At 40.6% G+C, this 57333-nt stretch carries 65 protein-coding genes and 1 riboswitch (2 of these 66 running past the window's edge); of the genes, 62 read left to right on the top strand and 3 right to left on the bottom strand.

The window, feature by feature from the left end:
* The 3 genes from FQ085_RS00605 to FQ085_RS00595 form a co-directional block, all read left to right on the top strand.
* Positions 1-789 carry the 3' portion of a pyrimidine-nucleoside phosphorylase gene (locus tag FQ085_RS00605; RefSeq protein ID WP_149455705.1) on the top strand. Its footprint begins 516 nt before the window's first position, so only the last 789 of its 1305 coding nucleotides appear in the window; the start codon falls outside the window, past its left edge; its stop codon occupies positions 787-789.
* A gap of 146 nt (positions 790-935) precedes the next feature.
* The gene (lysA, locus tag FQ085_RS00600) at positions 936-2258 is read left to right on the top strand and encodes a diaminopimelate decarboxylase (RefSeq protein WP_058385008.1); all 1323 of its coding nucleotides are present in this window, start codon (positions 936-938) and stop codon (positions 2256-2258) included.
* 180 nt (positions 2259-2438) lie between these two features.
* On the top strand, positions 2439-2798 hold the full coding sequence (locus FQ085_RS00595) for a GNAT family N-acetyltransferase (RefSeq protein ID WP_058385009.1): 360 nt from the start codon (positions 2439-2441) through the stop codon (positions 2796-2798).
* A gap of 1 nt (position 2799) precedes the next feature.
* Here the strand turns inward: FQ085_RS00595 and FQ085_RS00590 are convergent, their stop codons facing one another.
* Positions 2800-3300, bottom strand: a complete 501-nt coding sequence (locus FQ085_RS00590; RefSeq protein WP_058385010.1) for a DUF309 domain-containing protein — start codon at positions 3298-3300, stop codon at positions 2800-2802.
* 83 nt (positions 3301-3383) lie between these two features.
* On the opposite strand from FQ085_RS00590, the gene FQ085_RS00585 reads away from it, so the two are divergent.
* From FQ085_RS00585 to FQ085_RS00535, 11 genes are all read left to right on the top strand, one after another.
* Complete coding sequence (locus FQ085_RS00585; RefSeq protein ID WP_149455704.1) at positions 3384-4157, top strand: segregation/condensation protein A; 774 nt, start codon at positions 3384-3386, stop codon at positions 4155-4157.
* A complete protein-coding gene (gene scpB, locus FQ085_RS00580; RefSeq protein ID WP_058385012.1) occupies positions 4135-4725 on the top strand; it encodes an SMC-Scp complex subunit ScpB in 591 nt (196 codons plus the stop codon). Before FQ085_RS00585 ends, scpB begins: the two co-directional genes overlap by 23 nt.
* Before the next feature lie 252 nt (positions 4726-4977).
* Positions 4978-5709, top strand: a complete 732-nt coding sequence (locus FQ085_RS00575) for a pseudouridine synthase (protein WP_058385013.1) — start codon at positions 4978-4980, stop codon at positions 5707-5709.
* A 91-nt stretch (positions 5710-5800) separates the two neighbouring features.
* Entirely contained in the window at positions 5801-6361 is a 561-nt protein-coding gene (gene resA / locus FQ085_RS00570) for a thiol-disulfide oxidoreductase ResA (protein ID WP_058385014.1), read from the top strand.
* A 13-nt stretch (positions 6362-6374) separates the two neighbouring features.
* Positions 6375-8033, top strand: a complete 1659-nt coding sequence (locus FQ085_RS00565) for a cytochrome c biogenesis ResB family protein (protein ID WP_058385015.1) — start codon at positions 6375-6377, stop codon at positions 8031-8033.
* Positions 8030-9214, top strand: a complete 1185-nt coding sequence (gene ccsB / locus FQ085_RS00560; RefSeq protein ID WP_058385016.1) for a c-type cytochrome biogenesis protein CcsB — start codon at positions 8030-8032, stop codon at positions 9212-9214. Before FQ085_RS00565 ends, ccsB begins: the two co-directional genes overlap by 4 nt.
* 151 nt (positions 9215-9365) lie before the next feature.
* Positions 9366-10082 carry a response regulator transcription factor gene (locus tag FQ085_RS00555; RefSeq protein ID WP_058385017.1) on the top strand — a complete coding sequence of 239 codons (717 nt, stop codon included), beginning with the start codon at positions 9366-9368 and terminating at the stop codon, positions 10080-10082.
* Complete coding sequence (locus tag FQ085_RS00550; RefSeq protein ID WP_149455703.1) at positions 10075-11856, top strand: ATP-binding protein; 1782 nt, start codon at positions 10075-10077, stop codon at positions 11854-11856. Before FQ085_RS00555 ends, FQ085_RS00550 begins: the two co-directional genes overlap by 8 nt.
* Positions 11849-12436, top strand: coding sequence for an RNA polymerase sigma factor SigX (locus FQ085_RS00545; protein WP_410477391.1), 588 nt, complete (start codon positions 11849-11851; stop codon positions 12434-12436). Before FQ085_RS00550 ends, FQ085_RS00545 begins: the two co-directional genes overlap by 8 nt.
* Entirely contained in the window at positions 12426-13616 is a 1191-nt protein-coding gene (locus tag FQ085_RS00540; RefSeq protein ID WP_149455702.1) for a hypothetical protein, read from the top strand. Before FQ085_RS00545 ends, FQ085_RS00540 begins: the two co-directional genes overlap by 11 nt.
* 76 nt (positions 13617-13692) lie before the next feature.
* Positions 13693-13825, top strand: a riboswitch (FMN riboswitch).
* A gap of 144 nt (positions 13826-13969) precedes the next feature.
* Complete coding sequence (locus FQ085_RS00535) at positions 13970-14551, top strand: ECF transporter S component (protein WP_058385021.1); 582 nt, start codon at positions 13970-13972, stop codon at positions 14549-14551.
* Positions 14552-14779: 228 nt separating this feature from the next.
* Here the strand turns inward: FQ085_RS00535 and FQ085_RS00530 are convergent, their stop codons facing one another.
* Positions 14780-15031 (bottom strand): ferredoxin, encoded by a 252-nt coding sequence (locus FQ085_RS00530; protein WP_149455701.1) that lies wholly within the window; start codon positions 15029-15031, stop codon positions 14780-14782.
* A 106-nt stretch (positions 15032-15137) separates the two neighbouring features.
* Between FQ085_RS00530 and FQ085_RS00525 the strand changes: the two genes are divergently transcribed.
* From FQ085_RS00525 to FQ085_RS00350, 36 genes are all read left to right on the top strand, one after another.
* Positions 15138-16163, top strand: coding sequence for a YpbB family protein (locus FQ085_RS00525; RefSeq protein WP_058385022.1), 1026 nt, complete (start codon positions 15138-15140; stop codon positions 16161-16163).
* Positions 16160-17587: a RecQ family ATP-dependent DNA helicase gene (locus tag FQ085_RS00520; RefSeq protein ID WP_058385023.1), complete on the top strand. Its 1428-nt coding sequence runs from the start codon at positions 16160-16162 to the stop codon at positions 17585-17587. Before FQ085_RS00525 ends, FQ085_RS00520 begins: the two co-directional genes overlap by 4 nt.
* 79 nt (positions 17588-17666) lie before the next feature.
* Positions 17667-18437 (top strand): LysM peptidoglycan-binding domain-containing protein, encoded by a 771-nt coding sequence (locus tag FQ085_RS00515; protein WP_058385024.1) that lies wholly within the window; start codon positions 17667-17669, stop codon positions 18435-18437.
* Between the two features lie 69 nt (positions 18438-18506).
* Positions 18507-19139 (top strand): CBS domain-containing protein, encoded by a 633-nt coding sequence (locus FQ085_RS00510; RefSeq protein WP_058385025.1) that lies wholly within the window; start codon positions 18507-18509, stop codon positions 19137-19139.
* 66 nt (positions 19140-19205) lie between these two features.
* The gene (locus FQ085_RS00505) at positions 19206-19976 is read left to right on the top strand and encodes a metallophosphoesterase (protein ID WP_058385026.1); all 771 of its coding nucleotides are present in this window, start codon (positions 19206-19208) and stop codon (positions 19974-19976) included.
* A gap of 54 nt (positions 19977-20030) precedes the next feature.
* Positions 20031-20999 carry a YpdA family putative bacillithiol disulfide reductase gene (locus FQ085_RS00500; RefSeq protein ID WP_058385027.1) on the top strand — a complete coding sequence of 323 codons (969 nt, stop codon included), beginning with the start codon at positions 20031-20033 and terminating at the stop codon, positions 20997-20999.
* Between the two features lie 67 nt (positions 21000-21066).
* A complete protein-coding gene (locus FQ085_RS00495; protein ID WP_058385028.1) occupies positions 21067-22035 on the top strand; it encodes an asparaginase in 969 nt (322 codons plus the stop codon).
* Positions 22036-22116: 81 nt separating this feature from the next.
* Complete coding sequence (gene prsW, locus FQ085_RS00490; protein ID WP_058385029.1) at positions 22117-22806, top strand: glutamic-type intramembrane protease PrsW; 690 nt, start codon at positions 22117-22119, stop codon at positions 22804-22806.
* 84 nt (positions 22807-22890) lie between these two features.
* Positions 22891-23565, top strand: a complete 675-nt coding sequence (cmk, locus tag FQ085_RS00485; RefSeq protein ID WP_177167604.1) for a (d)CMP kinase — start codon at positions 22891-22893, stop codon at positions 23563-23565.
* A 1-nt stretch (position 23566) separates the two neighbouring features.
* The gene (locus tag FQ085_RS00480; RefSeq protein WP_058385030.1) at positions 23567-24157 is read left to right on the top strand and encodes a lysophospholipid acyltransferase family protein; all 591 of its coding nucleotides are present in this window, start codon (positions 23567-23569) and stop codon (positions 24155-24157) included.
* A 68-nt stretch (positions 24158-24225) separates the two neighbouring features.
* A complete protein-coding gene (gene rpsA / locus FQ085_RS00475) occupies positions 24226-25371 on the top strand; it encodes a 30S ribosomal protein S1 (RefSeq protein WP_058385031.1) in 1146 nt (381 codons plus the stop codon).
* Positions 25372-25393: 22 nt separating this feature from the next.
* The gene (gene fni / locus FQ085_RS00470) at positions 25394-26428 is read left to right on the top strand and encodes a type 2 isopentenyl-diphosphate Delta-isomerase (RefSeq protein WP_269465412.1); all 1035 of its coding nucleotides are present in this window, start codon (positions 25394-25396) and stop codon (positions 26426-26428) included.
* A gap of 93 nt (positions 26429-26521) precedes the next feature.
* Positions 26522-27832, top strand: coding sequence for a ribosome biogenesis GTPase Der (gene der / locus FQ085_RS00465; protein WP_058385033.1), 1311 nt, complete (start codon positions 26522-26524; stop codon positions 27830-27832).
* 22 nt (positions 27833-27854) lie between these two features.
* The gene (locus tag FQ085_RS00460) at positions 27855-28874 is read left to right on the top strand and encodes an NAD(P)H-dependent glycerol-3-phosphate dehydrogenase (protein ID WP_058385034.1); all 1020 of its coding nucleotides are present in this window, start codon (positions 27855-27857) and stop codon (positions 28872-28874) included.
* A gap of 87 nt (positions 28875-28961) precedes the next feature.
* A complete protein-coding gene (locus FQ085_RS00455; protein WP_058385035.1) occupies positions 28962-29165 on the top strand; it encodes a DUF2768 domain-containing protein in 204 nt (67 codons plus the stop codon).
* A 10-nt stretch (positions 29166-29175) separates the two neighbouring features.
* The gene (locus FQ085_RS00450; protein WP_058386878.1) at positions 29176-29886 is read left to right on the top strand and encodes a hypothetical protein; all 711 of its coding nucleotides are present in this window, start codon (positions 29176-29178) and stop codon (positions 29884-29886) included.
* A gap of 170 nt (positions 29887-30056) precedes the next feature.
* Complete coding sequence (locus FQ085_RS00445) at positions 30057-30329, top strand: HU family DNA-binding protein (RefSeq protein ID WP_006829858.1); 273 nt, start codon at positions 30057-30059, stop codon at positions 30327-30329.
* Positions 30330-30674: 345 nt separating this feature from the next.
* A complete protein-coding gene (gene folE, locus FQ085_RS00440) occupies positions 30675-31259 on the top strand; it encodes a GTP cyclohydrolase I FolE (protein ID WP_058385036.1) in 585 nt (194 codons plus the stop codon).
* Between the two features lie 22 nt (positions 31260-31281).
* The gene (gene mtrB / locus FQ085_RS00435) at positions 31282-31503 is read left to right on the top strand and encodes a trp RNA-binding attenuation protein MtrB (RefSeq protein WP_058385037.1); all 222 of its coding nucleotides are present in this window, start codon (positions 31282-31284) and stop codon (positions 31501-31503) included.
* A 76-nt stretch (positions 31504-31579) separates the two neighbouring features.
* Positions 31580-32356 carry a heptaprenyl diphosphate synthase component 1 gene (locus FQ085_RS00430; RefSeq protein ID WP_058385038.1) on the top strand — a complete coding sequence of 259 codons (777 nt, stop codon included), beginning with the start codon at positions 31580-31582 and terminating at the stop codon, positions 32354-32356.
* A gap of 5 nt (positions 32357-32361) precedes the next feature.
* Positions 32362-33066, top strand: a complete 705-nt coding sequence (locus tag FQ085_RS00425) for a demethylmenaquinone methyltransferase (protein ID WP_058385039.1) — start codon at positions 32362-32364, stop codon at positions 33064-33066.
* Between the two features lie 17 nt (positions 33067-33083).
* Positions 33084-34058 carry a heptaprenyl diphosphate synthase component II gene (gene hepT, locus FQ085_RS00420; RefSeq protein ID WP_058385040.1) on the top strand — a complete coding sequence of 325 codons (975 nt, stop codon included), beginning with the start codon at positions 33084-33086 and terminating at the stop codon, positions 34056-34058.
* Between the two features lie 85 nt (positions 34059-34143).
* On the top strand, positions 34144-34590 hold the full coding sequence (ndk, locus tag FQ085_RS00415) for a nucleoside-diphosphate kinase (protein ID WP_058385041.1): 447 nt from the start codon (positions 34144-34146) through the stop codon (positions 34588-34590).
* Between the two features lie 225 nt (positions 34591-34815).
* The gene (gene aroC, locus FQ085_RS00410) at positions 34816-35988 is read left to right on the top strand and encodes a chorismate synthase (RefSeq protein ID WP_058385042.1); all 1173 of its coding nucleotides are present in this window, start codon (positions 34816-34818) and stop codon (positions 35986-35988) included.
* Between the two features lie 2 nt (positions 35989-35990).
* Entirely contained in the window at positions 35991-37067 is a 1077-nt protein-coding gene (aroB, locus tag FQ085_RS00405) for a 3-dehydroquinate synthase (protein ID WP_058385043.1), read from the top strand.
* Positions 37064-37447, top strand: coding sequence for a chorismate mutase (aroH, locus tag FQ085_RS00400; RefSeq protein WP_058385044.1), 384 nt, complete (start codon positions 37064-37066; stop codon positions 37445-37447). Before aroB ends, aroH begins: the two co-directional genes overlap by 4 nt.
* The gene (locus tag FQ085_RS00395) at positions 37444-38532 is read left to right on the top strand and encodes a prephenate dehydrogenase (protein ID WP_149455700.1); all 1089 of its coding nucleotides are present in this window, start codon (positions 37444-37446) and stop codon (positions 38530-38532) included. Before aroH ends, FQ085_RS00395 begins: the two co-directional genes overlap by 4 nt.
* A 16-nt stretch (positions 38533-38548) precedes the next feature.
* Complete coding sequence (gene aroA / locus FQ085_RS00390; RefSeq protein ID WP_149455699.1) at positions 38549-39841, top strand: 3-phosphoshikimate 1-carboxyvinyltransferase; 1293 nt, start codon at positions 38549-38551, stop codon at positions 39839-39841.
* A gap of 77 nt (positions 39842-39918) precedes the next feature.
* On the top strand, positions 39919-41172 hold the full coding sequence (locus FQ085_RS00385; protein WP_149455698.1) for a tetratricopeptide repeat protein: 1254 nt from the start codon (positions 39919-39921) through the stop codon (positions 41170-41172).
* 14 nt (positions 41173-41186) lie between these two features.
* Entirely contained in the window at positions 41187-41747 is a 561-nt protein-coding gene (locus FQ085_RS00380; RefSeq protein WP_149455697.1) for a ReoY family proteolytic degradation factor, read from the top strand.
* Between the two features lie 9 nt (positions 41748-41756).
* A complete protein-coding gene (locus FQ085_RS00375; RefSeq protein ID WP_058385049.1) occupies positions 41757-42209 on the top strand; it encodes a DUF2487 family protein in 453 nt (150 codons plus the stop codon).
* Positions 42210-42349: 140 nt separating this feature from the next.
* Complete coding sequence (locus tag FQ085_RS00370; RefSeq protein ID WP_058385050.1) at positions 42350-42853, top strand: Rieske (2Fe-2S) protein; 504 nt, start codon at positions 42350-42352, stop codon at positions 42851-42853.
* A gap of 21 nt (positions 42854-42874) precedes the next feature.
* Positions 42875-43549, top strand: coding sequence for a menaquinol-cytochrome c reductase cytochrome b subunit (qcrB, locus tag FQ085_RS00365; RefSeq protein ID WP_058385051.1), 675 nt, complete (start codon positions 42875-42877; stop codon positions 43547-43549).
* Positions 43550-43587: 38 nt separating this feature from the next.
* Positions 43588-44370 carry a menaquinol-cytochrome c reductase cytochrome b/c subunit gene (locus FQ085_RS00360; RefSeq protein ID WP_058385052.1) on the top strand — a complete coding sequence of 261 codons (783 nt, stop codon included), beginning with the start codon at positions 43588-43590 and terminating at the stop codon, positions 44368-44370.
* A 64-nt stretch (positions 44371-44434) separates the two neighbouring features.
* Positions 44435-45046 (top strand): lipoprotein heptaprenylglyceryl N-acetyltransferase LhaT, encoded by a 612-nt coding sequence (gene lhaT / locus FQ085_RS00355; protein ID WP_058385053.1) that lies wholly within the window; start codon positions 44435-44437, stop codon positions 45044-45046.
* Positions 45047-45101: 55 nt separating this feature from the next.
* The gene (locus FQ085_RS00350) at positions 45102-45785 is read left to right on the top strand and encodes a zinc metallopeptidase (protein WP_058385054.1); all 684 of its coding nucleotides are present in this window, start codon (positions 45102-45104) and stop codon (positions 45783-45785) included.
* A gap of 41 nt (positions 45786-45826) precedes the next feature.
* On the opposite strand, the gene FQ085_RS00345 is transcribed toward FQ085_RS00350, so the two are convergent.
* Positions 45827-46693: a YitT family protein gene (locus FQ085_RS00345; RefSeq protein ID WP_058385055.1), complete on the bottom strand. Its 867-nt coding sequence runs from the start codon at positions 46691-46693 to the stop codon at positions 45827-45829.
* Positions 46694-46800: 107 nt separating this feature from the next.
* Between FQ085_RS00345 and FQ085_RS00340 the strand changes: the two genes are divergently transcribed.
* The 12 genes from FQ085_RS00340 to FQ085_RS00285 all read left to right on the top strand — a co-directional run.
* A complete protein-coding gene (locus tag FQ085_RS00340) occupies positions 46801-47139 on the top strand; it encodes a nucleotide pyrophosphohydrolase (protein WP_058385056.1) in 339 nt (112 codons plus the stop codon).
* Positions 47136-47936, top strand: coding sequence for a 4-hydroxy-tetrahydrodipicolinate reductase (dapB, locus tag FQ085_RS00335; RefSeq protein WP_149455696.1), 801 nt, complete (start codon positions 47136-47138; stop codon positions 47934-47936). The genes FQ085_RS00340 and dapB overlap by 4 nt, the downstream gene beginning before the upstream one ends.
* A gap of 13 nt (positions 47937-47949) precedes the next feature.
* A complete protein-coding gene (mgsA, locus tag FQ085_RS00330; RefSeq protein ID WP_058385058.1) occupies positions 47950-48354 on the top strand; it encodes a methylglyoxal synthase in 405 nt (134 codons plus the stop codon).
* Positions 48355-48365: 11 nt separating this feature from the next.
* Positions 48366-49508, top strand: a complete 1143-nt coding sequence (bshA, locus tag FQ085_RS00325; RefSeq protein ID WP_149455695.1) for an N-acetyl-alpha-D-glucosaminyl L-malate synthase BshA — start codon at positions 48366-48368, stop codon at positions 49506-49508.
* Positions 49505-50638: a CCA tRNA nucleotidyltransferase gene (locus FQ085_RS00320; protein WP_149455694.1), complete on the top strand. Its 1134-nt coding sequence runs from the start codon at positions 49505-49507 to the stop codon at positions 50636-50638. The genes bshA and FQ085_RS00320 overlap by 4 nt, the downstream gene beginning before the upstream one ends.
* Positions 50616-51617, top strand: a complete 1002-nt coding sequence (locus tag FQ085_RS00315) for a biotin--[acetyl-CoA-carboxylase] ligase (protein WP_149455693.1) — start codon at positions 50616-50618, stop codon at positions 51615-51617. The genes FQ085_RS00320 and FQ085_RS00315 overlap by 23 nt, the downstream gene beginning before the upstream one ends.
* A gap of 280 nt (positions 51618-51897) precedes the next feature.
* On the top strand, positions 51898-52734 hold the full coding sequence (gene panC, locus FQ085_RS00310) for a pantoate--beta-alanine ligase (protein WP_149455692.1): 837 nt from the start codon (positions 51898-51900) through the stop codon (positions 52732-52734).
* 3 nt (positions 52735-52737) lie between these two features.
* Positions 52738-53121, top strand: coding sequence for an aspartate 1-decarboxylase (gene panD, locus FQ085_RS00305; protein WP_149455691.1), 384 nt, complete (start codon positions 52738-52740; stop codon positions 53119-53121).
* Between the two features lie 144 nt (positions 53122-53265).
* Complete coding sequence (gene dinG / locus FQ085_RS00300) at positions 53266-56025, top strand: ATP-dependent DNA helicase DinG (protein WP_149455690.1); 2760 nt, start codon at positions 53266-53268, stop codon at positions 56023-56025.
* 24 nt (positions 56026-56049) lie between these two features.
* On the top strand, positions 56050-56220 hold the full coding sequence (locus FQ085_RS00295) for a YpmA family protein (protein WP_071154477.1): 171 nt from the start codon (positions 56050-56052) through the stop codon (positions 56218-56220).
* An 8-nt stretch (positions 56221-56228) separates the two neighbouring features.
* Positions 56229-56705 (top strand): cell wall elongation regulator TseB-like domain-containing protein, encoded by a 477-nt coding sequence (locus tag FQ085_RS00290; protein WP_058385065.1) that lies wholly within the window; start codon positions 56229-56231, stop codon positions 56703-56705.
* A 5-nt stretch (positions 56706-56710) separates the two neighbouring features.
* Positions 56711-57333, top strand: the 5' portion of a protein-coding gene (locus FQ085_RS00285) for a pyridoxal phosphate-dependent aminotransferase (RefSeq protein ID WP_316833592.1). It continues 577 nt past the right edge of the window; 623 of the gene's 1200 nt are visible here — the first part of the coding sequence; its start codon is at positions 56711-56713; its stop codon lies beyond the right edge, outside the window.

The following is a 57333-nucleotide window of genomic DNA, read 5'->3' as shown; positions in this document are numbered from 1 at the left end:
ACCGTTAACAGCATACCGCTAATAGCAAGCTCGATTATGAGTAAGAAAATTGCAGCAGGAGCAGATGCGATCGTTTTAGACGTTAAAACGGGCGAAGGTGCGTTCATGAAAACGCCTGAAGACGCTAAAGAACTAGCGCATGCGATGGTTGGAATTGGCAATGCAACAGGCAGAAAAACAATGGCGATTATTTCTGATATGAGCCAACCTCTTGGATTTGCGATTGGTAATGCGTTAGAAGTTAAAGAAGCAATCGAAACATTACAAGGTAAAGGTCCGGAAGATTTAACCGAACTGTGTATGGTACTAGGCAGTCAAATGGTTGTCGTTGGTGGTAAAGCCGCAACCTTAGAAGAAGCACGTGCGATGCTGGAAAAAGTAATTGAGAACGGACAAGCTTTGGAAGTTCTCAAGCAATTTATTGAGGATCAAGGCGGAAATCCAGCGGTGGTGGATGATGTCACATTATTGCCACAAGCTAAATTTATAACAGAAGTTCCCTCTAAAGAAGAAGGTTATATTTCATTTATGGAAGCGGACGAAATCGGCACAGCGGCTATGGTGTTAGGTGCAGGCAGAGCAACAAAAGAATCGGTTATCGATTTAGCTGTTGGCATTGTTCTTCATAAGAAAGTTGGAGACTTTGTAAAAACTGGCGAGGCCATTGCTACAATTTATTCAAATACAGAAGAGCTCGCAGAATGTTCTAAAATGATATATAATAGTATCGAATATACAAGTAGACCGGTTGAAAAAATCAAACTGATTTCAGCTTTGATAACCGATTGACAAAATCTTGCTGGGTAATTGCTCAGCAAGATTTTTCATATACATAAGTGAAACTAGAAGAGAGGCTTTTTTAGTGAATAGTAGGGGATAATTCTGCTCTTTCTTCTTAAACTCTTTGAATAACACATCATAAGGAGGCGCTTTTTTTGCATTTATATGGCACACAAACAATTAATGAGCAAGGTCATTTGACGATCGGTGGGACCGATTCAGTGGCGTTAGCTGAGAATTACGGCACACCACTTTATGTTTACGACATTCAATTATTCCGTAAACGCGCTAGAGCGTTCCAACAAACCTTTATAGATGCCGGAATTGGCTATCAAGTCGCTTACGCCAGTAAAGCTTTTTCGACGGTTGCAATCTATCAAGTGGCAGCAGAAGAAAATCTGTCGCTAGACGTGGTTTCTGCTGGAGAATTATACACAGCGGTCAAGGCGGGATTTCCGGTTGAGAAAATTCATTTTCACGGCAACAACAAAAGCCTGGAAGAATTGCAGATGGCGTTTCAAGTAGGAATCGGTTGCATCGTAGTCGATAACTTTTACGAAATCGACTTACTAAAAAAACTTTCCGAGCAAACCAAGCAATCAATGAATATTTTGTTGCGTGTCACCCCGGGCATTGAAGCTCACACACATGACTACATCACGACCGGACAAGAAGACTCGAAATTCGGTTTTGATTTGAAAAATGGTCAGGCTGACGAGGCATTCGAGCAAACCTATAATCACCAATATTTGAATCTAATGGGTCTACATTGTCATATTGGTTCACAAATTTTTGATACGAGTGCATTTCAGTTAGCTTCTGAAAAATTACTGCGAAAAATGGCTGGATGGCAACAGCAATTCGGTTATACATGTGCCGTATTAAATTTAGGTGGCGGCTTTGGTATTCGCTATACTGCAGAAGATCAACCCCTTGAACCAGCTGTCTATGTCAGTAAAATGATTGAAACCGTGAAACAAACTTCTGAAGCATTGGGTTATCCGATTCCTGAAATTTGGATTGAACCAGGCCGTTCCTTGATTGGAGATGCCGGAACGACGCTTTATACGATTGGATCAACAAAAGAAGTTCCAGGAACGCGGAAGTATGCTGCGGTTGACGGAGGAATGTCCGATAATATTCGTCCTGCTTTGTACGGAGCGAAATACAGTTCGCTCCTTGCCAATAAAGCAAATGCAGCTATGACCGAGCAATACACAATTGCTGGAAAATGTTGTGAGTCAGGAGATAAACTTATCGAACAGGCTGAATTGCCACTAGTAGAAGCAGGAGATCTTTTAAGTGTTTTCTGCACAGGAGCTTATGGTTATTCAATGGCAAGCAATTACAATCGCATTGCACGACCAGCTGTTGTATTTGTTGAAAACGGCAATCATCAACTCGTTGTAAAACGTGAAACGAATGATGATTTGATCAAACAAGACTTACCTTATTCTCAAAAGGCTGTCCAAAGATGAAAAAAGGGAACCTGATCTTACTGCTTTTTATTCTAGCGATGGCGATGGCGTGGGGGATTATTTACTGGATCTTTTTTGCAGAAAATGTCATTAGCGGATAAAGAAGGCTCTCTTGAGTTATCAAGAGATCTATAGTAATATGGTAAAAGCCGCTTTTAGACGAAAATGAGGGATTTAATTATGTTATTCAGATATAAGAAATCATTCGAAAAAATTGCTATGGGGCTTATGTCGTTCATGCCGAAAGAACGAGAGTTAAAAAAGCTTCAACAAACGATGCATATTTACGAGGAAAACCCCGATTGGCAATTATTCCTTTGGAAAAAAGAGGATGATTTTGTCGGGCTATTAGGTGTGGAAGTTAGCGAAGAAACTTTCACCATCCATCACATATCTGTGAACCCTTCTCATCGCGGAGAAGGAATCGGTCGTGAAATGATAGGCAAAATTCAGCGTATAATGCAAGATCGAGAAATGCTTTCAACGGAAGAAACAGATGCGTTTCTCAAAAAATGTCCAGAAAAAAAAGGCGACCTTTAATTTAAAGGTTTCGCCTTTTTTTTTGTTCGCGTAAACTAATGATTGAAGATCGGTCACGAAGTCTATGCTTATGCATGAGGAAATAAGGATCTTGCAGCGTTAGCGGATTTTCTAAACGATAGGATTCTACTGCTTGTTTTAGATTTTCTGAAACAATAGGAATGTCTTGTGCGACAAAAGGCTTGCGTTCTGTGACAGCTTTAATCGAATCGGTTAAAATACCGATTAGCTTTTCATGATCAACTCCGTCAACCCAAACTCCTCCTGCTGAAAGCTTTACCTTGGCGCGGATAAACGACCGCAGTGCACCGGGATAATTGCTTCTTCGCCAATGGTACATGCCGACTGCTAATTGAATCCAGCCAGTCAAGGGATGTAATTTGTCTTTCGGGGCAACAGACTTCCAATAGTCTTCTCCGACTTCATGGCATTCGAAAAAATCTTTTTCTTGATTAAAATTAATAATGTACTGAATAAACAGCGGATGGTGAAGTGGATGCATTTTGATCCCCTTTCTACTATAATAAAGAATAATTGCCCATTAACTGGGATAGATGAGTATTTAAACAGTCAGGTGGTATAGTAATGTCTTACGAAGTGAAAGTGGAGGCCTTTGAAGGTCCTCTTGATTTATTATTGCATTTAATCCACCGTTTGGAAATTGATATTTACGATATTCCTGTTTCACAGATTACTTCACAGTATATGGAACACATACGTGCGATGCAAGTTCTAGAATTGAATGAAGCGAGTGAGTATCTTGTTATGGCGGCAACTTTGATTGCGATTAAGAGTAAAACCTTACTGCCAGTGCATGAAGGAGAGCTCGATGAAGTAGAGTATGACTTTGATGAGCAGGACCCACGAGAAGAATTGGTATCGCGACTTGTAGAATACCGTAAATTCAAAGATGCTTCCTCGAATTTAAGAGAGTTAGAAAGTAATCGTTCCGCCATCTATACGAAAGCCCCAATGGATTTATCGGAAATCCAAGCATCTATTCCCGGTGAGCAAGTTGATCTTGATGTGAATGCATATGATATGCTCGGGGCTTTTCAGAAGATGCTGCGTCGGAAACAGTTAAAATCGCCTTTGTCTGCGCGCATCACTCGTCAGGAAATTTCCATCAAACAACAAATGACAGCTATTGTCGACCAATTAAAATTGTCAAAAGGTCGTACGTCTTTTAGTGATTTATTTCCATCAAATGATAAGACTGTATTGGTGGTATCGTTCTTATCAATTTTAGAGTTGATGAAACGTCAAGTCATTGCAGTAGAGCAACAAATGAATTTCACGGATTTGATGGTGGAGCTCAGAAAGGACAAGTGGGAATATGAAGACGAATCTTTCGAGTAAAATAGAGGCGCTGCTTTTTGTGGCAGGAGATGATGGCCTAACATTAAAACAGCTTCAATTTTTAACAGAAGTGAGCAATGAAGAGTTGCAAGCGGGTATTAGTGAATTGCATTCACGCTATGACGCTTCTGTCAGTGGCATTGCCCTTAAGGAATTAGCAGGTGTCTTTCAACTTGTCACTAAACCAGAAGTAGCTGAGACAATTCAAAAGTTAGTGGAAAATCCGACCGTCCAAGCATTGTCTCAAGCTTCGTTAGAAGTATTAGCGATAATTGCTTATAAGCAACCCATTACGCGAGTTGAAGTAGAAGACTTACGCGGAGTGAAAAGCGAAAAAGCTCTTCAAACGTTAACCGCTAAAGGACTTGTTCAAGAAGCAGGACGTGTAGAAGGAACCGGTCGTGCCATTTTATACGGGACGACAAGCGAGTTTTTAAATTATTTTGGATTAAAAAGTTTAGACGAACTTCCACCATTACCTGAAGAAGCAGCAAATGATTTGGATGAAGATACGGATCTTTTTATGACGAATTTTCAAGAAGCCTTTAAAGAAGAAGTAAAAGTGTAAGGTTGTTCTAGAAGGCTGTGTTATTGACAGTCTTCTTTTCTTTTGAGCTTAGCGCTTCCGCTTTTACAGAAAATGTGACATAATTCCGAGAGGAACGAACGGCATATCGAGTTATTGTAATACATTTGCAGTGCTTGGCTCGGTTAAACAAGAAACGAGACACATTTCCGTTTTCGCTTGTTTGGCTGCAGCACCTGTGTTCATCAGGCGCGTACGCTTTTCGAAAAAAATACTAATGAGGTGAACTTATTTATGGAAAGATTACAGAAAGTACTTGCACACGCAGGTGTAGCATCAAGACGTAAATCAGAACAATTGATTTTGGACGGCAAAGTAAGAGTCAATGGAAAAACAATTAAAGAACTTGGCGTAAAAGTTTCAAGTTCAGATAAGATCGAAGTAGAAGGCGTTCAGCTTGAAAAAGAGCAGAAGGTCTATTATTTGCTGTATAAGCCACGTGGTGTCATTTCCGCTGTTTCTGATGATAAAAATCGGAAAGTTGTCACGGATTTTTTCACAGATATTGAAAAACGGATATACCCAGTCGGGCGTTTAGATTATGATACATCTGGTTTACTGATCATGACGAACGATGGCGAATTTGCCAACATGCTGACACATCCAAAGTTCGAAATTGATAAAACGTATGTAGCTCGCTTAAAAGGGATTCCAGAAAGAGACGATTTGAAAAAACTAGAACGTGGCATCAAACTAGAAGATGGCATGACAGCACCTGCTAGAGTAAAGCTACTGTCTGGTGATAAAAAGACAGGTAAGGCAATCGTGCAAATTACCATCCATGAAGGAAGAAACCGCCAAGTCCGTAGAATGTTTGAAGCAATTGGCTTCCCAGTTCAGAAATTGAGTCGTGAGCAGTTTGCTTTTCTAACTCTACACGGCTTGAATGCTGGTGAATCACGTGAACTTTCTTCGCATGAAGTCAAATTATTGCGTGTATTAGCGGATACAGGCAAACGCGTCTAACGTTCACAAACCCTTCAAAACTCCAGACTTGTGACTGTTTAAACTTTGTTATAATTAGGTTTGTCTAATATACCTCGAAGGAGGAACAAGCATGGATGAGCAAGGAAAGAAGAAAAACAACAACAAGAAGCAAAGACGAGCTGTGATGAGAACGGCAATTTTGGCGATTTTAATAGCTGCTATAGGTTATACCATCTACAACAGTGCAACAGCTGAAGATGTCAGTGTACTTAAAGTCGGTGATAAAGCTCCTGATTTTGCTTTAGTAGATCTTGAAGGCAATAATCACAAATTATCAGATTATGAAGGTCAAGGTGTCTTTTTGAATTTCTGGGGTACGTGGTGCAAACCGTGTGCGAAAGAAATGCCAGCTATGGATCGGCAATTTGATGTCTTTTCAGACCAAGGCGTTCAAGTGCTTGCAGTAAACATTGCTCAATCGGATTTTGAAGTCCAATCTTTTGCGGATCAATACGGCTTGTCTTTTCCAGTAGTGATTGATAAAACAAAAAGTGTGATGACGGCCTATAACATCAGGCCATTGCCAACTACAGTGCTTGTTAATCCGGAAGGAAATATTCAGCGCATCATTACAGGTGAAATGACCGAACAGGATATTGAAGGGTTTATGGAAGAAATTAAACCTGACTAAGGAGATTTTTGGGATGGAGAATTTGCAATGTCAATGCGGTCATGTAAATCCGCCGGGTACGAAACTTTGTGAATCGTGCGGGCGGTCTTTGACTGAAAAAGATCAAAAGAGCAAACTGGTGGACATGCGTTATGAAGGAACGGCAAGACGTTCACAAACGTATAACAAATCTATTATTGATAAAATTTGGAACTTCTTTTCAAGTGTTAAAGTGGGCGTCAGTATTATTGTTATCTTGCTGGTAGCAGCAGCAATTGGTACGATTCTTCCGCAGCAAGCGTTTGTTCCGGCAAATACGGAAGCAACAATAAAGGATTATTACGCAGATACTTATGGCAGTATAGGGCGGGTTTATCATGCTCTTGGATTTCATGACTTATACAGTTCTTATTGGTTTATCGCCTTAGTGGGCATGCTTGCTATTTCTTTAGTAATTGCTAGCTTAGATCGTTTTGTCCCGCTTTACAAATCACTAAAAAAACAGCGTGTTCTGCGTCATCCAAGTTTTATGGAAAAACAGCGTATTTACGCTGAGGGACCTGGTTCAGAAGACACGCTACAAAAAGCTGAAACAAAGTTAAAAGAGTTAAAGTACAATGTTCGTACGGATAAAAATGGATTGCTGGCTGAAAAAGGCCGTTATTCCAGATGGGGTCCGTACGTCAATCACATTGGACTAATTATCTTTTTGTTTGGTGTTATGTTGCGCATGATTCCTGGTTTTTATATCGATGAGAGTTTATGGCTGCGTGAAGGTGAAACTAGAGCCATTCCTGAAGTGCCAGGCTATTACCTAGAAAGCGAAAACTTCGAACTTGAAACTTATTCAGGTGAAGGCGAAGAAGAAATTTTCGGTGAAGCCTTAGATCGTGTAGGTACGGTAGCGAAAAACTATCAAACGGATGTTATTTTGTATCAGAAGAAAGAAGATGCATTGCCTGGAGCAGCTGATAGTCAGGAGGTTGTTAAAGAATTTCCGATTCGTGTCAACCAGCCTTTAAAATTCGATGGCTATGCGATTTACCAAATGGATTACCGTTTGGATGAATTGAAAACAATGACATTTGCTTTGACTAACAAAAAAACAGAAGAATCGCTTGGTGAACTGACCATTGATTTGATTGATCCGGAAAAAAATTACGAACTTGAAGGTGGTTCGACTGTTGAACTACTTGGTTACTACCCAGATTTTTCAGGCTTTGAAAACGGTGAACCACAAACGGCAACACCATTGCCGAACAATCCTGGCTTCTTGGTGAAATTGACTACTCCTGAAACACCAGAAGGAGAAACAAGTTTCATTACGATTCAAAATACAGTAGAACCATTAGGTGAAAATGACTTTAAACTGACTTTCCAAAGTGTTGAAACGCGTGATGTATCGGGTCTTACAGTTCGGAAAGATAGCACTTTGCCGATTCTTGGTCTTGGCGGTTTGATCTTCATGATTGGTGTGGCACAGGGGATGTACTTTAACCATCGACGTTTCTGGATTCAACAGAAAGCGGATGGCACGATCTTGCTTGCGGGTCATACCAATAAAAACTGGTTCGGCTTAAAGAAAGATCTTGATCAAGTTGCTGAGTATGCATCATTGCCTGCTTACACAGATCAGCAAGATGAAATCGACAAAACAGAGAAAGCAGAAAAGGAAGGTGAAATATTGTCATGACATTAGCTGATATAAGTTCAAACCTATTATATGTAGCATTTATTGCTTATCTAATTGCAACATTCGTTTTTGGTGGAGCAGTTAAAGGCAATAAAGAGGGAACATTTAAATCGGAAAAACGATGGGGCAATGTTGCAATTATTATTACCCTTATCGGTTTTGCTGCCAATCTAGGCTATTTCTTTACTAGATGGGGCGCAACTGGCCATGCACCGCTAAGCAATATGTTTGAATTTACAACAGCTTTCGGTATGACGTTAGTTGGTGGATTTGTCATTTTGTACTTCCTCTACAGAACGCCGGTTCTTGGTATGATCGTACTGCCTGTTGCTTTACTGATCATCGCATTTGCTAGTATGTTCCCGAGTGAAGTTAGTCCACTTATTCCAGCCCTGCAAACAAACTGGTTGGCAATTCATGTCAGCACGGTTGTTATTGCAGAAGGAATTTTAGCTATTAGTGCCGCGGCAGGTCTAATTTACCTATTAAAGGTAGTAGACCTTACGAAGAAATCTAAGCAACGCTTTTGGCTTGAAGCGATTATGTACTCACTAGTATTAGTACTTGGTTTTGTATTAGCTAGTTCGTTCTTTTCTGTTACAGGCTATGAAGCAGAATTTAATTATGTCGATAAAGAAGCTAAAGAAGCCGCGATCACATATACAATGCCACCCATTTTTGGTATGAATGAATACGAAGCGTTAACAGACGCTGCGATGACACCACTAGTCGAAACGCCCGCCATTGTTGATGCTGCAAAACTGACGACTGTTCTTTGGTCAGTGATGGTCGGGACAGTTCTTTATTGGTTGATTCGTCTGGTTTTCAGAAAGCGTATTGCTGCAATTCTGAAACCATTCGTTAAAAATGTTAATCTGCAGCTGATGGATGAAATTGGTTACCGCGCCGTAATTATCGGATTTCCAGTCTTCACCCTAGGTGCCTTAATATTCGCCATGATTTGGGCACAAATTGCTTGGTCGCGTTTCTGGGGCTGGGACCCGAAAGAAGTATGGGCATTGATCACCTGGTTATTCTATGCAGCATACTTGCACTTGCGTTTAGGTAAAGGATGGCAAGGTGAGAAGTCTGCATGGCTGGCTGTTATTGGCTTTGTGATCATCATGTTCAACTTGGTAGCAGTCAACTTAATAATTGCCGGGTTACATTCTTACGCATAAACAGATAAGCCTTTTCCGGAAACGGAAAAGGCTTTTTATTTATTAGGTAAATTAGAGCGTTCTGAGTTGATACATGCTGGTGCTTTTCTTTATTTTTTACAGAGTTATCGTTACAATGATACATATATAGAAGAAAGTTGGAGGGGTTAGCATGTCTGAAGAGATTACGATTTTAGTGGTAGATGATGAAGAGCGGATTCGACGATTGCTGAAAATGTATTTAGAACGTGAAGGGTACTTAGTAGAAGAAGCTGAAGATGGTGTTCAAGCATTAGAAATGGCTTTGGAAAAAGATTATCATTGCATCTTGCTCGATCTAATGATGCCTGAAAAAAACGGTGTAGAAGTTGCTACAGAATTGCGTGAAACAAAAATGACACCGATTATCATGCTTACCGCTAAAGGAGAAGAAGCTAACCGAGTAGAAGGCTTTGAAGCTGGAGCGGATGATTACATTGTTAAACCGTTTAGTCCTAGAGAAGTAGTATTGCGTGTTAAGGCAATTTTACGCCGTTCATCTGCCTATTCACCGATATCCAATTCAACTGCTTCAAAAGACTTGGTAGTTTTCCCTCATCTTACGATCGACCACGATGCGCATCGTGTCACGGCTGATGGTGTGGAAGTAAATTTAACGCCAAAGGAATATGAATTATTGTACTTTTTAGCAAAAGCACCAGACAAAGTTTTTGACCGTGAGCATTTGCTGAAAGAAGTTTGGCATTACGACTTTTTTGGTGATTTGAGAACAGTCGATACACACGTTAAACGGTTACGCGAAAAATTGAATCGCGTGTCTGAATCGGCTGCGAAGATGATTGTTACTGTGTGGGGCGTCGGCTATAAATTTGAGGTCGGCAATGAATAGAATATGGAATAGTGTTGTCGGGAAGCTGTGGATTACGATCCTGCTTCTCGTTTCCTTTGTCCTTTTTATTGTGACAGTTCTACTTTTAGAGTTTTTGGGAAACTATCACAGTGAAACAGTGGAAGAAGCGTTGAACAGTGAAGCCAATATGATTGCGAATATTTTTAATGATCATGAAGAAGTGACCAGTTCGTTAGAAATTATAGAGGATATTATTGGGCAAGAAACCAATGCTGTAATTGCTGAAGAGCCTTTCGATAGTAGCTATTACATTCATGACGGATTGAATGGCGCTGAAACCCGAGAAAAAATATTAAATGAACCCTCTTTTCAAAAAGTGTTTGAGACAAGTGAAACAGTGATGAAAGAAATGCTCCTGCCTTCACTAACAGAACAAAATCGTCTGGAATCGTATATTGTCATGGCTAGTCCGTTAAAGACTGGTGAAGACCGCCATGGTGTCGTATTTATCTATCAATCGTTGGAAGTGATGGACCGCACTGCAGAACGAACTACTAATATTGTATTTCTATCAGCGTTTATCGCACTTTTATTGACAACATTTTTTGCTTTCTTTTTATCCTCACGGATTACCTCTCCTCTCCGCAAAATGCGAGAAGGTGCTTTTGAGTTAGCGAAAGGAAATTTTGATACAAAAGTCAAGGCAACTTCTAGTGATGAAATTGGTCAATTGGCTACAGCGTTCAATCAAATGGGCCGTCAATTAAAGCATCATGTTGAAGTGATCAATCAGGAAAAAGAACAATTATCAAGTATTCTGACATCAATGGCCGATGCGGTCATTACTTTTAACCAAGATAAAACCATCTTGTTGAGCAATCCACCGGCTGAAAAATTACTGCAGCAATGGATTTTCAAAAATGGTTCGACTAAAGCGCAGCCATTGCCGCCTGAAATGCTTCATATGCTTGACCATGTACTAGGTCTAGAAGAAGAAATTGAAGAAGAACTCGAAATTGAAGGTGCTTATTACGCCATTAGTTTCAGTCCTTTATATAGTGGCGAATCGATACGGGGAGCTGTCGCTGTTTTGCACAATATGACAGAGCAGCATCGCCTAGAGAAGCTGAGAGAAGACTTTATTGCTAATGTATCACATGAGTTGCGAACACCGATTGCGATGCTTCAAGGCTATAGTGAAGCGATTTTAGATGATGTTGGGGCATCGGAAGAAGAACGACGTGAAATGACCAGAATTATTTACGAAGAATCGCAGCGGATGGGTCGATTGATTACTGACTTGCTGAATTTGGCGCGTTTGGAATCAGGCCACATGCGACTTTATAAAGAAATTGTTCAGTTGAACAGTGCAATCGAGCGGATGACATTGAAGTTTTCTCAAATTGCCAAAGAAAACGACGTTCAATTAAGGTTTGAAACGACAATCGATGATTGGGCAGCTAGTGAGATGGATCAAGACCGAATTGAACAAGTCATGACAAATTTGATAGATAACGCTATACGACATACACCTGCAAACGGACAAGTCGTAGTTCGTGTCGAACAACAGCAGGAGTACGCAAAAATTTCAATTAATGATAACGGGATAGGTATTTCAAAAAAAGATTTAGAATTTGTCTTTGAGCGTTTTTACAAAGCAGACAAAGCGAGAACACTTGGAAAAGGTGGCACAGGACTAGGTTTAGCCATCGCTAGTAACATTATCCAAGCCCATGAAGGTAAAATATACGCAGAAAGCTTAGAAGGGCATGGAACTTCTTTTGCCTTCCTACTGCCTTTGAAAAATATGTAACTTTCTAAAGACGAAGACGACTAATCTTAAGAACGGAGGGAGTATATTGAATGACTCCGTTTTCCATCGACTGTACGATGAATTTCATCAGGATGTCTTTCAGTTTTTGATTTATCTGGTGAAAAATAGGCATGTGTCAGAAGACTTGATGCAAGAAGTGTATATTCGTGCCTTTCGAGCATACGATCGCTTTGAAGGAAGAAGTTCAGAAAAGACATGGCTTTTTTCGATTGCAAAAAACGTGGCAATCGATCATTTTCGGAAAACAGCAGTACGCACAAAACATTCGATGGCGTATTTTGATTGGGAAACACAACAATTGGTGTCGTCTGAAAAACTCCCAGAAGAAGTTTCCTTATTGAATGAAGATAAAATATTTCTTTATAAAGCATTGGATACGTGTACAGGAGATCAGAAAATGGTCGTCATAATGCGGTTTTTTCAAGACTTGTCGATCGCAGAAACTGCAGAAGTTTTAGGCTGGACTGAAGGAAAAGTGAAGACAACACAACATCGTGCAATAAAAGCATTACGTGAAAAATTAATAGCTAGGGAAGGGGGAGACGACAATGTCAAATGACAAATGGACCGATAAATCCATCGAAGATTTGTTAAATGATTTCCCTTCAATAAAAGACAATCGATCAAAAGAAAAAATTTACAGTCAGTTGGTTGATCAAAAGAAAGGTCAAAAGCATCCGAAAAAATGGTTGCCCTTGCTTGTAGCGGCATTGGCATTTATTGCCTTTGGTATGCTGGTCTCCTCCATTATCGGTCAAAATGGCTTGGATGCTGCTCAAAATAAGGACAGTTCAAATGAAGAATCAGTAGCAACATCAACTGACAATTCAGAGCAAGCTGATAGTTCGTCTGAAGCTGAAAGATCCGGCACTGAAGAATCAAATCAATTTTCTGTAGCGCAAGCAGATGAAGTGTTGCGAACTTCAGTTTACGAAGAAACGATTGGAAACCAGACATTAATGACGATCGGCTTAACTGAGAATGCTAACGTGGTGCCCGTTTCTTTTCTTGTTCCAGAAAATCAGATAACAGCAGCATTTGGAGATTTAATACCATCATCGCTTGAATTGTATCAGCAATATGCAGACGATATTGACGAAACGCAATTAGGCTTTGATGAGTACCACCCCTATCTAGGTAATTTAGAAAAAACGGTGAAAGGAATACGCCACATCTTGCCGCAGGATCACCAATACGATTTGGCTTCTGCAAGTATAGGCGTGTATTTCAATACACTTTCGGCGACTTTTCCAGACGTCGCTGAAATTACAGTAGTCAACGAAGATGGTTCTGCAGCAGAATTTTCCCAGGTAGGATCTGTAGAAGCAATCAGTCCAAAACAGAGAGAAGTCGCTTATTATTCATTTACAACGACAAATGGCGAAATTTATCTCGCTCCAGGGTACGATAGACTTTTCGCTTCAGCGACTGAAGCAATCGAAGCGCTTGCGCAAAGCCCAAACGACTTTTATCGTGCTACAATTCCACGGAATGTGGATTTCCAACTATCAGAAACTGGAGATTTGGTGCAAATTGATTTTGAGGGCTCAGTCGATTTAGAAACAATGGATCGTTTAGAAGCAGTTCGAATGATTGAAAGTTTGGCGTTGACTGCAGCTTCTTTTGATAAAAAAATAGCAGTAAAAGGGTTGCAGTCTGATAGTTGGAACGGGTTTGATTTTACTCAGCCATTACCCGTTCCACTAGCGCCTAATTTATTAGAATGGCCAATACAATAAGGAAAAGAAGCGTTGTAAACAAATTTGTTTACAACGCTTCTTTTTTATACTACGATTAGGCTATAACAAAATATCGATTCATCTTCGGGGCAGGGTGAAAGTCCCTACCGGCGGTAATTGAACTCTGTTCATAAGCCCGCGAGCCGTAAAACGCAGGATTTGGTGAAATTCCAAAGCCGACAGTATAGTCTGGATGGGAGAAGGTGAAGGTGCGGACGTTTGTCGTTTACATGTAGACGGAACGCTTATTAAGTGTGCCTTTTCTCCCTTAAGTACTAGTGCTTAAGGGATTTTATATGTAAATGTTGGGTCCAAGCTTTTCTTCTGGTGAATCACGACAAGGAGAGAGGAATATGAAGAACAAAAAGTTACAAACGATGATTGTGATTGGGATGTTAAGCAGTATTTCATTTATATTGATGCTTTTTAACTTTCCGTTACCTGCATTACCGGCTTTTTTGAAAGTGGATTTTAGTGACGTACCGGCATTAATTGCAGCCATCACGATGGGGCCAGTTGCAGGGATTTTAGTAGCATTCTTCAAAAACGTGTTGGATTGGCTTTTTGCAGGAAGTCCGACAGGTGTACCTGTTGGTCATATGGCTAACTTTATAACAAGTTTGCTGTTTATCCTTCCGGTTTATGCTATCTACCACAAAGTAGCGAATAAAAAAGGCATGATTTTTGGCTTAGCTGTGGGAACATTAACTATGGCGATTGGTATGAGTGTTTTAAACTATTTTGTGTTTTTGCCAATGTATACGTACTTTTTAAATGTGCCTGCTGAAACGGGCAATGCGTTATTTGGCACAATTGTCTTAGGGATATTACCATTTAACTTAATCAAAGGTCTATTGTTAACTTCGGTCGTCCTGCTAGTATTCAGCAGCATGCACACATGGATCGAAAAGCAAAGATCCTATTATTTATCATAGATATAGAAAAGCGAAAACAGCCGTGTAGATTTGACGGGCACAAGATGCACTGGCGAAGCGGCATTTTTTCAGCCGCATAGCCAGTGTGGCTTGTGACCCTAAAATCTGGCTGGTTGAGTCTGGATAAAGAAAAGCGAAAACAGCCGTGTAGATTTGACGGAATTCGAATTAGCACAAATTAAAAGAAGGCGTACTGGAGGGATTCTCCAGTACGCCTTCTTTTTTGATTCAGTCTTCGTATTTTAACGGATCGCCTTCGAAAGATGTATTTGCAACTTTGATCGAATCTGTTGGACAGCCTTCAAATGCATCTTCCATGTCTTCTTCGAGTTCATCTGGAACTTGTTCTGTTCCCATGTTATTATCTAAAATAACAAAAGCGATTCCTTCGTCATCATAATCATAAATGTCAGGTGCAGCAGCACCACAAGCACCACAAGCGATGCAAGTATCCTTGTCGACAATGGTATACTTAGCCATATTGTTTTCCACTCCTTTATCTCCGAACAAGTTCAGTTATACTATCGTATTTATTCTAAAGGTGTTTGAACAGTTTTTCAACCTAAAACCGTTAGGGGGAGCAAGCTTGTTAGTTACTGAACTCATTTTAGCCATTATGAAGACTGTCGATCGGCAGCGAACCGTCTCTTCTCCCTATCATTTGATAAAAGGAAAGAAGTCTGGGCAGACGATACAGGATATTGGTTATTTCGGCCTTTATCCTTATTTTGGCGTGTTGCCAAAACTGGATAAGAAAGCTTACGATCAAGTAGTTCAAGGCTTGTTTTCGCAAGGTTATTTACTAGCAAATGAACAAGTTATTGAACTATCCGAAAAAGCGTTAAAGTTAAGTGTTGCCCCGTCGTCGTTGAATGGTTGGAAATACCGAGGGAACGAAAATTTGTTTTTTAGTCGCTTGTCACTAATTGTTCAAACTTTGTCCCACGTCAGTCAACGCGTAAAAAGCTTTGACCCCGTTGTCAGTAATGAAGAAGTGCAAAATTGGGTGAAAAGATACCTGCAACGGATTCAGTTTCGTGATTTAGCTGTAGTTCAAGCGTTTAAAAAAGAACTCTTTACTACATTAGCCGAAACGGACATTTCTGAAACACATAAAATGATTTTGATCGAGCGTTTAACGGGTTTTGCGATAAGTGGCTTAACGTGGCAGCAAATTGCCGATTCTAAAAAACTATCCTTACTGGATGTTCAATTGATGACTGTAGAAGCTTTGCATGGTTGGATGGCAGTGATCGAACAGTCCAAGCCTCAATTGATAGTAGGTCTCATGGAAGGCATTATTCAGCAGTCTTCCTTGACCGAAACAGCGCAGCGCACAGAAAAGTTGTTCGAAAGAGGATTTAGCTTGGAACAAATTGCGTCACTACGCCAATTAAAAACCAGTACGATCGAAGATCATGTGGTCGAATTGGCAATGAACGATCCTTATTTTAACTATATCCCATTTGTGGGTCATGAACAGTACGAGGCAATTATTGCCGAAAGCCGACGTCAAAAAACGAAAAGATTACGTGAAATCAAAGAATTTTTACCTGAAGTCAGTTATTTTCAAATACGTCTTGCGCTAGCGATTAGGAGGGAACGAAGATGAATCTCGACGAATTATTGTATTCAAGCTATGGTTTTTCTTCATTTCGTCCTGGTCAGCGCGAAATTATCGAGCGAGTAGTCGCAGGTGAGGATGTTATTGCGCTACTGCCAACTGGAATGGGCAAATCTATTTGTTATCAATTGCCTGCTAAAGTTTTACCAGGAAGTATCTTAATCGTTTCACCTTTATTGTCTCTCATGCAAGATCAAGTGGTTCAATTAAAAAAAATGGGAGAGAAATCCGTAGTAGCCATCAACTCATTTTTAAAGCCAGAAGACAAAGAAAAAATTATGTCTAAGCTCGGCTCTTATAAATTCATTTTTATATCCCCAGAAATGCTTGTACAACCGTTTATTAAACAAAAATTAAAGCAGATACAAATTTCGCTGCTAGTTGCTGATGAAGCACATTGTATTTCGCAGTGGGGGTTTGATTTTAGACCAGATTACTTGCGGATTTCAGAAATTTTGCCTTTTTTGAATTCCCCTCAAGTATTGGCACTGACGGCAACTGCTACGGACAAAGTCACCAAAGAAATAAAAGAGTATTTAGCTTTGAAAAAGCCGTTTGTGTATTGTCATCCGATGGATCGAAAAAACATTGTGTATGATTTGAAAAAATTTGATGACAGTCGTGAAAAAGTAGATTTTTTGAAAAAATTTGTTCAGAAGTTTAATGGTCCCGGTATTATCTATGCAGGAACTAGAAAAAAGTCCCAGCAACTGTCTATGCTTTTAACAGAGCAAGGAATTTCTTCAGCTTTTTACCATGGGGGTATGGAGCACCAAGATCGCATTTTTGTCCAGCAACAATTTCAAAACGGAGAAGTGCAATGGATTTGCTCCACAAATGCATTTGGCATGGGTGTTCATATTCCGAACATTCGTCACGTCATCCACTTTCAACTGCCGACTTCTATCGAAGGATATGTGCAAGAGGTTGGAAGAGCTGGTAGAGATGATAAACCGGCTTTAGCTACTTTACTGTATGCACAAGGGGACGAGGTATTGCTCGAAAGTTTAGTGATGGATGATTTGCCAACACAGCACGAGATAGAAGCAGTTTATAGCAAAGGAGCTACTGCGACTTATTTAATCGATCAAGGAATCGTTCGGGAGACAGCTTTTCGAGTAATCGCTTATTGGATAACAAAGTTGCCTTTAGATGGTGTTATCAAGCAAATGGAATTGCTGAGAAAAGGAAAAAGGCAACAAGCGGTAAAAATTCGTGAATTGATTTCGCGCGAAACTTGTCTGCGGAGTTATATCATCGAATGCTTTGATCAACAGCTAATAGATAAACCGACCAACTGCTGCGTTAACGACGGAATTGATTATCAGATTTTTGAAGCCTTTTCTTCACCGAAAGAAAAGCGATTGCCACTTGAATGGCAAGACCGTTTAAGTGTAATATTACCTATGTAAGAATCTTATTAACTGTCATTTACAAATGAGCCTTTTTTCGTCATAATAGATATATTAGTACAGATAGGGGTAGTCATGTATGGGGAATCAAAGTTATCATGAGTCGATTGAAAAGAATCGACAGGAAATATCGGTGGACAAAAATTCGGCATTGTCGAGAGCGGGTCAGAGACAGGCACAAAAACCCAAAACTAAAAAAACTAAAAATCTTTTGATGCCTGCATTATTTTTTATATTTATCTTAATTCCGGTTTCTTTGCTGATTTATGTAGCTTTCGTATTTGAACCCGACGATTCATTGACAGCCAAACCTGCAGAAAATGAAGTGAGTTTTGAGATGAATGCCCAACCATCCCAATCTTCTGTTGCTGCAGCTGATGAAGAAAAAGAAAAAGCTGAGAAAGCCAAAGTAGAAGAAGCCAAAGCTGAGAAAGCCAAGGCGGAAAAAGCACAGGCCGACGCTGAAAAAGAAAAAGTAGAAAAAGCGGAAGCGGAAGCTAAAGCACAAGCTGAAGTAAAGGCTAAAGCTGCTGCAGAAGTAGCCGCCAAAGAAAAAGCTGATGTAGAAGCCAAAGCTGTAGCTGAAGCACAGGCGAAAAAAGAAGCGGAAGCTAATGCACAAGCTGAAGCACAGGCGAAAAAAGAAACACAAGCTGAAGCAGATAAAAAAGAGGAAATACCAAGTGCTAATGGTAAGACTTACGTAGTACAATCTAGCGAAACGCTTTACCGTATTGCAGTAAATAATTACGGAGCGGCAGGAGCAGCAGCAGCGGTAGAAAAAATCAAACAAGCTAATGGCTTGAGTTCGAATAGCATTAGTCCGGGTCAAACTTTGGTTTTACCTTAAGCCATTCGACGGATTAACAAGTAGGTAATTAGGGAATAACAGTAACATCATAGAAAGTGGGGCGAGCAAATGTTTGTTAAAAGTGTAATGGTTGAAAGAGAAAAATGTTATGCAGTTAAAATGGACGATTCGGTACAAGTAGGCTTTGATTTACTAGAAAAACACACAATTGATGCTTTGCCTGTAGTTGAAGGCACTGAGTACAAAGGAATCTTCACTTGGTATCATGCTTATCGTGCGTTTTTCTATTCAGGAAAAACAAAAGAAGATTTTATTAGCTCAACTAAGGTCAGCGATGTAATCGTGAATGAAGACACTTATTTGAGCATCAATGATGTCTATGAAAAAGCATTAATGGAATTAAATGACTTTCCAATTATTGCAGTAGTTGAAAAACATCAATTTTTAGGAATTGTTACTCGCTTTGATATTGTCAATCAATTACAAAGTGCCTTTGGGATGAACCAGTCAGGCTATCGTATTACGTTCACTTCAGTAGAATCAGAAGGGCGTATTGGACGATTGGGAGAGATTATCGAGAAATACAAAGAGTCGGTTATTTCACTTGTTACTTTTGATGAAACCAATAAAATGGTTCGTCGCATCGTTCTAAAGATTAAAAAGAAAGACAATATCGATCGTTTTGTCAAAGAGCTTGAGAAATCTGGTTTCCGAGTATTGGACATCGCAGAAGACAAATAGCAAAATAAGATAAAAAAACATAAGCCTTGCTTATGTTTTTTTGTTCTTTGTGAAAGGAATCATTACATGAAATATTTAATGAAAATCGCTTTGGCAGCGCTCGCTTTTCTGCTAGTGATGGTGCGCAATGCCTTTGCAGAAAAGCTCATCCAGCAAACGGTTAAATTACCCACAGACAAAGCATTCGAACCGTTCAAGCTTCTTTTTATTGCTGATATCCATAGGAGAGTCATTAAAGCAGACTTGATCAAGTTTCCTGTCGATGTGATTGTAATCGGCGGCGATTTAGTAGAAAAAGGCGTACCGCTTGAACGGGTTCAAGAAAACATAAAAAACTTACGTGCTTGTGCACCTGTGTATTTTGTGTGGGGCAATAACGACCGGGAAGTAGATGAAAATAAACTCAGAGAAATTTTCAATCAATTTGATGTAATTGTGCTAGAGGATGAGTCGGTAGCTTTGTTTGGCAATGAACAGTTGAGGTTGGTCGGACTTGATCATTTTGCCTATAAACCGAACGGATTCAAAAATGCTTTCGAAAATGTTAAAGAAAACGATACTGTGTTGTTTGTCTCACATACACCTTTTGACTTTTGGAAAGTAAAAGGACCATATTCAGCCAATTTGTTGCTGGCTGGTCATACGCACGGCGGTCAAATTCGGATTGGTCCATTCGGTTTATTCGATAAGGGCTCAATGAAAATAAAGAAGGACCGAATTGAATTAATCAGTAATGGTTTTGGTACGACGACTCTGCATTTGAGACTGGGTGCACAGGCAGAATATCATGTGCTAACAATCACGCCTGCAGTTAGAAAAGATAAAAAATTGTCATAAAGTAGCAGAGTCCTTTATTCTTAATTAAGAATAAAGTACAGGAGATGGTTTGAAATGGAATATGTAGATGCGCTTATTATTGGCGGTGGACCTTGTGGGTTATCGACCGCAATCGAATTGAAGAAACGTGGATTGGAAACAGTAGTTATTGAAAAAGGCAATATCGTCAACGCGATTTTCAATTACCCAACACACCAAACTTTTTTCAGTACGAGTGAAAAACTAGCGATTGGCGATGTGCCCTTTATTATAGAAGGACGGAAACCAAAACGAAATCAAGCTTTGGTTTATTACCGGGAAGTGGTTAAAAGAAGTGGTATTAAAGTGCGGCCGTTCGAAATCGTGGAACGTGTTGAAAAAGATGAACTATTTACTGTGGTCACTTCAAAAGCTCAATACGAGGCGAAATATGTAATAGCAGCAACAGGCTATTACGATCAGCCAAATAAGCTTGAAGTTGAAGGGGCAGAACTGCCAAAAGTGATGCATTATTTCAAAGAGGGGCATCCCTATTTTGATCAAGATGTGTTAGTAATCGGCGGTAAAAATTCGGCTGTAGACGCGGCTCTAGCTTTACATAAAGCTGGTAGTAGAGTGACAGTATCTTATCACGGCACGAGTTACTCCAAAAGTATCAAGCCGTGGATTTTGCCGGAATTTGATGGTTTAGTGAGAAAAGGTGAAATTACGATGCTGTTCGATTCAATGGTGGATCGCATTACAAACAGCACGGTAGAACTGACAGTCAATGACCAAAAAGAAACACTTTCTAACCAATTTGTTTTTGCTATGATTGGCTATCATCCAGATCATCAGTTTTTAAAATCAATGGGCATTTCCATCGATTCGATTTCAGGTCGACCGACTTTTGATGAACAAACAATGGAAACAGATATAGACAATCTATATATTGCCGGTGTAATAGCTGCAGGCAACAATGCCAACGAAATTTTTATAGAAAATGGACGTTTTCATGGGCAACAAATTGCAGAAGCGATTGCTGAAAAAGAACATAGACCTTAAATAGACCTTTTTTAAAAATAGATTTTAAAGAACAGTAAACACTGCAAACGTGAAAGGGAGTTTCAAGATGAAGAAAAAAGTATCATTAATTACAACGGGTGGTACCATTGCAAGTCGGGAAATTTCTGATGGGCTTTTGGAGTCTGGTGCAATTTCAGGGAAAGAATTGGCGGAACTTTGCCAACTCCCAGAAGAAATTGAAGTAAAAGTAGTCGATGTATTCCAATTGCCAAGCATGCATATTGGTTTTGAACAGATGTTGACAGTTAGAGAAGCGATTCTACAAGAATTTCAAGATCCTGAAGTTGAAGGAATCGTTGTCACACACGGAACAGATACTTTGGAAGAGACTTCTTACTTTCTGGATCTGACAATCGATGATGATCGGACTGTGGTCATTACAGGGTCACAGAGATCTCCTGAAGAAGTTGGCACCGATGTCTATTCAAACTTACGCAATTCAATTTATGTAGCAGTAAATCCTAATCTGAGAGGAATTGGAGCTGTTGTGGTCTTTAACGAACGAATTTACAGTGCGAAATATGTGAAGAAAGTGCACTCCAGTAATTTACAAGGCTTTGATTCGTTTGGGCATGGCTATCTCGGCATTATTGATAACGATATGGTACGTGTTTACCAAAAACCAATTATCCATGAGGTGCATGCTGTAACAAAGTCGTTGCCTCGGGTCGATATTATTAAATGTTATTCAGGTCAAGATGGTTTTGTTATTGATCAGCTAGTGGCAGGGCCGTCAAAAGGGATTGTTTTGGAAGCAGCAGGTAGAGGGCAGGTATCTCCGCACATGGTAGATGCAATTGATCGAGCTGTAAGACAAGGAATACCGGTCGTTTTGACAACGAGTGCTGAAGAAGGCAATACTTATCCGGTTTATAGTTATCCAGGTAGTGCTCATGATTTGTTAAATCGTGGCGTTATTTTAGGGAGTGATTACGATAGTAAAAAAGCGCGCATCAAGCTCGCTGTTTTATTGTCAGTCGAAGAACATGTGAAAGCAGATGCTTTTAATCGGTAGCGGTAATTCGTTAAAAGAGAGCTGAAAATGATGTAGGTAAACATGTTACAATGAGGGGAATCTGAATAAAGGGGTACGCGTATGATCATTTTATTAACTGTAGCAATAGCCCCGGGTCTGGCGCTTTTCAGTTATTTGTATTTGCGCGATCAATTTGCGGGTGAACCGTCAAAACTGATATTTCAAAGTTTTGTGTACGGAGCCGTATTGACGTTCCCGATTCTTTTTGTTCAATATGTATTCAATGCTGAAGGTGTCTTTACGAATAGCTTTATGCAAAATGTTTTGTTTTCGAGTGTAATTGAAGAGTTTTTTAAATGGTTGGTCCTGTTAATTGCAGTCTATCGTCACGTCGATTTCGAGGATCCTTACGATGGAATTTTGTATGGGGCGAGTGTTTCTCTTGGATTCGCTACAATTGAGAATATTTTGTACTTACTTGAGTTCGGATTAGAGACTGCTTTTATACGAGCATTCTTGCCGGTATCGAGCCACGCGTTATTTGGTGTTGTCATGGGCTATTATTTTGGGAAAGCCAAATTTAGTAAAAGCCATAAGCGCAGACGGTGGATTGGTTGGGCACTTGTCAGTTCGGTAATTCTTCACTTGGCATATAATAGTAGCCTGTATGTTTATGATAATATTATATACGGAGCTATTCCATTTATGTTGTTCTTATGGTGGTTTGGTCTTCGGAAAGTTAAACAAGCTCACCAACTGTCCATGTCGCATTATGGTGAAGATCCTTCTTCTATACCGTCAGAAGAGTAAAGTAAATACCGAGGAAAAGTCTTATACATAAAGACTTTTTTTTTATGTTAAAATATGATGAATACATAGGATGAGGTGACTATTTTGGTGAAACCGATACAAATAGCAATCGATGGACCAGCAGCTGCGGGAAAAAGCACAATTGCAAAAATCGTAGCAGAAAAACTGGGCTATGTTTACATCGATACCGGTGCCATGTACCGAGCTATTACATTAAAAGCATTAACAGAGAAGATTAATTTGGCTAGTAATGAAGAAGCCGGTAAATTACTACAGAAAACTGAAATTGATTTGCAACCGTCAGAAGACGGACAGCTCGTATTTCTTGATAAAAAAGATGTGACTGAGGCAATTCGTTCTCAACATGTCACAAAAGCTGTGTCTCAAATGGCCGCTCATGAACTGGTTCGTCTTCGGATGGTTGAATTGCAGCAGCAATTAGCAGAAGGGCGCGGAGTCGTCATGGATGGTCGAGATATCGGCACGCATGTCCTTCCAAGTGCTGCTTTAAAAGTATTTATGTCGGCATCGGTTGAAGAACGTGCAAGAAGAAGATTCGAAGAAAACAAAAATAGAGATATTTTGACTCCGCTTGAGGAGCTTCAGGCGGAAATAGCTATGCGGGATAAAATGGACAGTGAACGCAAAGTAGCGCCTTTGCGAAAAGCGGAAGATGCTATTTTTCTTGATACAACTAACCTGACAATTGATCAGGCAGCCGGAGAAATATTGAAATTGGCTGAAGAAAGGTTGATGTAAAGTGAACTTATATGCAGTTGGAAAAGGACTTGTAAAAACAGTATTAAGCCCATTGTATCGTTTCGAAGTAATCGGAATTGAGAATTTCCCGAAAGAAGGCGGCATTCTTCTTTGTTCGAATCATATCAATGCACTCGATCCGCCTGTTGTTGGAATGACCGCTCCTAGAACGGTTCATTTCATGGCAAAAGAAGAATTATTCAATGCGCCGATACTCAAATCAATTTTGCCGAAAGTAAATGCTTTTCCCGTAAAACGTGGAATGAGCGACCGAGAAGCTCTTCGGACGGCATTAAAAATATTGAAAAGTGGAGAAGTTGTCGGTTTGTTTCCAGAAGGAACACGCTCGACAGATGGAGTATTACAAAAAGGCCTTAGCGGAGCAGGTTTTTTTGCACTTCGTGGCAATGCAGACGTTATGCCTTGTGCAATTATCGGACCGTATAAAGCGTTTCGAAAAGTGCGCGTAGTTTATGGCGAGCCAATCCGCATGGCACCTTTTCGTGAACGAAAAGCTTCAGTCGACGAGGTAACTGAAGCCATTATGTCGAGTATCCAGAATATTCTTAATGACTATGCGAGTAATAAGTGATAATTTTTGTTTTTATTAGAGAATTCGCATAAAATAGAAGGTGGATAGTTTGTGAAGGAGGGCTACTTATGTCAGAGGAAACGAATATGATGGAAAACCGTGACTTCCAAACAGGAGATCGCGTCAAAGGGGTAGTAGCAAAAATAGAAGAAAAAGCAGTCACGGTAACAATTGAAGGTGCACCATTTGATGGTATTATTCCAATCAGTGAGTTATCAAGTCTGCATATTGAAAAAGCATCAGATTCGGTAGAAGTTGGAGATGAACTGGATTTGATCATTACAAAAATTGAAGATGAGAATTTCGTTTTATCCAAGCGTAAAGTGGATGCCGAACTGGCATGGGGCGAATTGGAGAAGAAATTTGAGTCTGGTGAAATTATTGAAGCTGAAGTTAAAGACGTTGTAAAAGGCGGTTTAGTGGTCGACTTAGGTGTCCGTGGATTTGTCCCGGCTTCTTTAGTGGAAGATTACTTTGTTGAGTCTTTTGAAGACTATAAAGGAAAAGAATTGACGTTTAAAATTGTAGAAATGGAAAAAGAAAATAATCGGTTGATTCTTTCGCATCGTGCCGTTATCGAAAAAGAAAAAGAGTCGCAAAAAGAAAAAGTGATGGAAAAAATCCATGCTGGAGATGAGCTGAAAGGCAAAGTGCAACGTATTGCTTCTTTCGGTGCTTTTGTTGACATCGGTGGTGTAGATGGTTTGGTCCATATTTCACAGTTGTCTCATGAACATGTGGAAAAAGTTTCTGATGTCGTAACCGAAGGTCAAGAAGTTACGGTCAAAGTACTATCTGTCGATCGGGATTCAGAACGTATTTCGTTGTCTATTAAAGACACGCTTCCTGGACCATGGGACACGATTGATGAAAAAGCACCAAAAGGTTCTGTTCATACTGGAACGGTTAAGCGTCTTGTTAGTTATGGGGCGTTTGTAGAAGTTCTACCGGGTGTAGAAGGTCTTGTTCATATTTCACAAATTGCACACAAACACATCGCAACGCCGAATGAAGAATTGTCAGAAGGTCAAGAAGTGCAAGTTAAAGTACTTGAAGTCAATAAAGCGGACAAGCGGTTGTCTCTTAGTATTAAAGAATTACAAGAAAAACAGGGTGACCAAGATTTCTCGAATTACGAAATGCCTGAAGAGTCCTCTGGTTTTTCAATTAGTGATGTGATCGGCGATAAACTAAAAGGTTTTAAACCTGAATAATATGTCAAGAGCTGAGCGTAAAATGGATCATATACAATTTGCTTTATCGACAGGGCAAAGTAAAAAAAATATGTTTAACGATATTCGATTTGTTCACCAAGCTTTACCGAACTCAGCGGTTTCTAATAGGTGCATAAAGCCAAAAACAGGTGATTTGAATTTAGAATCACCTGTTTTTATTAATGCGATGACAGGCGGTGGCGGACGGGCTACTCAACAATTGAATAGTCTGTTGGCAAGAGTTGCTCGGGAAACCGGGATGGCTATGGCTGTGGGATCTCAAATGGCTGCGCTTAAAGATTCGAATGAGCGGCAGTCTTATACGGTTGTTAGAAGAGAAAATCCGAATGGTATCTTATTTGGTAACCTTGGTAGCGAAGCGACCGTGCAACAAGCGCAAGATGCAGTCGAGATGATAGAAGCGAATGCACTACAGATTCATTTAAATGTTGTGCAAGAGCTGACGATGCCAGAAGGAGATCGTGACTTCCGCGGAGCTCTTGAACGCATACAAGCGATTGCTGAGAAGCTTGATGTTCCGGTAATTGTTAAAGAAACAGGATTTGGTATATCTCGTGAAACTGCGGAGAAACTGAAGGGAAGTGCAGTTTCAGTAATTGATGTCAGTGGCTTTGGCGGCACAAACTTTTCATTGATCGAAAATGAACGTCGCAGGATAAAAATGGCTTATTTTGACGACTGGGGTATTCCGACAGCAGCAGCAATTGTAGAAGTAAAGAGTGTTTTTGATAAAACAGTTTTTGCTTCAGGCGGCATTCAAAATGCACAGGATATGATTAAAGCATTTATGCTGGGAGCTGATGCGGTAGGTCTTGCAGGTGCTTTTTTAAAAACGGCGATGCAAGAAGGCGAAAAACAGCTAATCGATGATATACATGCGCTCTATGAAGACTTGGCAATGATGATGACAGCTCTTGGAGCAAATAACTTGGTAGATTTGCAAAAATGTCCAGCAGTTATCACGGGAGAATTAGCGCAATATCTCATCGCTAGAGGCTTTAATCCGGCATCCTATGCAAATGTGAAGAAAAACTGAATATTGCACATATAAGGGGGATGGACATTTAACAGATGCCATCGCCTTTTTCGTGTATAATAGGCATATCAGAAGTGGAAGGATGAAGTGATTATGTCAAAACCGGTAGTAGCAATAGTTGGCCGGCCGAACGTTGGTAAGTCCACGATATTCAATCGCGTGGTAGGAGAACGGGTTTCAATTGTGGAAGATATTCCAGGAGTAACGCGTGACCGTATTTACAGCTCGGCAGATTGGTTAACACATGAATTCAATATTATAGACACAGGCGGTATCGATCTTCGAGACGAGCCGTTTCTTGAACAAATCCGTCAGCAGGCAGAAATTGCTATGGATGAAGCAGACGTTATTATTTTTCTTGTAAATGGACGCGATGGCGTGACTAATCAAGACGAACAAGTAGCAAAAATTTTATATAAGACGAAAAAACCAGTTATTTTAGCAGTTAACAAGATTGACAATCCTGACATGCGCCATATGATTTATGACTTTTATACGTTGGGAATGGGCGAACCTTTCCCTCTTTCAGGATCCCATGGTTTAGGCCTAGGAGATTTACTGGACGAAGTAGCTAAAAACTTCCCTCAAGACGATGATGAGGAATATCCAGATGATGTTATTAAATTCTCATTAATTGGTCGTCCTAACGTCGGCAAATCTTCTCTCGTAAATTCATTTCTTGGAGAAGAACGTGTCATCGTCAGCGAAGTGGCGGGTACGACGCGCGACGCTATTGATACACAGTACGTCTACAATGAGCAGCCTTATGTCATCATTGACACAGCTGGAATGCGTAAAAAAGGGAAAGTTTACGAAACAACAGAAAAATACAGTGTTCTACGTGCATTGCGTGCGATTGAACGCTCAGATGTTGTTTTAGTGGTTTTGAACGCCGAAGAAGGTATTCAGGAACAAGATAAGAAAATTGCTGGATATGCTCACGAGGCAGGTAAAGCAGTAATTATTATTGTTAATAAATGGGATGCTATCGAAAAAGATGAAAAAACAATGAATGTTTTTTCTCGTAAAATCCGTGAGCATTTCTTATTCCTTGACTATGCTCCTATTATGTTTGTATCCGCAATTAGTGGCAAACGAGTGCATAGTATTTTAGAAATCGTTAACAAAGTAAATGATAATCATTCAAGAAGAATTCAATCGAGCATTCTAAATGAAGTTATAGAAGATGCAGTTGCTATGAATCCAGCACCATCGGACAATGGCCGTCGTTTGCGTGTTTATTACGCAACACAAGTCGCCATTAAGCCACCGACATTTGTAGTGTTTGTAAATGAGCCTGAAATAATGCATTTTAGTTATGAACGCTTCTTGCAAAACCGGATTCGCGAAAGTTTCGACTTTGAAGGAACTCCTCTTCGTCTTATAACGAGAGCTCGTACTTAAGATAAAAAGGTGGGTTTAACTTATGGAAAAAGTTTCTGTTTTTGGGGCAGGGAGCTGGGGAACTGCATTGAGCTATGTACTTGCTCAAAACGGCCATGATTTACTGCTTTGGACACATCGTCAGGAACAAGCTGATGAAATTAATCAGCATACAAATAAACGCTATTTAAAAGAGATACAACTACCAGACAGTTTAAAGGCGACAAGCAATTTGCCACAGGCTGTAGCACATGGGAATGTCTTCGTTTTGGCTGTACCCACAAAAGCAATCCGAGAAGTTTGCCAGGATATCAAAGAAAATCTTGATCGCAAAGTCTTATTCGTTCACGTTTCTAAAGGCATTGAACCGGATTCTTTAAAGCGAATCAGCGAAATGATCCGTGAAGAAATTCCGGAGCAATGGATTGAAGATGTTGTTGTACTGTCCGGACCAAGTCATGCTGAAGAAGTGGTTCAAGAGCATCCAACGACTGTTACGGCAGCTTGTGAGAATACGGAAGCGGCCATTCGAATTCAAGACTTGTTCATGAATGGGTATTTCCGCGTTTATACGAATACGGATGTAATTGGTGTAGAAATTGGTGGTGCTTTAAAAAATATTATCGCATTAGCAGTTGGAATCACTGATGGATTAGGGTTTGGGGATAACGCAAAAGCGGCTATTATGACACGCGGGTTAGCGGAAATTGCACGGCTCGGTGTGAAAATGGGAGCAACACCTTTAACTTTCTCTGGTTTGACCGGGGTGGGAGATTTGATTGTTACTTGCACGAGTGTCCATTCGCGTAATTGGCGAGCAGGCAATATGCTAGGTAAAGGAAAGTCTTTAGATGAAGTGCTAGAAGAAATGGGCATGGTTGTTGAAGGGATCCGGACTACTAAAGCGGCTTATCAATTGTCGAAAGCATATGATGTACCAATGCCAATTACTGCTGCACTTTACGCGGTTCTTTTTGACAATGTGTCAACAGATGACGCAGTTGGAAAGTTGATGGGGCGCATGAAAAAGAACGAAATGGAAGATTTGATAGACTTGCTTTAATTGTCACAAAAGAAGAGGATGCTTAAGGCTGACTCTTCTTTTTTTGTGCTATACTATTGACTGAAACACTACGAAAGGCGGGCAATTATGAGTGCTTTAGATAAAATGTGGGTGTCATTTGCTGGAATTGCTTTTTTGATGATTTCTATGGGTATGATTTACTTGAGCAGATATAAACTGAAGAACGGAATTCTTAAATTTACTTTTGCGTTAATTGCTTATATCTTGCTAATACTAGGATTTTTCATCATGGTATTCACAGTATTTAGTGGCCCAACAGGCGGCGCGTGAGGTGAGAAAAATGAAAAAAACGGCAATGATTATGATGCTCTTGCTAGTGGGTGGATTTTTAACAGCTTGCGGATATCCGCAAAATGAGCGAGCTGAAAACCAAATTCCTTATGAAGATCAATTAATCACTGTGCAAAATGCAGTAAATCAGTATAGAGACGCTACGGGTGGCTTATTACCAATAAAAACGCGTGATATGGATATAGATCAATACATCAAATACCCGGTGGATTTCTCGAAACTTGTTCCTACGTATACTGCAGAAATACCAACAAATGCATTTGAAACGGGTGGTGTTTTTCAGTATGTTCTAATGGACGTTGAAGAAAATCCAACGGTAAAATTGGTTGATTTACAGGCTGCGGAAGCGATAAGATCTGTGAACGTGCGAAAAAGTGCTAACGGTGGACAAGCTCCGATTGCTGAAATTCTTTCAGACAATGTCTATAAATTTAATCATGAAGCCATGGGTTTTTCTGAGGAACCGACTGTCGTCAGCCCTTATAGTGGAAGAAATTTGCCAATGGTAATTACTGGTAATGGAGATGTCTATATCGATTATGCCATGGATCTTTTTACAGCACTCCAAGAATACAAGGGTGAGTTAAAACCAGGTCAGGATATTCGTTTTATTCTTTATGAAGACAATCCTGTCGTCCCTGCCTATTCACTTCCTTACACCGTAGATGAAAATAATGAACCGATATTCTTAACAGAATAAAACATTGATTTGCCGCGTTTTAATAGAAATAGCCGCTTTTTAGAAAATTTTGTTAGTATTTGGTGGTTTTATTCGGTAAGTGGGCTGTTTGTTGTTGCTATGCGATTTTCGATGTGATACTCTTTTTACAGGATTGATGGTTGCATCCCCTTTGAGAGGAGGTGAATAGCATGAACAAAACAGAATTAGTGAACTCTGTTGCTGAAGCAGCTGAGCTTTCTCGTAAAGACGCTGCCAAAGCAGTTGACGCTGCATTTGAGACGATTCAAGACGCTTTAACTAAAGGTGAAAAAGTACAGTTGATCGGATTCGGTAACTTTGAAGTACGCGAACGCGCGGCCCGCAAAGGACGTAACCCGCAAACTGGTGCTGAAATCGAGATCGCTGCAAGCAAAGTTCCTGCATTTAAGCCAGGTAAAGCGCTTAAAGACGCAGTGAAGTAAGCTTTAGCCTCTGTACATAGGATGACTTTTGCGAGACACAATCTTGCAAAAGTCATCCTTTTTTTGAGCCAAGATTTTGCGAAACACCTGTGCGTGTGCTACGATTCATGTGAGAAAAGCGCAGGAAGCCGTCAAGACCCGACAAGCATAAGACGCCTTGGCGAAGCGGCGGTGTTCAGCCGCACATTAAGGCATCTTAACAAACCGATAAAGCGCATTGCTTAATCTTAATGGGTAAAGCCCTTAAGGCTGAATAGTGAACTGCTAACGCATATAAAAATAATAGCAGCAGCCATCCTGCTGCCAAAACAAATAACCGATTCGTTTTCAACAGGGGGAAGTAAAATGATAGATGTCAAAGCCCAAAAAGTAGACCTTGCTAAAATAGAAAAAGCGGTCTCGATGATTTTAGAGGCAGTTGGGGAAGACGTAGACCGAGAAGGATTAGCGGATACGCCTAAAAGGGTAGCTAAGATGTATGCAGAAGTATTTTCTGGATTGAAAGAAGATCCAAAAGAATATTTTAAAACGGTGTTTCATGAAGGTCATGAAGAATTGGTGCTGGTCAAAGATATTCCTTTTTACTCAATGTGCGAACATCACCTTGTTCCTTTTTTTGGTAAAGCACATATTGCCTATATTCCTCGTGACGGAATTGTGACAGGCTTAAGTAAATTAGCTCGTGCTGTAGAAACGGTGTCAAAACGACCTCAGCTTCAAGAACGAATTACTTCGACAATTGCAGATTCACTAATGGAAACATTAAATCCACATGGTGTATATGTAATGGTCGAAGCGGAACATATGTGCATGACCATGAGAGGCATCAAGAAGCCAGGCGCAAAAACGGTAACAGCTGTTTCGCGTGGAGTTCTCGAAACCGATACGATCAAGCGTTCTGAAGTAATCACATATATCAATATGAACTAATACTAAAAAAGTGGGTGTTAAAATGGCTCAGACAGAATACATTGTTATTCGCGCTCAAGAAGACGGCGTGAATGTAATAGGATTAACTCGAGGTAACGACACAAAATTTCACCATACTGAAAAATTAGATAAAGGCGAAGTAATGATTGCACAATTTACCGAGCATACTTCAGCTATGAAAATTCGTGGCAAAGCGGAGATTCATTCTGCTCACGGTATCGTTGAAAGTGAAGCTAAAAAATAAACGATATTGCTGAAGGCAAGGCTTTGCCTGTGATATACTAGTATAGTATGGCTAAATCATGAATGGAGCAAGCAGTATGAAGGGACACCAAATACAATCGAAAATTATTTCTATGGAAATCGAGGTCTTAGATGCTGTTCGGCAACGGACACTCGATCAGTTTACAGAAGGTCCCTCTGTCAAAGAGTCCCGTTTGTTTTTTTTACTGTTGCCTTTTTTCAGTGGAAAAACATGGTCGGCAGAAATTGAATCCTCTGCAAAAACGGTTTCCATCGTCTATGCGGCTTTGCATGCACACGATCAAGTAAGAGAAGATAACCCAATTAGCAAAGAGCAACAATTGACCGTGTTGGCTGGTGATTTATATAGCGGAATTTATTACCAAATGTTGGTCAATAGCAAGAATATTGCTATGGTCCAGAAATTGGCAACGGCTATCATTCAAGTGAGCGAACGGAAAACCTCTTTTTTTGAAGGGATGGACCGGTCTATTGCAGAGGTAGAAGAAGCCATCACCATTATTGAAACCGAACTTCTAATTTCTTTTTATAAATTCTACGGCTACACTGAATATGAATCACTTGCAAAACAGGCGTTGCTTTATATACGTTACGCCGATGAATTGGAGCGATTGCAGTCTAAAAACTACTCCAACTTTCTACGTGAATTAACTAGTAACTTGAATCATAAAAATTATGTAGAACACTGGCTAGTGGAAAAACTTGATAACTTACACGAGAAGATAGTGAAATCTATTGATGAGTGTTCATTGGATTACGAACTTGCACAATTCTTGCTCCATCAAATAACCCCGCACCAGCATAGAGCTGAGCAGCTGACCCGAGAAGGATGACTGATATGCCTAAAACGAAAGAACAAAGAGTCCACGAAGTATTTGAGAAAATATCCGAGAATTACGATCAAATGAATTCAGTTATTAGTTTTCAACAGCATAACAAGTGGCGTGAAGATACGATGTACAAAATGCAAGTTCCAAAAGGAGCTGCAGCTATTGATGTTTGCTGTGGCACCGCTGATTGGACCATTGCGCTTGGCGAAGCAGTAGGTGAAACAGGACGTGTAGTTGGACTAGACTTTAGTCAAAACATGCTAAATGTTGGCCACGACAAGACGAAAGATATGCCTCAAATCAAACTGATCCAAGGCAATGCAATGTCACTGCCGTACCCGGATAATTCTTTTGATTTTGCGACCATCGGATTTGGGTTGCGCAATGTGCCGGATTACCGTCAAGCCCTTTCTGAAATGCATCGTGTTTTAAAGCCAGGTGGAATGATTGCTTGTCTAGAAACGTCACAACCCGAAAATATCGTATTCAAGCCATTTTTTAGAATGTATTTCCGTTTCATAATGCCGGTATTTGGTAAGCTTTTTGCTAAAAGTTACAAAGAATACTCATGGCTACAGGAATCGGCAAAATCGTTCCCTGGCATGAAACAATTAGCCAAACTGTTTGCGGAAGTCGGATTTGAAAAAGTAAAATACAAGCCTTATACAGGAGGCGCCGCCGCCCTCCATTTAGGAATAAAAAAAGTAAACTAGCGGGAGAAGGATTTTAAGTGGAAAAGATGAAGTTGAAATTGCTCTATTCCGACCTTAGACCGGAACTAGAAATGATCGAGAAGGAATTGGAACAGGCAGTGGATTCCGAGTCTCTCCTTTTAAATGATGCGTCTCTTCATTTATTACAGGCCGGAGGGAAAAGAATCCGACCTGTTTTTGTTTTGCTTGCTGGAAAATTTGGTGATTACAATATTGATGTGATGAAGCAAGTGGCAGTGCCGCTTGAATTGATTCACATGGCTTCACTGGTGCACGACGATGTCATTGACGATTCAGAAATTCGTAGAGGCCGACCGACAGTCAAAGCACAATGGAATAACAGCGTAGCGATGTATACAGGTGATTTTATTTTGGCGCGAGCGTTAGAACGCATTACTGAAATTACAGCTCCGCGAGTTCATGAAATATTATCTAAAACGTTGATAGAAGTGTGCAGAGGCGAAATTATTCAAATTCAAGACAAGTATAAATTAGATCAAAATTTGCGAGATTATTTCCGTCGCATCAAGCGCAAGACTGCGTTGTTGATTTCATCAAGCTGTGAATTGGGTGCGCTTGTTTCAGGTACCGATGAGAAAACTGCGGCGCATTTACGTCGTTTTGGGTATTTTATCGGCATGTCATTTCAAATTATTGACGATATTCTTGATTTTACCTCTACCGATGAAGAACTTGGAAAACCAGCGGGCAGCGATTTCATTCAAGGGAATATCACCTTGCCTATTTTATGTGCGCGGAAAGATCCCGAAATCTATCAACTGTTAAAAGCCAATTTGAATAAGGAACTATCCGACCATGAACGATTGGAAATTGTCGGAATCATTCGCAATAGTTCCGGAATCGAAGAAGCGAAAGCAATGAGTGAACGATACTTACAGAAGGCGTTACGCGAACTTTCTTTCTTGCCAAAAGGACCAGGAGTAAAAACGATGCGAAAAATTGCATTCTTTATCGGTAAACGAAATTTTTAAGTTGTTGGTTGACAAATGACTCGACAATGATAGTATTTTTTAAGGTGGGCAAAATGCCCGAGCTTTTAATAGAGGAGTGTTTACATTGGAAAAAACATTTTTAATGGTTAAACCAGATGGCGTTCAACGCAACGTAATCGGAGAAATCGTCGCACGTTTCGAGAAAAAAGGATATCATTTAGTAGGTGCTAAATTGATGCAAATTCCTACTGAGTTGGCTGAAGAGCATTACGGCGAGCACAAAGAGCGTCCTTTCTTCGGTGAATTGGTTGAATTTATCACTTCAGGTCCTGTATTCGCAATGGTTTGGGAAGGCGAAAACGTTATTTTGACTGCACGTCAAATGATGGGCGCGACAAACCCGAAAGATGCAGCTTCAGGAACTATCCGCGGCGACTTCGCAGTTACTGTCGGCAAAAACATGATTCACGGTTCGGATTCTGCTGAAAGTGCAGAACGCGAGATCGGCTTGTTCTTCAAAGAAGAAGAATTGGTTTCATATGAAAAAACAATGAACAACTGGGTTAACTAATCCAATTTTTAAAAAAGCAGCCTAGCTGCTTTTTTTTATTTATCTTGAGAGTCTGCCAAGAAATGTGGCTGCTCTTTTTTTAGGTTGGAAGTGCTTAAGTGATGAAGGAAAAAAATCTCAATTGATTGAAGTTTCACTTTATCTAATTTTCATATAGAATTGAAGAAATACCTTGTGGTATAGTGGTACATAAATACTTTAGCACGTTGAAGGGAGAAAGTGTAAATGCGTTATTTAACAGCAGGAGAATCACATGGTCCGCAATTGACTGCCATCATCGAGGGATTGCCGGCGCAGTTGCCTTTAACGGCAGAAATGGTTAATAAAGAATTAAAAAGAAGACAAGGCGGCCATGGTCGTGGTAGAAGAATGCAAATCGAAAAAGATACAGTTGAAATTGTGTCAGGTGTTCGACATGGTAAAACTTTAGGTTCACCTGTCGCTTTAGTTGTGAAAAATGACGATTGGAAACATTGGACATCGATTATGGGGATTGAGCCGATAGAGGATACAGAAGAAGTAAAGCGTCAGTTATCGCGTCCACGTCCTGGTCATGCTGATTTAAATGGCGGTATGAAATATGGTCACCGTGATCTTCGAAACGTCTTAGAACGTTCTTCAGCACGTGAAACAACGGTACGCGTAGCAGTTGGTGCAGTAGCAAAGCAGTTACTTGCTGAACTCGGCATCAAAATTGTTTCACATGTGACTGAAATAGGTGGAATTAAAGTAAATCCAGAAAGTTACCTTGGAAAGTCTGTAGATGAAATTCGAGAAATTGTTGAAAATGATGCTGTTTATTGCGCTGATCCAACGGTGACTCAGGAAATGATGGATTTAATAGATAAAACCAAGAAAAACGGTGATTCTATCGGTGGAACAGTAGAAGTGATCGTGGAAGGCATGCCTGCTGGAATTGGTAGCTATGTCCATTACGACCGGAAACTGGACGCTAAATTAGCAGCTGCCATTATGAGCATAAACGCCTTCAAAGGGGTTGAATTTGGTCTAGGGTTTGAAATGGCTAGAAAACCAGGCAGTGAAGTTCATGATGAAATTCTTTGGGATCAAGAAAATGGCTACACACGCAAAACGAATAATCTCGGAGGTTTCGAGGGCGGAATGACGACTGGAATGCCTATTATCGTTAGAGGTGTAATGAAGCCGATTCCGACTTTGTATAAGCCGCTTAATAGTGTGGATATTGAAACGAAAGAACCTTTTCAAGCAAGTATTGAGCGTTCTGACAGCTGTGCCGTTCCGGCAGCTTCGATTGTTGCTGAGCACGTAGTCGCATGGGAAGTCGCAAACGCATTGTTGGATCAGTTCGACGCAGATCAAATGCCTCGCTTAGTAGATAATCTAAAAAATTACCTGGAATACACGAAGGAGTTTTAAGAATGAAGCAATTGCGAGTCGAGGCAAATCATCCTTATATGGTTCATATCGGTGCGGGAGCTTTCGATTTGTTCGCAAATGCTTATCGCCCTTTGCTAGATAATGCCGATCGAATTGTGGTTATCGTCGACAAACAAGTGGCAGAGCTTCATTTACCGTATTTATTAGCTCATTTAACAGATTGGGACGTTCGTGTGTTAACAATTCCGGCTGGAGAAAGTGCAAAGTCCGTGGAAACCTTTATGGCGTGTCACAGCTTTCTGCTTTCCGAAAATTGCTCAAGAGCTTCTTTGCTACTCGCTTTTGGTGGAGGCGCGACAGGAGATGTAGCCGGATTTGTTGCTTCGACTTTCATGCGGGGCATCTCGTTTATCCAGCTTCCAACGACGATTTTGGCTCATGATAGTGCAGTCGGCGGTAAAACAGCCATCAATCATAAGTTAGGAAAAAATATGATCGGTACATTTTATCAACCAAAAGCCGTTTTGTATGATAGTAAATTGCTGGCAACTTTACCTGTTCAAGAAGTACGTTCAGGTATGGCTGAAGTGATCAAGCACGCCTTTATATCTAATGAAGAGTGGTTGAATGAATTATTGGCTATTGAGAACTTTAAAGACATGACAGAAGACGATTTGAATCGCCATTTGGAAAAAGGCATTGCTGTAAAAGCGGCGATTGTTGAAGAAGACGAATTTGAAGGCGGCATTCGTAAATACTTGAATTTTGGTCATACGTTGGCACACGCATTAGAAGGACATCTGGGTTATGGCAAACTTACACACGGAGAAGCCGTCGTGCTTGGAATGTCTTATGCTCTTCTCTTGTCAGAGCATAGTAAATTAGCTGGATTTATCAGGTGGTCTAGTACAAATGGCTATCCCCTTCATTTACTACAGGAAATTCATTTTGAGGCATTGTTGCCTTATATGAAAAAAGATAAAAAATCTTCAAGAGGAACACTGAATTTTGTTTTACTTGAACGCACAGGCAAACCGTTTGTAGAACAAATTGAAGAGCAGCACGCACGTGCAACCTATGAAAAATTAGTCTTACAGATAGGAGAAGTGATTAGATGATACGTGGAGTACGAGGTGCAATTACAGTTTCTGTAGACCAGCCAGAAGAAGTATTAAAAGAAACACAACGGCTAGTGTTAGAAATGGCTAAAGAAAACAATATTGAACCAGATGATGTTGCGTCAGTCATCATTTCGACGACGACTGATATTTCATCTGCTTTTCCAGCGAAAGCTGTTCGGACAATTGCGGAATGGACATATGTACCCGTCATGTGCACACATGAAATGGACGTTCCTGGGAGTATGCCTCTATGTATCCGTGTCATGATGCACGTTAATACCGTGCTGGGTCAGCAAGACATTCACCATATTTATTTGAACGAAGCGATTAAGCTGCGTCCGGATTTATCTGCTAAAAGCCAGGTGAGTTCGACGTGACAACTCATATTTTAATTATTGGATTAGGCCTGATTGGCGGGTCGCTCGCAAAAGCGCTTCAGCGTAATCAGGATGTCCATGTGGCAGGGTACGATGCCGATCCATTGACCGCTAGAAAAGCTTTTAAAATGGGGATCATACATAGTTCGCCGCCATCACTTGAACAAGCAGCATCAGAAGCTGATGTTATCGTCTTTGCTACACCCGTAGGGGCTACAATCAAATTAATGGAACAAAGTAAATATTGGCAGTTGAAAGATGATGTCATCTTGACAGATACGGGTAGCACTAAAATACAAATAATGGAATCTTCGAAAAGCTTGAACCATCTTTTTATAGGCGGTCATCCAATGGCGGGATCGCATAAGAGTGGGGTAGAAGCAGCAAAAGAAGTGTTATTTGAAAATGCCTATTATATTTTAACACCTGATAACGCGACGGACGATGAACGTTTACACTTTTTAAAAGAATTATTGGCAGTTACTAAAGCGAAAATTAAGATATTGCCAGCAGAAGAGCATGATCATATGACAGCGATAGTGAGTCATTTCCCACATTTGATTGCAGCATCACTGGTTCATCAATTAGATCAAGAGGATAAATTTCCTTTTGCTCGACAACTAGCGGCTGGTGGTTTTCGGGATACGACACGTATCGCTTCGGCAAATCCCGAAATGTGGAGAGATATTACCACTCAAAATAATACAATGATTGTTCAGCAGTTGGATAATTGGATGGAGCAAATGGAACAATTAAAACAGATGCTTAAAAAAAATGATCCAGAACCGATTCAACAATTTTTCTCGCATGCTAAGACAGTAAGGGACGAGTTGCCGATTTCTGGGCATGGTGCGATGTTCTCGGTATTCGATTTGTATATCGATGTACCCGATATACCGGGTATTATCTCGGAGTTAACTGGCTATCTAGCAGAAGAAGAAATCAGTATTGTCAATCTTCGGATTTTGGAAACGCGTGAAGACGTATTTGGTATTCTTGTTATCAGTTTCCAAACAACGGAAGATCGTGCGCGCGCACAAAAATGCATGATGACTCGAACTGTATACGATACATATATTTCCTGAAAGGACGGATAAGCCCGTGGTATTATCTTTAGCGTTTAAAAAACCAGCCTTAAAAGGCACCATTCAAGTTCCAGGGGACAAATCAATTTCTCACAGAGCTATTATGTTTGGATCTATGGCAACAGGGACAACGACAGTAGAAGGTTTTCTTATGGGAGACGATTGCCTAAGTACTATCTCCTGTTTTAAAAAGCTGGGTGTAAAAATTAATATTACAGAAGACTTAGTGACCATTCAAAGTAGAGGAGAAGATTCTTGGAAAGAGCCTTCTGAAGTTTTGGATACCGGGAACTCGGGAACGACAACAAGATTAATGCTTGGATTATTGGCGGGAACTTCTTTTCATTCAATTTTAGTTGGAGATGAGTCTATTGCAAAGCGTCCTATGAGACGCATCATCGATCCGCTTCGCGAAATGGGTGCAGATATTCGAGGGCGAGAAGACGGACAATACACACCTTTAGCAGTTCAAGGAACACAGTTAAAGGCGATTGACTATACATTGCCAGTTGCCAGTGCTCAAGTAAAATCCGCCATTTTATTGGCTGCATTAAAAGCAAATGGCAAAACGATTATTCATGAGCCAATCGCTTCGCGCGACCATACAGAAATCATGCTAGAACATTTTGGCGCTACGATTACACGTGAAGACTACCAGATTAAGTTAGAAGGTGGTCAAAAGCTAACGGCTGCACATGTGAAGGTGCCGGGTGACATTTCGTCTGCGGCCTTTATGATAGGTGCTGCGTTAATTACTGAAGGGAGCACAGTGACGCTAGAAAATGTAGGAATTAATCCGACGCGGACAGGTATTTTAGATGTGATTGAACAAATGGGCGCTAATTTTGAATTGGAAGAACATGATACGCAAGGAGAACGTTCCGCAGATGTAACCATTCATTCGAGTAAATTGAAAGGAATTGAAATTGGCGGAGAGTTGATTCCACGATTGATTGACGAAATTCCTTTGATTGCACTTATCGCTACACAGGCTGAAGGGACGACAGTGATCAGAGATGCTGAAGAGCTTCGCGTGAAAGAAACAGATCGTATTTCTGCTGTTGTCAAAGAATTGACGAAAATGGGCGCAGACATTGAAGCGACTGAAGACGGCATGATCATTCATGGACCAACGGCTTTAACCGGTGCTGAAATGACTTCTTACGGCGATCACCGCCTTGGGATGATGGCGGCAATTGCTGCGTTAATAGCATCTAGCGAAGTTGTCATTGATGACGCTGAATGCATTTCAATTTCCTACCCAAACTTTTTTGAACAACTTAATTTACTGACAACTAGACTCTCCTGATGGGGAGTTTTTTTAGTATGATAATAACAAGATTTCGTGTAGGATGAGAGTGAGAATGTGAAGGAATAGGTGATAGTATGGCTAACATAGAACAGATACAAAAAGCAGTCGAACAAGGAGATCCCAAACTTCTAAATACATTACTGGATGACTACTTGCTACAGGGAGATCCTGATGAGCAATACGGGTTGTCGGAATGGCTGGCAGAAATCGGTTTTGTAGAAGAAGCGATTAAAGTACTTGAGCATTTGCAATATATTTTTCCGGAAGAAGCGCAATTGGTTATCGATCGAGCAAACTTGCTGATTGATGCTGATCGCGAAGATGATGCGTTAAATGCGTTAATGGAAGTGTCTAAAGACGACGAATTATATGCCCAAGCGCTCGTAACTTTAGCGGACTTGTTCCAACTTCAAGGCTTGCTAGAAGCTGCTGAAAGTCGCTTAAATGAAGCGATTGAATTGATGCCTGATGAACCGCTTCTGCAACAAGCGAGAGCAGAACTACTTCTCGACTCGGGCCGTTATCTGGAATCGGCAAAAATTTATCAAGAACTGGAGTCAAAACAAATTGTCATTGAAGGAGTCAATCTTTCAGAGAGACTTGCTGAAGTTTACAGTGCAGGAGCTGCTTATGAAGAGGCATTACCATACTACGAAAAGGCGTTGGAAGATCAAGCTACGCCAGACGTTTTATTTGGAGTAGCATTTGCAGCTTTTCAAACACGCCAGTATGACATGGCTGTACGTCGGCTTGACGAATTGATTGGCATTGATCCGGATTATTTTTCTGCTTACTTATTAAAAGCACAAAGCTTGAATATGGCAGAAGATTATCAGGCAGCCTATCAGGCGATAAACGAAGGAATTACTAGAGATGAATTTGACAAGGAATTGTATTTGTTTGCAGGTAAACTTGCCATGAAACTTGGTAAATCAGCAGAAGGTGTTGGCCATTTACGCCAGGCAATCGCATTAGATCCAGAATATATGGAAGCGATCTATACGCTGGTGTCTTACTTCCATGCCGAAGAGATGGATGAAGAAGTTCTTGAACTTGCGCAGATGGTAATTGAAAGTGGAGATGATTGGGCTGGTCTTTATCCGATGATTGCTGAAACTTACGAACGCAGTGAAGACTATGAGCAGGCGACCGTGTATTATGAAAAAGCTTATCCAGCTTTTAAAGATGATGTTATTTTCCTTAAGAAATACGCATTATTTTTAATAGAAGAAGGAAAAAGAGCTGCTGCTCTCGAAATGATTAAAGAGCTACAGGCATTAGAACCAGAAAATCCAGAATGGTTTGATTGGCAACAGTCGTTTGACTGAAAGGAGGAAGTTTCATGACCGCTTCAGTGTCGATAGGTGAAAAAAAGCAATTTGTCCGTTGGTTTCTGCAATCATACAAAATGAAAAGACGTGAATGTATTTGGATTCTCAATTATATGTTGAGCAACGAAGATTTGCTTGAGAAAACCCATTTTGTTGAAGAAGCGCATTACTGTCCGCGCGCAATGGTCATGTCTTCAACCGATTCCAAAGAAATTCCGTTTCGTTTCTACAAAGGCAACTTGATGACGGCGGATGCTGAGAAATCGTTTCACGATTTACGTCTCAATCCGGACGAACATTTATATATTCAATTGAATTTCCCGAACATTCCTCCACCTACCATGTATTTATCGGTGTTGGAAGAAAATCCATATATCCCTAAGGATGCTTCTGTTAACGAGCAAGATCGTCAAATTGCTGAAAAAATTCTTGAGGAAAGCATGTCCGTGTTCCATGAAGAAACGATTTACAAACAAATTGATGAAGCCTTGGACGCTGATGATCGTGACCGCTTTTTTGAATTGTCCGCGATGTTGAAAGCGTTCAAAGCGATAAAAAAAGATGGAGAGTGAAAAAGCGCTATGCATTTTATCGGAAAAGAGATAGATCAATACTTGAGCCAACAAGATTATATAGATACAGCAGTCGTGCCACTTCTTCAGTTAGATTTAAGTGAAGCAGGCATGAAATCGAGTGCAGGAGCTTCTGAGTACTTACAAAACTTGACTGCTTTATTAGAGAAACAATTTAAAGGGCGGATCCTTTTGTTCCCGCCCATTTCTTATGGCAAAGGAGCAAATCGTCAACGAATTGCTGAAGAACTGTCGCAAGAATTGGGACATACGAAATTCAAACACGTTTTTTATTTGACGACAGATTCAGAGTGGCGAACCATTGACAGTCTAAAAAATGTGTTATGGCTACCTGCGATTCCAATTGAAGATATGGATCAATCTTTTAAAAATTCGGTGATGGAAGACCAGTTAAGGCAGGTATTGCCGCTATTTACAAAAGAATGGTCACATCATTCATGAAATGTTCACAAACTGCATGATTAGGCTGAATGCGATATTGACCTAAAGATTTGATTGATATATCATTAGGTTGTCCTAGTAATTATATTTGAATGAGTATGTCCATTGGACTGACCTTGAATGTTAGAGGGGGGAAAAGGATGAGTAATAATCGTGTATCACGACGTCAATTTTTAGGCTACACATTAACAGGTGTAGGTGGTTTCATGGCAGCAGGAATGTTGATGCCAATGGTTCGTTTTGCGGTAGACCCGATACTTCAGCAACATGAAGGCGGAGACTACGTTTTAACTGATCAAGCTGTAGCTGATATCACGGCAGAACCAGTACGTGTCGACTTTACGTTTGAACAAACAGACGCTTGGTATGTATCTGAAGTGACGAATTCAGCTTGGGTGTATAAAGAAGGCGATAAGTTAATCGCGCTTTCACCTGTTTGCAAACATTTAGGATGTACAGTGAACTGGGCGGGTTCTCCGGAACACCCGACACAATTTTTCTGTCCATGCCACGCAGGCCGTTATGAGAAAAACGGACAAAACATTGCAGGAACACCGCCGCTTGGACCACTCGATGAGTACCAAGTGAAAGAACAAGATGGCTTTGTAGCTATCGGTGCAGTAAGAGAAAACACACTAGTTTAATAGTTAGGGGGTACGACACCAGTGCTAAACAAGTTATATGATTGGGTTGATGAGCGATTAGACATCACGCCTATCTGGCGTGATATTGCTGACCATGAAGTACCTGAGCACGTAAACCCCGCACACCACTTTTCAGCATTTGTTTATTGTTTTGGGGGACTTACATTTTTCATTACAGTAATCCAGATCTTATCCGGTATGTTCTTAACAATGTATTATGTGCCAGATATTGAAAATGCTTGGCAGTCGGTTTATTATCTTCAAAATGAAGTTGCTTTTGGAGAAATTGTGCGTGGGATGCATCACTGGGGAGCTTCGCTTGTAGTGGTCATGATTTTCCTTCATACATTACGAGTATTCTTTACAGGTTCTTATAAGAAACCTCGTGAATTGAACTGGGTAGTTGGCGTTTTGTTATTCGGCGTCATTCTTGGATTAAGTTTCACAGGCTACTTGCTTCCATGGGATATGAAAGCTTTATTTGCAACAAAAGTTGGAATTGAAATTGCGGCATCTGTACCCGTGCTCGGTGAATCGATCAAAATTCTATTGGCTGGGGATTCAACAATCCTTGGTGCACAGACTTTGACACGATTCTTCGCTATCCACGTCTTCTTCTTGCCTGCAGCTTTGCTTGGGTTGCTAGCTGCTCACTTTATCATGATCAGAAGACAGGGTATTTCAGGACCGCTATAAATCATTCCGTAACAAGGATTTTTTAAGGAGGGAACACTATGCATCGCGGAAAAGGGATGAAATTTGTAGGAGATTCGCGTGTTCCAGGTTTGGAATTCCGTCAGCCGAATGTTCCTAAAGATTACTCCGAATACCCTGGTAAAACAGAAGCTTTCTGGCCGAACTTCCTTTTGAAAGAATGGATGATTGGTTCAGTCTTCTTAATCGGTTATTTGTTGTTAACTGTCGCTCATCCGTCACCTCTTGAAGGACAGGCAGATCCGACGAATACAGCTTATATTCCATTGCCAGACTGGTATTTCTTGTTCTTATACCAATTACTGAAATACCAATTTGCTTCCGGACCATTTAACGTGGTTGGTGCTATCATCATTCCAGGTCTTGCTTTTGGTGCACTTATGTTGGCGCCATTCCTAGACCGTGGACCGGAAAGACGTCCTTCGAAACGCCCATTGCCTACAGGATTTATGATTCTTGCAATCGCATCAATTATTTTCCTTACATGGGAATCAGTAGCCAACCACGACTGGGAAGCTGCTGAAGCGCAAGGTAAAATTACGGAAGAAGTCGAAATTGATACAACGGATCCAGGATATGAAGTTTATGCTGGTGCAGCATGTATCAGTTGTCATGGCGATAACTTAGAAGGAGCAGTTGGTCCAACACTTGTTGGAACTGGTCTGACTCCTGAAGAAATCGCTGAAATTGCTGTCAATGGTATCGAAAAAGATGGAGCTCAAGTGATGCCTCCATCTTGGGATGGAACAGATGAAGATCTGCAAGTCTTAGCTGAATTTATTTCAGGCCTTGAAGCAGAATAATCAATAATAAAAAAAGAGCCGGGAAACCGGCTCTTTTTTTCTACCTTAGAAAGGAAGAAAAACAATGCTTTCCTTCGCGATTAAAATTTCAGCTTGGTTGATGTACCGGCCATTTTTGATTTTGCTATTTCTGGTCAATCTAGCTGGTACAATTTATGGATACATATGGTATGGCTGGCAATTGAAAATAACAGAGCCACGTTTTTTGATTTTTGTTCCTGATAGCCCGACCGCGAGTTTGTTTTTTACCATTGTTCTGGGACTATGGATTTTTGGTAAACGAAGCCGTTTGTTTGAAGCGCTGGCATTTATTACATTAATCAAATACGGGTTGTGGGCAGTGGCGATGAATTTACTAACGCTCTGGGAAGTTGGTTCCATCGGCTGGATTGGGTGGATGTTGATTGGCTCCCATTTCGCTATGGCGCTTCAAGCGGTGCTGTATATTGAGCATTATCGCTTTGGCTGGCTATCGGCGACGCTGGCTGCTGTGTGGACGCTGCACAATGACGTTATTGATTATGTTTTCGGCCAAATGCCAATTTATAGCACCTTGAGTGAGTACACGAGTCAAATTGGCTATTTTACTTTCTGGCTATCAATCGTTTGTGTCGGCTTCGCCTTTTATGTCGTTCGTTTGAATAAAAAGCAGTCCATTTCAGTTGACCAATATTGACTAATCCAAGTAAAATAAACGTATCAAGTAGAAAGAAAGAGGTGTTGATTTATACATGGGAATGGGCGGATATATCTTCTATTTTATCCTATTGCTAATCATCCCGATTTGGGCGCAATTCAAATTAAAAAGAACATACAAAAAATACTCAAAAGTTCGGTCGACTTCTGGTCATAGTGGCGCACAAGTAGCGCGGATCATTTTGGATGCTAATAATCTTCAAGACGTTAAAGTCATAGAAAGTCGTGGCCTGCTTAGTGACCATTATAATCCGCTGACAAAAACAGTAGCACTCAGCAGTCATAATTATCACGAAGCATCGGTTGCAGGAACAGCGGTTGCGGCTCACGAAGTTGGACATGCAATTCAAGATGCGGAGGATTATTCGTTCTTGCGTCTGCGTCATCGTCTTGTGCCAATTGTTAATGTATCATCTAATATGTCTTGGATCTTTATTATGATTGGTTTCTTTTCTGCGTGGAGCGGGGCGTTACTGATTGGAATCGTCTTGCTAGCTGCTGGAGTCGTCTTTCAGTTAGTGACCTTACCGGTTGAGTTTAATGCTTCTAGCCGAGCGATGGATCAATTGCTGTCGCATAACATCATTCGCAATGAAGAAGAACGTCACGCAAAAAAAGTATTGAGTGCAGCAGCGATGACTTATGTCGCAGCTACTGCAGTTGCAGTTCTTGAACTTGCCAGATTAATTTTGATTTACACCAATATGAATCGCTCATAAAAAAACGGCCCGCGTTTGGGCCGTTTTTTAATATAGAAAAATTAATCAATCGGTCTTTTTTCTTCGTCAAGTGTAAATCCTTCACCCATCACATCGTGAACATCCATTAAGGACACAAATGCATGAGGGTCAACAGAGTTGATAATGCTCTTCAATCGAACAATTTCATTTCTTGCGATAACGCAATACAGAACTTCACGTTCTTCTTTTGTAAAGTGCCCATACCCTCGAAGAATTGTGATGCCGCGGTCCATCTCAATGGCTATACGACTGGCGATTTCTTCTTGGGAATTTGAAATGATCAAAGCGCCACGACCTGAATAAGCGCCTTCTTGAACAAAGTCGATAACTCGTGCACCAATAAAAACAGCAACGAGTGTATACATCATGGAGCGATGATCGAGGAATGTCAACCAAGACAGCATAATGACGCCGGCATCAAACAAAAACATTGTTTTGCCCATGCTCCAGCCTATGTATTTTTGGGCCAAGCGTGCAATAATGTCTACGCCTCCCGTAGTTCCTCCAAATCTGAAAATAATGCCAAGTCCAATGCCCACAAAAACACCGGCAAACAAGGCTGCTAAAAACAAATCATCTTGTAAGTTGATTTGAATTTCATAGATTAAAAAGATTTTTAAAAATACAGAAACAGCTACTGTTCCAATAATGGTATACAGGAAAACTTTTCTGCCAAGGAGCTTCCATCCGATAAAGAATAGAGGAATATTCAACAATAAGTTCATCAATGCAGGATCCCAATGGAAGATAAAGTACAAAATCAATGTAATTCCAGCGAAACCGCCTTCTCCCAATTCGTTTTGGATATTAAAGTGAACAAATCCAAAACTGTAAATAGCGGCACCGAGAACGATGAAAAAGATATTTTTAATTTTTAGTTCTTTCAATTCATCCAAGCCCCTTTCAAGAATGTCAACTTCTGTATTATCGTTGAAAAGATGAGTTTTGACAACATCTCTAGTTTTCTTTACGATTGACTGAGGAGCGTGATGAAATGAACAGTGAAAAAACGATGAAACAGCTGCAACAAGACGTTGATACATATATTGGACAATTTAAAGAAGGTTATTTTCAACCGATGGAAATGATGGCGCGAATGACAGAGGAACTCGGCGAACTTTCAAGAGAAGTGATGCATCAATACGGTCCAAAGAAAAAGAAGAGTTCAGAAGCTGCTAACAGCATGGAAGAAGAAATGGGCGATGTCTTATTTGTTTTAATTTGTATGGCAAACTCGATGGACATTGATTTGGCAAAGGCTCATGACCGCGTTATGGAGAAATTTTCTAGTAGAGATAAAGATCGTTGGACAAGAAAGGATGAAGTCAAATGACAATTCGCGTGGCAATTGCAGGAGCAAGAGGTAAAATGGGCAAAGAAGCTGTACATACGGTTATGAACAACGACGAAATGGAACTAGTTGCTGTTTTAGACTATAAAGAAATTGGTCGCACGTTAGCAGATACTAATTTATTTCCTTCTCATTATACGGCACCGGTTTTTATCGATCTTCAAGAGCTGTACACTATTACCAAACCGGATGTGCTGCTCGATTTAACGACACCTGAATTTGTCTTTGAACATACAAAGCAAGCACTAGAATTAAACATACGTGCTGTTGTTGGGACGACCGGTTTCTCAGATGAACAACTTGAAGAGCTGAAAACGATCTCTAAAGCTTCGAAAATAGGCTGCATCATCGCACCCAATTTTGCTATTGGAGCTGTATTAATGATGAAATTTGCTGAACAAGCTGCTAAGTATTTACCAGATATTGAGATTATCGAAATGCATCATGACCAAAAACTAGACGCGCCTTCTGGAACTGCGATGAAGACCGCTCATTTGATTTCACAACAACGCCCAATCTATCAACAAGGACATATTCGTGAGAAAGAAACTCTGCCAGGTGCTCGTGGCGCTAATTATGACGGCATGCGCATACATAGCGTGCGGTTACCGGGGTTGGTTGCTCATCAGCAAGTGTTGCTTGGAGGAGAGGGACAATTGCTAACGCTGCGTCACGATTCGTTTAATCGAGGTTCGTTTATGTCAGGCGTTGTGTTATCTATCAAAACCGTAATGGAAAAAGAAGAGCTTATTTATGGCTTGGAACATATAATCGACTAAAGGGGAAGATGACATGAAAATTGCATTAATTGCCCATGACCGAAAAAAAGATGATTTGATCCAATTTGCTACAGCTTACGAGTCAATTTTGTCTCAGCACACACTGTATGCGACTGGAACGACGGGTCAGCGAGTAATAGACGAAACAGACTTATCGGTTATTCGTTTTCAGTCAGGACCGCTTGGAGGGGATCAGCAGATTGGTGCAATGATCGCGCAAAATGAAATGGATATGATTATTTTTTTCCGTGATCCATTAACTGCCCAACCCCATGAACCTGATGTAACAGCGTTAATTCGTCTATGTGATGTCTACAGCATTCCACTGGCTACGAATATGGGAACGGCTGAAGTTTTACTTAAAGGATTGCAACATGGTTTTATTGATTGGCGATTGCTCGGAGAAAGAAGAGGATAGGAGAGGGAACTGTGCGAAAAATGAAAATCGGCATTACTTGCTATCCAACAGTTGGAGGGTCTGGGGTTATTGCTACAGAATTAGGAAAGATGCTGGCGGAAAAAGGGCACGAGGTTCATTTTATAACATCCAGTACTCCTTTTCGGCTAAATAAAACCTATGCAAATATCTTTAATCATCAAGTTGATATTAATACGTATTCCGTATTTCAATATGCGCCTTATGATATTGCGCTGGCTACCAAAATTTCTGAAGTCATTAAAAACGAAAACTTAGATCTTTTGCATGTTCATTATGCGATTCCACACGCCGTCTGCGCCATTCTTGGGCGAGACATGGCGGGCTCAAATATCGGGATTGTAACGACCTTACACGGCACAGACATCACAGTACTAGGTTCTGATTCATCATTGAAAGAAGCAATTCGCTACGGGATTGAAAAATCAGATATTGTTACAGCCGTATCAGATTCATTAAAAGAACAGACCTATGATCTTATTAAACCGAATAAAAAAATAGAGACAGTTTATAATTTTGTTGACGAAAGAGAATATTTCCCGCAAGATGCTACGAAACTAAAAGAGCAATTAGGCATCGGTGCTAATGAAAAAGTAATGATTCACGTTTCGAATTTCCGTAAAGTGAAACGTGTTCAAGATGTTGTCGAGACGTTTTCTTTGGTGCGCCAACAACTGGATTGCAAGCTATTATTAGTAGGAGACGGACCCGAAATGAGCCGAATTATTCAGCAAGTAAGGGATTTGGAGTTGGGAGATCACGTATTATTTCTTGGCAAGCGCGAAGGCCTTGCTGAATTTTATAGTATTAGTGACATTAAACTGTTGTTGTCTGAAAAAGAGGCATTTGGCTTAGTTCTACTCGAAGCGATGGCGTGCGGTGTTCCTGTAATTGGCTCCAATATCGGCGGGATGCCTGAAATTATTGATCCAGAAAATAATGGCTACCTTGTTAAACTAGGAGATACACAACAAGCTGCGCAATATGCGATCCGTATGTTAAGTGACGATGAGCATTTACAAAATTTGCGACAAGGTGCTTTGGAGACTGTAACTGAGCATTTTCATTCATCAAAAATTTTGGAACAGTACGAAGGCTTATATGAACAGTTGATGATGAAGGCTGAGCAACAATGAATACGGCCATAAAAGTAATTGACACGCTAAAAAATGCTGGATTTGAGGGCTATATAGTCGGTGGAGCTGTCCGTGATTTGTTGTTAGGAAAAGCACCACAAGATGTCGATGTGGCATCTTCTGCATTACCACAACAGGTAAAGGCGCTGTTTAAACGAACGGTGGATACAGGCATCGACCATGGCACGGTATTGGTACTGCTAGACGGAGAAGGTATTGAAGTGACAACATTTCGAACAGAAAGCGGTTATTCTGATAATCGTAGACCGGATTCCGTCGAATTTGTCTTATCACTCAAAGAAGATTTACGACGTCGCGATTTTACGATCAATGCGATGGCAATGACTGAAAATCAGGAGATTATCGATCCTTTTGGCGGACAAGAAGATCTGCAAAATCAAATCATTCGGGCAGTTGGCAATCCGGATGAGCGTTTTGAAGAAGATGCCTTACGTATGCTGAGAGCAATTCGTTTTACAGGACAATTAGATTTCATAATCGATATGAAGACTTTACATTCGATCCGTCGCCATGCACGCTTAATCAAAGCAATTGCAGTCGAGCGATTAAAGTCAGAAATCGATAAAATATTCGTCAATCCCAGAACACAAAAAAGCATGGCTTATTTATGGGATTCGGTATTAACAAAATTTTTGCCAGCAGGCGAACTTTTTCAAGTAGACTGGATACCCTATAAATCGAATGGTAGGTCTACGTTTGGTTGGTTTTATCTGCTACATCAGCAAAATCGTCAGTTTTCAGCTGTTAAAGAATACCGGTTCTCCAATGAAGAAAAGAAACTCATTGAAAAAAGTTTGGAATTAACAAAGCTCGAAACTTGGGACCAATGGACGTATTACCACTATTCAATCGAACAATTGGAGATGGCCGCTTTAGTAACTGACAATGTAGAAAACTTAGCAGCTGCTAAGCAGCAATTGCCGATTCAATCGAAGTCTGATATCGCAGCAAACGGTCTGGACTTAATGCAATGGAGCGGTGACAAATCAGGTCCTTGGCTAAAAGTATGGATTGAAAAAATGGAAAAGCTCATTGTCTATGGTGAATTGGAGAATGACAAAGAACTCATAAAGGACTGGTTTAAAAATGAATATCACCGTCACGCTTAAGATAGCAAAACGATTGATTGAGTCGAATGGTGAAGCTGTATCAGGTCAACATTTAGCGGATGAATTGGGTATTTCGAGAACGGCAATTTGGAAGCACATAAAAGAACTTGAAGAAAAAGGGTACGGCATTGAATCTGTCAAGAAAAAAGGCTATCGGATTGTGATGTTGCCAGATACATTAGAACCACTCGGCATACAAACGGGCTTGAAAACAAAGAGCATTGGTCGAGAAATAGAATATGTCGAAAGTTGCGCATCAACTCAAATCATTGCGCATCAACTCGCGCAAGAAGGTGCTCCTGATGGCACAGTAGTGCTTACAGAAACGCAAACAGCTGGACGCGGTAGATTGGCTCGGAAATGGGACTCTGCGGCTAACAAGGGTGCTTGGATGAGTATTATTTTGCGTCCTGATGTGGCACCGCAAAAAGCACCTCAATTTACGCTCGTAACTGCCGTAGCAGTCGTTCGGGCAATCGAAGAAGTGACAGGGCTGCAACCGCAAATTAAATGGCCAAATGATATTTTACTGAATGGCAAAAAATGTACCGGCATTCTGACTGAATTACAGTCGGACGCAGATGGGATTCAAGCTTTGATTATTGGTATCGGTTTAAACATCAATCAAGAAAAAGACGATTTTGATGCCGAGGTACAAGATATCGCGACTTCACTGAAAATGGAAAGTGGAGAAGCGGTAAATCGTCAAAAATTAGTTCAGTCTTTGCTGTTTTACATGGAGCTCTATACGCACATGTATATCGAAGAAGGTTTCGCTATGCTGAAGATCTTATGGGAGAGCTATTCGACGACAATTGGTCAGCCGGTACGAGCTCGAATGACCAATCAGACACTTGAAGGCATCGCAGAAGGCATTACCGATGAAGGCGTCTTGCAATTACGGACCGCTGACGGTAAACTTCATGGTATTTATTCAGCTGATATTGAAATGACTAACGAATCTAGGAAGACGCCATAATAGAGATACGTCGGTTTTTCACTAGTCTCTTTAAATAATTTAATCGCGAAGCATACAATATGCTTTTTTTAAAAATTCTGGTATAGTATTTTCAACGGGCAGTATCACTCGTGAACTGCACCGAACAACCGCAAGACACCCAAAATTCTTTATAAATATGTTCTGCCTTGATCAGATTCACGACAGGGACGGAGGAAACCAAGTGTACATTTACTGTCCTTCTGTCTTTTTTTAGCAGAAGGGCTTTTTATATGGTTTTCTTCCCGAGAGGAGAGAAAAAATGTTGATTTTACAGACGGTAATCGAACTAAAAGAATGGGTTCGTGATACCAAAAAAGCTGGCAAAACAATTGGTCTTGTGCCAACAATGGGTTTTCTGCATGAAGGCCATCTTTCGCTAGTCGAAAAAGCAAAAGCGGAAAACGACAAAGTGGTCATGAGTATTTTTGTGAATCCCGCTCAATTTGGACCAAACGAAGATTTTAATCGGTATCCAAGAGACTTAAAGCGAGACCAAGAGCTTGCTGAAGGAGCCGGTACTGACGTTATTTTTGCGCCAAGCGTTGACGAAATGTATCCGCGCGAAAGCCAAATTCAACTATCTGCAGGCGCTCAAGCTGATGTGCTTTGCGGTGCGAAAAGACCTGGGCATTTTGATGGGGTTTTAAAAGTAGTTACCAAGTTATTTCATTTAACAGAAGCTGACTTGGCTTATTTTGGTCAAAAAGATGCCCAACAATTAGCGGTTATTGAATCGTTTGTGACAGATTTTAATTTTCCAATGGCCATAAGACGTGGAGAGACGGTTCGCGAAAAAGATGGCCTCGCGAAAAGTTCTCGTAATGTTTACTTGAGTGATGCGGAGCGGAACGAAGCGCCTCACTTGAGAAAAGCATTGGAAATGGGCAAGGCCACATTTCTAAAGGGACAGGATCCAATCGAATCTATGACTGCCTACTTAACTGAACATACATCTGGAAAAATCGATTACATCGAATTACTTGATTACCCAACATTAACGACTCCTATTCAGCAGGATGCCATTCTAGCTTTAGCGGTACAGTTTGAAAAGGCGCGTTTAATTGATAACATTATTTTTAATCCAAAGGAGAACTGACCCATGCTTAGAATGATGCTCAATTCAAAAATTCACCGTGCGACGGTGACAGAAGCTGATTTAAACTATGTTGGTAGTATTACCATCGATCAAGATTTGCTGGATGCTGTTGGCATGTTAGCCAATGAAAAAGTGCATATTGTCAACAACAATAACGGTGCACGATTTGAAACCTATATCATTGCAGGAGAGCGCGGTAGTGGTGTGATCTGCGTCAACGGAGCAGCAGCGCGTCTTGTGCAACGAGGAGATATCGTGATTATCTTGTCGTATGCATATGTGATGAACGACAATGCTCGTGATCATAAACCGACTGTTGCTATTATGGATGCCAACAATCAAATCAAAGAAATCATTCACTATGAACCTGAAGCGACCGTCATGTAAAAAAACAGCCTCCGAAAAAATTCGGGGCTGTTTTTCTTTTGCCTGAGAGTGCAGCGAAGAAGATTGAATTTTCATCTTGAAAGCGGAAAGCGGTAGGATATGTTACAATTTTTTTAGGCAATCACCTAAGAAAGAGGGGCTAAGATGAACACGCAAAAGTATGTCGTTGTCGATATTGAAACAACGGGCCATTCCCCTGCAAAAGGTGACCGGATCATCCAACTGGCAATGGTAACGATTGAAAACGGTGAAATTACCGATACATATACAAAATTTATTAATCCTAGGCGCACAATTCCGTTATTTATACAGGATTTAACAAATATTACAGAGGAAGATGTAGCAGATGCCATGACGTTTGAGCATTATGCAGAAACCATCTATGAAAAAATGCAAGATGCTATTTTTGTCGCACACAATACCAATTTTGATTTACCCTTTTTGCAAGCCGAGCTAAAACGTAGTGGATTGTCAAAATGGCAAGGATTGACGATGGATACAGTCGAACTAGTCAGACTTATGTACCCGACAGCTTTTAGCTTTAAGCTGCAGGACATTACTTCTGAACTTGGCATTCCACTCGAGAGTGCTCATCGTGCAGACGATGATGCGATGGCAACGGCTTTATTGTTTTTACGTGCAAAAAATGACTTGGAATCGTTGCCTTATGACACGTTGGCATTTCTTCACAAACGTTCTTTCCAGTTAAAGTCCGATTTGTCGAGGCTATTCTTTGAGCTGACACAGAAAAAAAGAAGCGCTCAATCAGATGATTTTGATCGGTTCCAAGGCGTACCATTAAAAGCCAGAACAATATTTGAGAAAGATAGGATCGACAGCCCCATCCCACGCGATTGGCGTGAAGGTCTTGAAACGGTCTTTCCGAATTTTGAAAAGCGACCAAGCCAATATGACATGATGGCGACGATTGAAAATGCGTTAAATGAAAAAAAAGAAGTTGTGATTGAAGCATCCACCGGTATGGGCAAAACAATTGCGTACCTGTTACCAGCTGTCAATTATGCACTCGATACCGGTAAGCAAGTTTTAATTAGCACGTATACGACACATCTACAAGATCAGTTGGTGTCAAAAGAAGGTCGAATGATCGAAGCCTTTATTGGTTCGCCGGTGCGTATTTCTTTAATTAAAGGATTATCTCATTATATCGACTTGACCAGATTTGTTGAATTGCTGCAAAGTGATGACGAATCTTACGATGAAACGTTTACGATTATGCAAGTACTAGTCTGGTTGACAGCCACAAAAACAGGTGACTTAAATGAAATTAACGTATCCAGTGGCGGCCAATTTGTCGTTGATAAAATTCGTCGTTCACATATACGCAAATTGTCAAAGCAAGAAAGAAAAGCTGATTTCTACGAGTTTGCGTTAAATCAGGCGAGACACGCACACATCATTGTCACAAATCATGCATTTTTACTGAATCAGCATTTGAGTAAAAAAACAATTTTGACCAATGTAGGTGCTTATATTTGGGATGAAGCGCATCAAGTGGTCCAAGCGGCAGTGTCGCAGCACGAGAAAACGTTTGTGTACACGCAGTGGAAATATATTTTTGGTCAAATTGGCAGTTTCGACGACAAACAATTAGCGTCAGCCCTTTTTGAAACCGCAGAGCGGACTGGATTTTCAACAGTTCCAGAAATGTTGAAACTAGAGTCACTGTTTTTAAAATTCACAGCCCTTTTCGATGAGGTTTCAGGCTTGATAGCTACTGAATTTACTGCTAGATTTGCCCACAGTCGACACAAAAAGAATTCTGCATTATTGAGTGAACTGTCGCTTTCAGACAGTCGCTTCACAGAAATGTTGTATTATTTAAACGAATGGATCGATTTGTCGCAGCTTATTTTACAAAAAGCGGAACGGTTGTCCGAAAAAACCATGAAAGATCAACTGACGATAGCAGACTGGCGCTATTGGACTGAAGAAATGATGGTTAAAGCAGTGGAGTTTAGTGAAATTTTTGTTTTTCCAGTCATTGAAGAAGTCAGTTGGATTGAAGGGGATTTGAGAAGTTTGCCGACTAGTTTGTCCTTGTACAAGAGACCATTTGCTGTAGCTTCCTTAGTCGACAAAGTAGTGGCTCCTGCGCGTGAAGGCAAAGCTGTTATTTGGTTATCTGGAACGATGACTGTTCCGGCAAATGAACGCTTTATCGTCAATCAAATTGGCATACCTCAGCATGTGCCAATCCTAAAATTCGAACCTCCAAAAGATTTTTATCAAGGCGCACATGTTTATATTGTGGAAGATATGCCCGATATCCAGCATGTTTCTCAGCACGAGTACATCGAATCGGTTGCAGATGCTGTTATTCAAACCGTAATTGTGACAGAAGGTCGCTGTTTTGTCTTGTTTACGTCACAGGATATGCTCCGCAAAACAGTGGATTTAATTCAAGACACCGGCTTACTCGATGATTACATGTTATTTGCGCAAGGAATTTCTTCAGGTAGTCGGATGAAACTATTGAAATCTTTCCAGCGTTTCCAGAAGTCTGTGCTGTTTGGGACGAATAGTTTTTGGGAAGGTGTCGACGTGCCGGGAGATGCACTTCGCGCGGTAGTTGTAGTCCGTTTGCCATTTACGTCTCCAGATGAGCCGATTTTCAAAGCGCGTTCTGCGATTATCACGCGTGAAGGCATCAATCCATTTTTACAATATGCTTTGCCGGAGGCGGTACTTCGTTTACGGCAGGGCTTCGGTAGATTGATTCGTTCAAAAAATGACAAAGGTTTGTTTATTGTGCTGGACCGAAGAATTGAGACGAAATCCTATGGTCGTGAATTTATAAGTGCATTGCCAAAAGTCAAAGTATCCAAAGTGTCTTTAGAAAAGATGGTAACCGATATTGAAGCTTGGTATAATAAGCAATGATATAATGAAAGGATGGGCGCAAACATGGAATCAAAAATTGAAGTAATCTCCACAGTGGAACTTACGTATCAAGCAGATTTATATAAAGTGGTAGACGCCTTGAACCGAACGTTAAAAGACAGGAACTTAATGTTCGGACTAGCGCTCGACAAAGAAAATAATGACAAAGCAATTTTTACAATATATAAAACATAGGTGATTACATGAGACAATGGATTACATTCATACTCGGTTTTCTTTCTTTTTTGGCAGTTGCCATCATCATTCTTGTTTTATTTCTCGGCAATAAGCCGTATTCAGAAACAGAGCAACTAGCCATTGATCGCGCAAAAAGCGAGCAATTGATTGAAGATGTGGAGCGTGCTTACGTCTATACGAATACTGAAGCATCCGTCACCGTACTTGGCACAAACAGTAAGGGTGAATTAACCGCTGTATTTGTTCCAAAAGACGGAGGTAAAATGCAGGCAGCTCTTCTTAAAGACGAAATTACTGCTCAGCAAGCACGTGAAATTGTCGTGGATGAAATGGCTGTCAAAAAAATATTGCACACTAAGCTAGGAATGGAAAAAGATGGACCGGTATGGGAAGTTGCTTTTTTAGATGAAAAAGACAGTTTAAACTATGTCTATTTGTCAGCAAGTGATGGGACTTGGTGGAAACGCATATTGAATTTGTGAAAGGGCTGAAAAAATTGATCAACTTAGCGAATCGTGTACAAACGTTAACACCTTCAACAACTTTGGCAATTACTGCAAAAGCAAATGAATTAAAAGCACAAGGAGTCGATGTCATTGGACTTGGCGCCGGCGAACCGGATTACAATACACCCGCAAATATTCTTGAAGCTGCTTATCAGTCTATGCTAGCTGGAAAAACAAAATACACGCCAGCAGGCGGACTTCCGGCGCTTAAAGAAGCCATCATCCATAAATTGCAAAGAGATCAAGGGTTGAGCTACTGTCAAAAAGAAGTGATGGTTGGCATTGGTGCAAAGCACGTGCTTTATACATTGTTTCAAGTTCTGCTGAACAAAGGCGATGAAGTGATTATTCCGATTCCGTATTGGGTTAGCTATCCTGAGCAAGTCAAGTTGGCACAGGGCGTTCCGGTGTACATAGAGGCGACAGCTAGTCAGGAATACAAAATTTCACCACAGCAGTTACGAGAAGCGATCACAGAACGGACAAAGGCGATCATACTTAATACACCAAGCAATCCGACAGGAATGATTTATTCTAAAGAAGAATTAACAGCGTTAGCGGAAGTTTGCCGTGAATTTGATATTTTAATCGTTTCAGATGAAAT

This window comes from Planococcus sp. ANT_H30 (assembly GCF_008369335.1).
GTDB lineage: Bacteria > Bacillota > Bacilli > Bacillales_A > Planococcaceae > Planococcus > Planococcus kocurii.
The sequence above is the reverse complement of the archived record's forward strand: the minus strand, read 5'-3'. Positions and strand labels throughout refer to the sequence as shown.

Excerpts from the sequence above, each read along its gene's own strand:
- FQ085_RS00385 (WP_149455698.1), top strand. The coding sequence starts at position 39,919 with ATGGCTAACATAGAACAGATACAAAAAGCAGTCGAACAAGGAGATCCC.
- FQ085_RS00360 (WP_058385052.1), top strand. The coding sequence starts at position 43,588 with ATGCATCGCGGAAAAGGGATGAAATTTGTAGGAGATTCGCGTGTTCCA.
- FQ085_RS00340 (WP_058385056.1), top strand. The coding sequence starts at position 46,801 with ATGAACAGTGAAAAAACGATGAAACAGCTGCAACAAGACGTTGATACA.
- fni (WP_269465412.1), top strand. The coding sequence starts at position 25,394 with ATGGATCATATACAATTTGCTTTATCGACAGGGCAAAGTAAAAAAAAT.
- FQ085_RS00535 (WP_058385021.1), top strand. The coding sequence starts at position 13,970 with ATGAAGAACAAAAAGTTACAAACGATGATTGTGATTGGGATGTTAAGC.
- FQ085_RS00595 (WP_058385009.1), top strand. The coding sequence starts at position 2,439 with ATGTTATTCAGATATAAGAAATCATTCGAAAAAATTGCTATGGGGCTT.
- aroC (WP_058385042.1), top strand. The coding sequence starts at position 34,816 with ATGCGTTATTTAACAGCAGGAGAATCACATGGTCCGCAATTGACTGCC.
- FQ085_RS00565 (WP_058385015.1), top strand. The coding sequence starts at position 6,375 with ATGGAGAATTTGCAATGTCAATGCGGTCATGTAAATCCGCCGGGTACG.
- panC (WP_149455692.1), top strand. The coding sequence starts at position 51,898 with ATGTTGATTTTACAGACGGTAATCGAACTAAAAGAATGGGTTCGTGAT.
- der (WP_058385033.1), top strand. The coding sequence starts at position 26,522 with ATGTCAAAACCGGTAGTAGCAATAGTTGGCCGGCCGAACGTTGGTAAG.
- ccsB (WP_058385016.1), top strand. The coding sequence starts at position 8,030 with ATGACATTAGCTGATATAAGTTCAAACCTATTATATGTAGCATTTATT.
- FQ085_RS00455 (WP_058385035.1), top strand. The coding sequence starts at position 28,962 with ATGAGTGCTTTAGATAAAATGTGGGTGTCATTTGCTGGAATTGCTTTT.
- FQ085_RS00495 (WP_058385028.1), top strand. The coding sequence starts at position 21,067 with ATGAAGAAAAAAGTATCATTAATTACAACGGGTGGTACCATTGCAAGT.
- FQ085_RS00380 (WP_149455697.1), top strand. The coding sequence starts at position 41,187 with ATGACCGCTTCAGTGTCGATAGGTGAAAAAAAGCAATTTGTCCGTTGG.
- FQ085_RS00505 (WP_058385026.1), top strand. The coding sequence starts at position 19,206 with ATGAAATATTTAATGAAAATCGCTTTGGCAGCGCTCGCTTTTCTGCTA.
- FQ085_RS00425 (WP_058385039.1), top strand. The coding sequence starts at position 32,362 with ATGCCTAAAACGAAAGAACAAAGAGTCCACGAAGTATTTGAGAAAATA.
- FQ085_RS00370 (WP_058385050.1), top strand. The coding sequence starts at position 42,350 with ATGAGTAATAATCGTGTATCACGACGTCAATTTTTAGGCTACACATTA.
- prsW (WP_058385029.1), top strand. The coding sequence starts at position 22,117 with ATGATCATTTTATTAACTGTAGCAATAGCCCCGGGTCTGGCGCTTTTC.
- mtrB (WP_058385037.1), top strand. The coding sequence starts at position 31,282 with ATGGCTCAGACAGAATACATTGTTATTCGCGCTCAAGAAGACGGCGTG.
- dapB (WP_149455696.1), top strand. The coding sequence starts at position 47,136 with ATGACAATTCGCGTGGCAATTGCAGGAGCAAGAGGTAAAATGGGCAAA.
- FQ085_RS00530 (WP_149455701.1), bottom strand. The coding sequence starts at position 15,031 with ATGGCTAAGTATACCATTGTCGACAAGGATACTTGCATCGCTTGTGGT.
- mgsA (WP_058385058.1), top strand. The coding sequence starts at position 47,950 with ATGAAAATTGCATTAATTGCCCATGACCGAAAAAAAGATGATTTGATC.
- lhaT (WP_058385053.1), top strand. The coding sequence starts at position 44,435 with ATGCTTTCCTTCGCGATTAAAATTTCAGCTTGGTTGATGTACCGGCCA.
- FQ085_RS00550 (WP_149455703.1), top strand. The coding sequence starts at position 10,075 with ATGAATAGAATATGGAATAGTGTTGTCGGGAAGCTGTGGATTACGATC.
- FQ085_RS00350 (WP_058385054.1), top strand. The coding sequence starts at position 45,102 with ATGGGAATGGGCGGATATATCTTCTATTTTATCCTATTGCTAATCATC.
- FQ085_RS00315 (WP_149455693.1), top strand. The coding sequence starts at position 50,616 with ATGAATATCACCGTCACGCTTAAGATAGCAAAACGATTGATTGAGTCG.
- FQ085_RS00295 (WP_071154477.1), top strand. The coding sequence starts at position 56,050 with ATGGAATCAAAAATTGAAGTAATCTCCACAGTGGAACTTACGTATCAA.
- FQ085_RS00430 (WP_058385038.1), top strand. The coding sequence starts at position 31,580 with ATGAAGGGACACCAAATACAATCGAAAATTATTTCTATGGAAATCGAG.
- FQ085_RS00590 (WP_058385010.1), bottom strand. The coding sequence starts at position 3,300 with ATGCATCCACTTCACCATCCGCTGTTTATTCAGTACATTATTAATTTT.
- FQ085_RS00555 (WP_058385017.1), top strand. The coding sequence starts at position 9,366 with ATGTCTGAAGAGATTACGATTTTAGTGGTAGATGATGAAGAGCGGATT.
- rpsA (WP_058385031.1), top strand. The coding sequence starts at position 24,226 with ATGTCAGAGGAAACGAATATGATGGAAAACCGTGACTTCCAAACAGGA.
- FQ085_RS00500 (WP_058385027.1), top strand. The coding sequence starts at position 20,031 with ATGGAATATGTAGATGCGCTTATTATTGGCGGTGGACCTTGTGGGTTA.
- scpB (WP_058385012.1), top strand. The coding sequence starts at position 4,135 with ATGAAGACGAATCTTTCGAGTAAAATAGAGGCGCTGCTTTTTGTGGCA.
- FQ085_RS00320 (WP_149455694.1), top strand. The coding sequence starts at position 49,505 with ATGAATACGGCCATAAAAGTAATTGACACGCTAAAAAATGCTGGATTT.
- FQ085_RS00540 (WP_149455702.1), top strand. The coding sequence starts at position 12,426 with ATGTCAAATGACAAATGGACCGATAAATCCATCGAAGATTTGTTAAAT.
- FQ085_RS00520 (WP_058385023.1), top strand. The coding sequence starts at position 16,160 with ATGAATCTCGACGAATTATTGTATTCAAGCTATGGTTTTTCTTCATTT.
- panD (WP_149455691.1), top strand. The coding sequence starts at position 52,738 with ATGCTTAGAATGATGCTCAATTCAAAAATTCACCGTGCGACGGTGACA.
- FQ085_RS00515 (WP_058385024.1), top strand. The coding sequence starts at position 17,667 with ATGGGGAATCAAAGTTATCATGAGTCGATTGAAAAGAATCGACAGGAA.
- FQ085_RS00375 (WP_058385049.1), top strand. The coding sequence starts at position 41,757 with ATGCATTTTATCGGAAAAGAGATAGATCAATACTTGAGCCAACAAGAT.
- FQ085_RS00450 (WP_058386878.1), top strand. The coding sequence starts at position 29,176 with ATGAAAAAAACGGCAATGATTATGATGCTCTTGCTAGTGGGTGGATTT.
- aroB (WP_058385043.1), top strand. The coding sequence starts at position 35,991 with ATGAAGCAATTGCGAGTCGAGGCAAATCATCCTTATATGGTTCATATC.
- FQ085_RS00575 (WP_058385013.1), top strand. The coding sequence starts at position 4,978 with ATGGAAAGATTACAGAAAGTACTTGCACACGCAGGTGTAGCATCAAGA.
- resA (WP_058385014.1), top strand. The coding sequence starts at position 5,801 with ATGGATGAGCAAGGAAAGAAGAAAAACAACAACAAGAAGCAAAGACGA.
- dinG (WP_149455690.1), top strand. The coding sequence starts at position 53,266 with ATGAACACGCAAAAGTATGTCGTTGTCGATATTGAAACAACGGGCCAT.
- FQ085_RS00585 (WP_149455704.1), top strand. The coding sequence starts at position 3,384 with ATGTCTTACGAAGTGAAAGTGGAGGCCTTTGAAGGTCCTCTTGATTTA.
- FQ085_RS00510 (WP_058385025.1), top strand. The coding sequence starts at position 18,507 with ATGTTTGTTAAAAGTGTAATGGTTGAAAGAGAAAAATGTTATGCAGTT.
- FQ085_RS00445 (WP_006829858.1), top strand. The coding sequence starts at position 30,057 with ATGAACAAAACAGAATTAGTGAACTCTGTTGCTGAAGCAGCTGAGCTT.
- FQ085_RS00460 (WP_058385034.1), top strand. The coding sequence starts at position 27,855 with ATGGAAAAAGTTTCTGTTTTTGGGGCAGGGAGCTGGGGAACTGCATTG.
- aroH (WP_058385044.1), top strand. The coding sequence starts at position 37,064 with ATGATACGTGGAGTACGAGGTGCAATTACAGTTTCTGTAGACCAGCCA.
- FQ085_RS00290 (WP_058385065.1), top strand. The coding sequence starts at position 56,229 with ATGAGACAATGGATTACATTCATACTCGGTTTTCTTTCTTTTTTGGCA.
- folE (WP_058385036.1), top strand. The coding sequence starts at position 30,675 with ATGATAGATGTCAAAGCCCAAAAAGTAGACCTTGCTAAAATAGAAAAA.